The organism is Pseudomonas sp. TMW22090 (genome assembly GCF_022496665.1).
GTDB lineage: Bacteria > Pseudomonadota > Gammaproteobacteria > Pseudomonadales > Pseudomonadaceae > Aquipseudomonas > Aquipseudomonas gregormendelii.
Genome location: NZ_SCFH01000013.1, coordinates 57,672 through 115,040 on the forward strand (window position 1 = coordinate 57,672; position 57,369 = coordinate 115,040).

Sequence of the window (57,369 nt, forward strand, 5' to 3'; positions counted from 1 at the left end):
CACGCTGATCCAGCGGGTCTGGCAGCAGGGGGTTACAGGTGTACAATGCGCCGCGTTTTAACTGTGACTTCCTGCGCACCAGCGCAAACCTCAGGGCTATCCGCCTTGTTAACTCCGTTGCGCCACAAGCGCGTCGGGTTCGATTTCGTCACAGATAAAAACAAACAGGTGACGCATGAACGTTGTAAATACGCTGAACTCCTGGTGCTTGCGCTGGGGTTTGATCGGCGCTGCTTGAAATCGCAACCCGAGCAGCACGTCTACTGAACATCATCAAACCTTGCGTGAGACCCTTTTCATGAGTGGACAAAACTCGCATTCAGGCGAGCTGAAACGCGGCCTGAAAAATCGCCATATTCAACTGATCGCCCTCGGTGGGGCGATCGGTACCGGACTGTTCCTCGGCTCTGCCGGGGTGCTTAAATCCGCCGGCCCGTCGATGATCCTCGGCTACGCCATCTGCGGCTTCATCGCATTCATGATCATGCGCCAGCTTGGCGAAATGATCGTCGAAGAGCCGGTCGCCGGTTCGTTCAGCCACTTTGCGCACAAATACTGGGGTGGTTTCGCCGGCTTCCTGTCGGGCTGGAACTGCTGGATCCTGTACATCCTGGTGGGCATGTCGGAGCTGACTGCCGTCGGCAAATACATCCACTATTGGGCGCCGGACATCCCTACCTGGGTCTCGGCGGCCGGTTTCTTCGTCCTGATCAACCTGATCAACCTGGCCAACGTCAAGGTGTTCGGCGAGGCAGAGTTCTGGTTCGCGATCATCAAGGTCGTGGCGATCGTCGGCATGATTGCCCTGGGCAGCTACCTGCTGGTCAGCGGCAACGGCGGGCCCCAGGCGTCGGTGAGCAACCTGTGGTCCCACGGCGGCTTCTTCCCCAACGGTGTCAGCGGGCTGGTGATGGCCATGGCGATCATCATGTTCTCCTTCGGCGGCCTGGAAATGCTGGGCTTCACCGCAGCAGAAGCAGACAAGCCGAAAACCGTGATCCCGAAAGCCATCAACCAGGTGATCTACCGGATCCTGATTTTCTACATCGGCGCACTGGTCATCCTGCTGTCGCTGACCCCATGGGACAGCCTGCTGGAAACCCTGAACGCCTCCGGCGATTCCTATAGCGGCAGCCCGTTCGTGCAAGTGTTCTCGATGCTGGGCAGCAACACGGCGGCGCACATCCTCAACTTCGTGGTGTTGACGGCGGCATTGTCGGTGTACAACAGCGGCACCTACTGCAACAGCCGCATGCTGCTGGGCATGGCCGAGCAGGGCGATGCCCCGAAAGCCCTGGCGAAGATCGACAAGCGCGGCGTGCCGGTGCGCTCGATCCTGGCTTCGGCTGCGGTGACGCTGATCGCGGTGTTGCTCAACTACCTGATTCCTCACAGCGCGCTTGAGCTGCTGATGTCGTTGGTGGTGGCCACCCTGGTGATCAACTGGGCGATGATCAGCTTCTCGCACTTCAAATTTCGCCAGCACATGAACAAAACCAGCCAGACGCCGCTGTTCAAGGCGCTGTGGTACCCGTACGGCAACTACATCTGCCTGGCGTTCGTGGTGTTTATCCTTGGCGTGATGCTGTTGATCCCGGGCATCCAGGTCTCGGTGTACGCGATCCCTGTATGGCTTGCCTTCATGTGGATCTGCTATGGCATCAAGAACAAGCGCAGCGCACGGCATGCCCTTCAGCCTGCCGTGAAGTAACGCGGTACGCAGAAACAACAAACCCGGCCATGTGCCGGGTTTGTTGTTTTGTAACCTGCGCAGATCTCCTGTGAAAGCAAGCCTGTGGAGATCCCCTGTGGGAGTCAGGCTTGCCCGCGATGAACGATGACGCGGTCTAACCTGTAAATCGCGGCGCCTCAATCGCGGGCAAGCCTGGCTCTCACAGGGGATTTTCGGCGTTCTGAAGTTCGCATTCGCGGTATCCTGCGTGTTCTGAATACGGACACTTTTACCATGCTGGAGATTTCCAACAACGTGCACCTGCCGGATGCCGAGATCGAGCTGACGGCCATTCGCGCCCAGGGCGCCGGCGGGCAGAACGTCAACAAGGTCTCCAGCGCCATGCACCTGCGCTTCGACATCCCGGCGTCTTCATTGCCCGAGTTCTACAAGGAGCGGCTGCTGGCGCTGCGCGACAGTCGCATCACCAGCGATGGCGTGCTCATCATCAAGGCGCAACAGTACCGCACGCAGGAAGCCAATCGCGCCGATGCGTTGGAGCGCCTTGTCGAGCTGATCCAGAGCGCCACCAAGGTCGAAAAGAAGCGCCGCCCGACCAAGCCGACCCTTGGCTCGAAAAAACGTCGCCTCGAGTCCAAGACCAAACGCGGCAGCATCAAGGCCGGGCGCGGCAAGGTCGACTTCTAGCGGGCGTCCCGTTGTTCCCGGTACTTCGGCGCCTGGCGGTACAGATAGATGCTCAGGGCCAGACCGCTAAGGGCGGCAAGCGCGGCGAACAGGAAGATCGAGGCAAAGCCGAACCCTGCGGCGATGGCACCGGCCAATGGCCCGGTGATCCCCAGTGACAGGTCGATAAACAACGAATAAGCCCCCACTGCAGCCCCGCGGCTCGAAGCCGGCACCAGGTTCACGGCTTCCACGCCCAGCGCCGGGAACACCAGGGAGAAGCCAAATCCGCTAAGCGCTGCACCGGCCAGGGCCCAGTGTGCATCCGGTGCCAGCCACAGCAGCAATAGGCCCAGGGTTTCCACCGACAGGCAGGCAATCGCCACGCGAAAGCCCCCGAGGCGGTTGATCAGGTTGCCGAACAGCAGGCGCGCGCCAATGAAGCTGGCGCCGAACAGGCTCAGGCACAGCACGGCGTTGTTCCAGTTTTGCGTGGCGTAATACAGGGTGATGAAGGTGGCGATGGTGCCAAACCCGATGGAGCCCAATGCCAGGCCACAGCCGTGAGGCAGCACTCGCCCAAGCACGTGCATGAACGGCAAGCGCTCGCCGACCAGGATCGGTGCGGCGGTCTTTGGCCAGGCCAGGGCCAGGCCGATCACCGCCAGCAGCACGATACTCACGCCCATGCTCCACAAGCCCAACTCCCTCACCAGCAGCACACCCAGCGGCGCGCCAACAGCCAGTGCGCCGTAGCTGGCGATGCCGTTCCAGGAGATGACTTTGGCGGTATTCGCCGCACCGACCCGGCCGATGCCCCAGCCGATCGAACCGGAGCCGACCAGGCTTTCGGCGCTGCCGAGCACCAGGCGGCCGATCAACAGGCTGGTCAGGCTCACCATCGGCAGGCTTTGGGTCCAGGCTGAAATCAGCATGAACACGCCGCTCAACCCGCAGCCGGCAAGGCCGTACATGACTGCCAGCTTGCTGCCCTTGTTGTCGATGATTTTGCCGGCGTAGGGTCGGCTGAGCAGGGTGGCCAGGTATTGCACGCTGATCACCAGCCCGGCGATCACGGCACCAAAGCCCAGGTCGCTGTGGACATAGCCCGGCAGTACCGCCAGGGGAATGCCGATGTTCAGGTAGCCGATGAAGGTGAAGAGGACGATGGAGACAACTTGCAGCGTTACCCGCAGGGGGCGCTGGTTTTCAGACATGGGTAAAGGTCCACGGCAAAGCAGGATAGATAGGCTGCTTATGATAGCGGTGGGAGGGAGCGCAGGTCGTGAAAAAGTAAAACTATTTACCGGGCGGGGTTGAGTCAGTCGGGGCCGGGGCAACCAGTTGCGTCGTGACCAGGGCGGCCAGGGCGTTTTCCTGGGTGCCGAAACGGGCGAGCAGGGCAGCCTGTTTTTCGGCGGAGAGGCGATTCCAGATAGCGATCATTTTCTCGGCGGTGCCGATCAGGACGCTGGCCTGGTTCTCGGTAAAGTCGTCGTTCATGCGGGGCTCAGGGTTCAGGCGGTGTGGAAAGCGCATGTTAGCGCTTTCCACACGGTCTGGCATTGCGGGTGTCTCAGTCTTCGCTGTCAGCCTTGCGACTGTCAGATGCTTCTTTCGGCTCGGGCTGTTGGGCGCCGGCTTGCTGCGTGGTTGTCTGCTCAGTTTCGTGCAGGCTTGGGAAGGGGAGATTAGGGATCTCGTGCATGTTTCGCGCTCCTCGCAAAGTCTGTTGATAGATCTGGTAGATCCGCGCTTTTACAAAGCCTGGGCAGGATACAGCAGGAGAAATGACAATTAGAGTTTTATCTGGAATTTCTGCGACAGATGGCCGCAGGGGGGCGCTCGATCTTTCGATGGTTCCCTGCAGGAGCAGCGTAGGAGCTGCGTTGGAGCTGCCGAGCCTGCGAGGCTGCGATCTTTTGACGTTGCCCTTCAAAATCAAAAGATCGCAGCCTCGCAGGCTCGACAGCTCCTACAGGGTTATTTTGCAAACAGGGCTATTTGCAGACCTCGGCGATGGCCTCGGCCAGCAGGTCCAGGCGTGTTGCGTCGATGCCGGCCACGTTTGCCCGGCCGGTGCCGACCATGTACACGCTGTGGTGGTCACGCAGATTCTTCACCTGCTCCGGCGACAGGCCCGTATAGGAGAACATTCCGCGCTGAACGCCGATGTGGGCAAAACGCTCGCGCAAACCGTGGGGCTCAAGCGCCTCGACCAAACCGCTGCGTAACTGCGCAATGCGCAGGCGCATGGCTTCCACTTCGTCGGCCCATAAGCTTTTCAGCTCAGGGTCGCCAAGGATGGTCGCCACCACTGCAGCGCCATGATCCGGCGGCGTCGACCACAGGTTGCGGGCAATGTTGGCCAGTTGGCTGCGTATGTCCACCAGCTTGTCAGCGCTCTTGGCGCAGACAATCAGCGCGCCGGTGCGATCGCGGTACAGCCCGAAGTTCTTCGAGCAGGAACTGGTGATCAGCACTTCCGGCAACTCGGCGGCGAACAGTCGGGTGGACCAGGCATCCTGCTCCAGGCCATCGCCAAAACCCTGGTAGGCGAAGTCGATCAGCGGCAGCAGGTCGCGGCTGCGCACGATGTCCAGCACCCGACGCCAGTCGTCATGGGACAGATCAAAACCGGTCGGGTTGTGGCAGCAGGCGTGCAACAGCACTACGTCGCCCTTGGGCACTTCACGCAGTACCGCCAGCATGGCCTCGACGTCTAGACGGTTATCGCTGCCCACGTACGGGTAATGGCTGACCTTGACACCGGCTGCCGCGAAAATCGTTTCATGGATCGGCCAGGTCGGGTTGCTCAGCCACACGCCACGGCCCGGCAGGCACTGGGCAATGAAGTCTGCGCTGAGGCGCAATGCGCCGGTGCCGCCTGGGGTCTGCGTGGCCCCCGCGCGCTGCCCGGCGATCAACGGGGAGTCGGCCCCCAGCACCAGCTCGTTGATCACCTTGCCAAACGCCGGCTCGCCATGACCACCGATGTAGGTCTTGGTGGATTGCTTGTCAACCAGTCGCGCCTCGGCGAGTTTCACCGCTTGCGGGATTGGCGTCAGGCCGTGGGCGTCTTTATAGACGCCCACCCCGAGGTCGAATTTGCGCGGGTTGGGATCCTGCGCATACGCCTCCATCAACCCCAGGATCGGATCGCCAGGTACCCGGCCGATCGAGTCGAAATGCATTATTTGCGGCCCTCGGCGTCCTTGGCCACTTCGTCTGTGCGCGCGGCCATGATGAAGTCGTTGCGGTGCAGGCCCTTGATGGAGTGGCTCCACCAGGTCACGGTGACTTTGCCCCACTCGGTGAGCAGGCCCGGGTGGTGCCCCTCGGCCTCGGAGATTTCACCGACCGCGTTGGTGAACGCCAGCGCATGCTTGAAATTCTTGAACAGGAAGACTTTTTCCAGCTGCATGATGCTGTCGCGAACTTCGATGTTCCAGTCCGGGATCTGCTTGAGCAATACCGGCAGTTCTTCGTCGCTGACCTGAGGTGCGCCGGCTTGGCAGGCTTCGCAGTGGGCTTGGTTCAGAGCGTTCATGGTGTATTCCTGAATTCGATTCTTGTTGGAAATTACTATCTTTGCGCGCAAGTCGCGAGCGGGATCTGCTCAGGCCGCTTTTGGCTTGGGCGGAAATTTTGGTGCGTGCAAGCCCAGCTGCATGCCTTGCTTGACCATGCCCATGATGTCCTCGTGGGCCAGGTCGAACAGGCGCTTGAGGTTGGGCAGCACGAAGTACAAGGGCTGCAGGATGTCGATGCGGTAAGGCGTGCGCATGCATTCCAGCGGGTCGAAGGCTTGGTGTTCGGGCTCGTCGGACAGGCAGTAGACGGTTTCTTTAGGCGAGGAAAGGATGCCGCCGCCGTAGATGCGTTGGCCCTGGGGCGTGTCGACCAGGCCGAACTCGATGGTCATCCAGTACAGGCGCGCCAGGTACACCCGTTCTTCCTTGGTCGCCTGCAGGCCAAGCTTGCCGTAGGTGTGGGTGAATTCGGCGAACCAAGGGTTGGTCAGCAGCGGGCAGTGGCCAAAGATCTCGTGGAAAATATCCGGCTCTTGCAGGTAGTCCAGCTCTTCGCGAGTGCGAATGAAAGTGGCCACCGGGAACTGCTTGTTGGCGAGCAATTCGAAGAAAGTCTGGAAGGGGATCAGCGCCGGCACCCGGGCCACCTGCCAGCCGGTGGTTTCACCGAGCACCTTGTTGATCTCGCCCAGTTGCGGGATGCGGTCGTGGGGCAGACCGAGTTTTTCGATACCGTCCAGGTATTCCTGGCACGCACGACCCTCGATCACTTTCAGTTGGCGAGTGATCAGCGTGTTCCACACCGCGTGTTCTTCGGCGGGGTAGTCGATAAAACCTTGCGCATCGGGCTCGCGAGCCACGTACTGCGTCTGCTTCATGCTGCTCTCCTGCTAGGGGAATTCGTTCTTGTTATGTCCAGCTATGGACTTACAAATACCCCAGGATTTTCGGATGTGCAGCCCCGTGCGCGGGATATAAGGCATAAAAAACAGCGCTTTTCGTAAAGTTTTCGTTACGCAATGGCGGTTGCGGCGTGGCTGTTGAGTTTTCTGGTTTGAAAAGCGCCCTGGGTGTCACATAATCTTTACGACTATCTAAGCGTTGCAACAAAAAATTGCCCCTGCGGCCACCGCCACCCCCTGTGGAAGCGGGCCGAACTCGGCATGATTTCCTTAACCGCTTTTCGAGCCTTTATATGCGTATCAAAGTCCACTGCCAGAACCGCATCGGCATCCTGCGCGACATCCTCAACCTGCTGGTGGAGTACGGGATCAACGTCGCGCGTGGCGAAGTCGGGGGTGAGCACGGTAATGCGATCTACCTGCACTGCCCGAACCTGATCAACCTGCAGTTCCAGGCGCTGCGGGCGAAGTTCGAATCGATCCCCGGGGTGTTTGGCGTCAAGCGCGTAGGGCTGATGCCCAGCGAGCGTCGGCACATGGAGCTCAATGCGCTGCTCGGCGCGCTGGAGTTTCCGGTGCTGTCGATCGATATGGGCGGTTCGATCGTTGCGGCTAACCGGGCCGCCGCACAGTTGCTCGGCGTGCGGGTGGACGAGGTGCCGGGCATCCCGTTGTCCCGTTACGCCGAGGATTTCGACCTGCCGGAACTGGTACGTGCCAACAAGTCGCGGATCAACGGGCTGCGGGTCAAGGTCAAGGGCGACGTGTTCCTGGCCGACATCGCGCCATTGCAATCGGAGCATGACGACAGCGAGGCCATGGCCGGCGCGGTCTTGACGCTGCATCGCGCGGATCGGGTAGGCGAACGCATCTACAACGTGCGCAAGCAGGAACTGCGCGGGTTCGACAGCATTTTCCAGAGCTCGAAGGTGATGGCCGCCGTGGTCCGCGAAGCCCGGCGCATGGCGCCCCTGGACGCACCGTTGTTGATAGAAGGCGAAACGGGGACCGGCAAGGAATTGCTGGCGCGGGCCTGCCACCTGGCAAGTCCCCGCGGCCAGTCGCCGTTGATGGCGCTCAACTGTGCGGGGCTGCCGGAGTCCATGGCCGAGACCGAATTGTTCGGTTACGGCCCCGGCGCATTCGAAGGCGCCCGGGCCGAAGGCAAGCTCGGGCTGCTGGAGCTGACTGCCGGCGGTACGCTGTTCCTCGATGGTGTCGGTGAAATGAGCCCGCGCTTGCAGGTGAAATTGCTGCGCTTCCTGCAGGACGGATGCTTTCGTCGGGTAGGCAGTGATGAAGAGGTGTACCTCGATGTGCGGGTGATCTGTGCGACCCAGGTCGACCTGTCGGAGCTGTGCGCTCGCGGGGAGTTCCGCCAGGATCTGTACCACCGCCTGAACGTGTTGTCATTGCACATCCCGCCACTGCGCGAATGCCTGGACGGCTTGACGCCCCTGGTCGAGCACTTCCTGGACCAGGCCAGCCGGCAGATCGGTTGCCCGCTGCCGAAACTGGCGCCGGCGGCGATGGAGCGGCTCAGTCATTACCATTGGCCGGGCAACGTGCGGCAGTTGGAGAATGTGCTGTTCCAGGCGGTGTCCTTGTGCGAAGGCGGCACCGTCAAGGCCGAGCACATCCGCCTGCCGGACTACGGCGTGCGTCAGCCGCTTGGCGATTTCTCGCTGGAGGGCGGGCTGGACGAGATTGTCGGGCGCTTCGAGAAGGCGGTGCTGGAGCGGCTGTATTCAGAACATCCGAGCAGCCGGCAGTTGGGTAAGCGCCTGGGGGTTTCGCATACCACCATTGCCAACAAGCTGCGTGAGTATGAGGTGGGCAAGGACAGCAGCACTTAAAGTCAAAAGATCGCAGCCTCGTTTCACTCGGCAGCTCCTACATGAATTCCCGATCCCTGTAGGAGCTGCCGAGTGAAACGAGGCTGCGATCTTTCGCTCTATTGCCGCGAAGCGGCACAACACCGCCGGTTTTTCGACTTCTCCCCATTCCTTCACCTTTCTCCAAACTCCTCAAGCCCCCTGTTTGCCGGGCCCAGCGCCGCCAGAAAATAGTTGGTCTGCAAATTGCTTATGGCTCAGCAGAACAGCGGTGGGCGGCAAACGTCCGGCATGCAGAGGAAAGAGTGTGGATAAGTACCTTTATGTAGCTATGACCGGCGCCAGCCAGAATGCACTGGCGCAGAAGGCTCATGCGAACAACCTCGCGAACATCTCCACCAACGGTTTCCAGAAAGACCTGGAGCAGGCGCGCTCGATGCCGGTGTTTGGTGACAGCTTTCCGGCGCGTGCGTTTGCCATGTCCGAGCGTCCGGCCACCGACTTTTCTGCAGGTTCGCTGGTGGAAACCGGCCGCGACCTCGACGTTGCCGTACAGGGCAATGGCTGGATTGCCGTGCAGAACCCCGATGGCGGTGAAAGCTATGTGCGCACCGGCAGCCTCAACGTCGATGCCCTGGGCGTATTGCGCGCCGGCAACGGTATGCCGGTGATGGGCAATGGCGGGCCGATTGCCGTGCCGCCCGAGCAACAGATCGAAGTGGGCGAGGATGGCACCATCAGTATTCGGGCGATGGGCGAAGGCCCGCGCGTGATGGCCGAAGTCGACCGCATCAAGCTGGTCAACCCTGACTTGCGGAACATGACCAAAGGCCTGGACGGTTCGATCCACACCAAGGACGGCCAGCCGGCGCAGGCGGATGCCAACGTCAAGCTGGTGTCCGGTTTCCTCGAATCGAGCAACGTCAATGCCGTGGAAGAAATGACCTCGGTGCTGGCCCTGGCCAAGCAGTTCGAATTGCACATCAAGATGATGAACACCGCCAAAGAAGACGACCAGGCCATGGCTCGGGTCTTGCAGATCAGCTAATTACCAGAACGTCGCGCCGTAAAACAGGCGCACGAGGAGAATCGAATGCTTCCGGCTCTATGGGTTGCCAAAACCGGTCTGTCCGCCCAGGACACCAACCTGACCACCATTTCCAACAACCTGGCGAACGTGTCGACCACGGGTTTCAAACGTGATCGCGCCGAGTTCCAGGACCTGCTGTATCAGATCAAGCGTCAGCCTGGCGCCCAGTCGACCCAGGACAGCGAATTGCCGTCGGGTCTGCAAGTGGGTACTGGTGTGCGCATCGTCGGCACCCAGAAAAACTTCACCGCCGGCAGCCTGCAAACCACCGAGCAGCCGCTGGACATGGCCATCGACGGTCGCGGTTTCTTCCAGATCCTGCAGCCGGACGGCACCACGTCCTACACCCGTGACGGTACTTTCCACCTGGACTCCAATGGCCAGATCGTCAATGCCAGCGGCTTCGCCCTGGAGCCGGCCATTGTCATCCCGAACGACGCCCAGACCTTCACGGTCGGCCGCGACGGTACGGTGTCGGTCACCGTTCCCGGCAACGCCGCGTCCCAGGTGATCGGCAACCTGCAGACCGCCGACTTCATCAACCCGGCCGGCCTGCAAGCCGTGGGCAACAACCTGTTCCTGGAAACCGCCGCCAGCGGCGCGCCACAGGTTGGCACCCCGGGCCTCGCCGGTTTCGGCACCACGCTGCAGAACACCCTGGAAACCTCCAACGTCAGCACCGTTGAGGAGATGGTCAACATGATCACCACCCAGCGCGCCTACGAGATGAACTCCAAGGTGATCTCCACCGCCGACCAGATGCTCTCGTTCGTAACGCAGAATCTGTAATCAAGAATATGGGGCGGCCACGCGGTCGCCTGTAACACCGTGAGGTAGGGTCATGAATCGCTTCGTATCTGTTCTGGCACTGAGTGGCATCACCGCGCTCGCCGGCTGTGTCGCGCCTGCGCCGCGGCCCAATGACCCTTACTACGCCCCGGTGTTGCCGCGCACACCGCTGCCGGCTGCCGCCAACAATGGCTCGATCTACCAGGCCGGCTTCGAACAGAACCTGTACAGCGACCGCAAGGCGTTCCGCGTCGGTGACATCATCACCATCACGCTGAACGAGCGCACCCAGGCCAGCAAGAACGCCAACTCGCAGATCGGCAAGAACAGCGACACCAGCGTCGGCCTGACCTCGTTGTTCGGCTCCAGCCTCACCACTAATAATCCAATTGGTGGCGGCGACCTGAGCCTCAACGCCGGCTACAGTGCCGACCGTGCGACCAAGGGCGACAGCAAGTCCGGGCAGAGCAACAGCCTGACCGGCTCGATCACCGTGACCGTCGCCGACGTATTGCCCAACGGCATCATCGCCGTGCGCGGCGAGAAGTGGCTGACCCTCAACACCGGCGATGAGCTGGTGCGCATTGCCGGCATGGTCCGCGCCGATGACATCGCCACGGACAACACCGTGTCGTCGACCCGGGTGGCCGATGCACGTATTACCTACTCGGGCACCGGTGCCTTTGCCGATGCGAGTCAGCCAGGCTGGTTCGACCGTTTCTTCCTCAGCCCGCTGTTTCCTTTCTAGGTGGCTATCAAGTTGAGCATGTTGAACTTCAAACGCCTGATGGTGGCCGCCCTGATGCTCTCGGCTGCGTTTAGCGCGCAAGCCGAGCGGCTCAAGGACATCGCCAGTATTTCTGGCGTGCGTTCCAACCAACTGATCGGCTACGGCCTGGTGGTCGGGCTTAGCGGCACCGGCGACCAGACGACGCAGACCCCGTTCACCCTGCAGACTTTCAACAACATGCTCTCGCAGTTCGGCATCAAGGTGCCGCCGGGTTCGGGCAACGTGCAGTTGAAAAACGTCGCGGCGGTGTCGATCAGCGCCGACTTGCCGGCGTTCGCCAAGCCGGGTCAGCAGATTGACATCACCGTAGCGTCCATCGGCAACTCCAAGAGCCTGCGCGGCGGTACCTTGCTGCTGACGCCGCTCAAGGGTATTGACGGTAACGTCTACGCGATCGCCCAGGGCAACCTGGTGGTCGGCGGCTTTGATGCCGAGGGTCGAGACGGTTCGAAGATCACCGTCAACGTCCCGTCGGCGGGGCGCATCCCCGGTGGTGCATCGGTCGAGCGGGCGGTGCCAAGTGGTTTCAACCAGGGCAACAGCCTGACCCTGAACCTCAACCGTTCGGACTTCACCACCGCCAAGCGCATCGTCGACAAGATCAACAACATGCTCGGCCCGGGCGTGGCCCAGGCCATCGACGGCGGCTCGATCCGCGTCAGTGCGCCACTGGACCCGAGCCAGCGCGTGGACTACCTGTCGATCATCGAGAACCTGGAAGTCGATCCGGGCCAGGCAGTGGCCAAAGTCATCATCAACTCGCGTACCGGCACCATCGTGATCGGCCAGAACGTGAAAGTGTCCCCGGCCGCCGTGACCCACGGCAGCCTGACCGTGACCATCACCGAAGACCCGATCGTCAGCCAGCCGGGCCCGCTGTCCAATGGCCAGACGGCCGTGGTGCCACGCTCGCGGGTCAACGCCCAGCAGGAAGCCAAGCCGATGTTCAAGTTCGGCCCGGGCACCACCCTCGACGAAATCGTGCGAGCGGTGAACCAGGTCGGCGCCGCGCCGGGTGACTTGATGGCCATTCTCGAAGCACTGAAACAGGCCGGCGCACTGCAAGCCGACCTGATCGTGATCTGAGGACTGCGCCCATGGATATGTACAAGAGCGGTCTGGTCAGCAGCAGCGATTCGGGGTCCTACTCGGACTTGAATCGCCTCAACCAGCTCAAGGTCGGCGACAAGAACAGCGACGCGAACATGCGCAAAGTGGCGCAGGAGTTCGAGTCGCTGTTCCTCGGTGAGATGCTCAAGTCCATGCGCTCGGCCACCAACGCGCTGGGCCAGGACAACCCGCTCAACACCGCCGAAGCCAAGCAGTACCAGGAAATGTACGACCAGCAGCTGGCCGTTTCCATGTCCCGCGAAGGCGGCGGTATCGGCCTGGCCGATGTGTTGATGCGCCAGATGTCAAAGAACAAACCCATGGCCCCGGGTGAAGCGGCGGCAGCGTCCGCCGCCAAGCAAGCCGAGGCCAAAGCCGCCGTGGAAACGCCGATTGCCGCCGGTACGGTTGCCACCAACGGACCCTTGTCGCGTCTCAATGGCCAGCGCCCGTTGTGGGCCTCGCGTTCGATCCATGCACCGCAGGCACCAGGCGAGGGCGCGCATCGCAATGACATGGCGCTGATCAACCAGCGCCGCCTGGCGTTGCCGCCGAAACTCGCGGACCGCCTGCTCGCCGGCCTGGTGCCATCGGCCGCGACCCCGGCTGTGACAGCGACGACAGCTGCAACCGCACTCAACAAAATCGACGTGCCCACGATCAGCCCGACCGGTTCCGGCTCGCTGTACAACGGCGACTGGCTGACCGCCCAAACCGAAGCGCCGGCCAGCGGTCGCCTGCAGGTCTACGGCCGGGCCATGGCGCAGATCCCGCTGGCACCGCCAAAGAAAGCCTTCAGCTCCGCCGACGAATTCGTCAACGCCATGCTGCCCATGGCCAAGGAAGCCGCCGACCGCATCGGCGTCGATCCGCGCTACCTGGTGGCCCAGGCCGCCCTCGAAACCGGCTGGGGCAAGTCGGTCATGCGCGCCCAGGATGGCAGCAGCAGCCACAACCTGTTCGGCATCAAGGCCAGCAGCAACTGGAAGGGCGATTCAGCCCGGGCCATCACCAGCGAATTCAGAAACGGCGAGATGGTCAAGGAGACGGCGCAGTTCCGTTCCTACGACTCCTACAAAGACAGCTTCCACGACCTCGTGACGCTGCTGCAATCCAACAATCGCTATCAAGATGTCGTGAAGTCTGCCGATAACCCCGAACAATTTGTACGCGAGTTGCAGAAGGCCGGCTACGCAACCGACCCGAACTACGCCAGCAAGATTTCGCAAATAGCCAGGCAGATGACGAGTTATCAGAACTACGCTGCGGCGGGCGTTTCCACTACGCCTTTATAGGCACAAGGTATAAGGTCTGAACCATGAGTTTGCTCAATATCGGGATGTCGGGGCTGGCCGCAGGTCATGCTTCTTTGCTGACGACTGGCAACAACATCGCCAACGTCGACACCGTCGGGTACTCACGCCAGCAAACTGTGCAGAGCACCAAGGGCTCCAATCAGTACGGCAACGTCTTCATTGGCACCGGTACGACGCTTTCTGACGTGCGCCGGGTGTATAACAGCTACCTCGACTCCCAGCTCCAGACCACCACTTCCCTGAACAGTGATGCCCAGGCTTACCTTGGCCAGGCCACCCAAGTGGACAAACTGTTGTCCGACAGTGGCACCGGAATTACCAAGACGCTGCAGTCGTTTTTCGCTTCTTTGCAAACGCTGTCCGGCAGTGCCAACGACACCGCTGCGCGGCAGGCGCTGTTGACTAATGCGCAGGGCCTGAGCAGCCGCTTCAATTCGATTTCGCAGCAGTTGAACCAGCAAGGCTCGTATATCAATGATCAGTTGGGGTCGATGGCCGATCAGGTCAACAAGCTCGCGGCCACTGTTGCGTCTTACAACAAGAAAATCAGTGAAGTCGGTACTTCGGGCGGCACGCCCAACGAATTGCTCGACCAGCGCAACGAGACCGTGCGCCAGCTCTCCGAGTTGATTGGCGTTCAGGTCAGCGAAAACAACGGCAGCCTCGACGTCTCTCTGGGCAATGGGCAGTCCCTGGTGCTGGGCAATAGTGTCAATATCTTGCGCGTACAGTCGGACAAGGCTGACCCGACCCGATCGTCGATCATCATGGAGACGGGCTCCGCTTCGATCGATATCACCAAGTTGGTCAGCGGCGGCGAGATGGGTGGTTTGCTGCGTTACCGTGACGACGTGCTGACACCAGCAATCAATGGCCTTGGGCGGATTGCCATGGTGGTTGCTGATCAGGTCAACAAACAGTTGGGGCAGGGCCTGGATCAGAGCGGTAACTTTGGCTCGTCGTTGTTCAATGACATCAACAGTGCAGTTGCTATCGCTCAGCGCAGCATCGCCAATGCCAGTAACAACTCGGCGTCCGGTAATCTGGATGTGACGATCAAAGACACGAGCAAGCTGGCGGCAAGTGATTATCAGGTTACGTTCACCAGCGCTACAGGCTACAGCGTGCGGCGCCTCTCGGATAACTCCGAAATGGGCACTTTCACCCTCGGGGCGACTCCGGCCCCGGTGATTGACGGCTTCAGTTTGAGCCTCAACGGTGCTCCGGTGAGTGCAGGCGATACGTTCAAGATCACCCCTACCCGAGGCGCAGCGGCCGATCTGACCACCGTCATGACCGACATCAAGCGCCTGGCCACGGCAGCTCCACTGACGTCCACCAATGCCCAAGGTAATGACGGTACTGGAACAGTCAGCCAGCCCAAGCTGAGCACCAGCTTGGACATCTACGATCCGGTGCAGAGCCAGGAAGTGCAGGGTGCGGTGAAGGCCGCCATGCCGATTCGCCTGCTCATGACCAGCGGCACAGCCTATGAAGTATTTGATGCTAAGGGGACCAGTCTCGGGACTGGCAATATCGTCCCCGGCCAGAACAATGACCTGAATATCCAGGTGCCCTATACCGACGGTTCCGGTGCCGCGAAGACGTTTGGCGTTGCGATGACCGTCAGCGGAAGCCCGGCCAAGGGCGACAGTTTTAATATCGCCATGACCGCGGCCGGCAGCACGGACAATCGCAATGCCCAGGCACTGCTGGGTCTGCAAACCAAGGCCACGGTTGGCGCGACGGCCACTGACCCCGGCGCCAGCTTGAGTGATGCTTACGGTGGCCTGGTGTCGTCGGTCGGCGCCAAGACCAAGCAGGGGCAAATGGATGCCACCGCCACCGGTGCGATCCTGACCCAGGCCCGTGATTCTCGCGATTCGCTGTCGGGGGTCGACCTCGATGAAGAGACCGGCAACCTGATCAAGTACCAGCAGTACTATTCGGCATCCTCGCAGATCATCAAGTCTGCTCAGGAAATCTTCACCACTCTGCTCAATGCCCTTTAAGGAGCCGTAGAACATGCGTATTTCTACTGCACAATATTATGCGACGACGGCTGCCAACTATCAGCGCAACCTCAATAACGTGATGAAAACGGCGGAGCAGGCAAGCAGTGGGGTGAAGGTCGCAACGGCGGCGGATGATCCGGTGGGCGCGGCGCGCTTGCTGCAGCTTGAGCAGCAAAAATCGATGTTGGGACAGTACAGCACCAACATCACCGCGCTGGGTACGGCTCAGGCTCAGGAAGAAAGCGTGCTGGACAGCATCAACGACCTGCTGCAAAAGGTCAGCGAGCTGGCGGTGCGAGCGGGCAGCGCGTCCCTGAATGATGACGATAGAAAATCTATCGGCGCGGAAGTCGCCCAGGCCGAAGAACAATTGCTGAACTTGATGAACAGCAAAGACTCCAGCGGCAAGTATATTTTCTCCGGGGCCAGCAACACCATTCCGCCCTTTGCCCGTAACAGTGACGGCACCTACAGCTATCAGGGCGACCAGACCCAGCTGAAGTTGAAGATTGGTGACTCGATGGAGTTGGGGCTCAACGATACCGGCTGGGAGGTCTTCCAGCAGGCCATCAACGCGAGTCGCAGTTCGACGACCATGACATTGCCGGCAGTCGATGACGGACGTGTGTCCCTGTCGCCAGGCGTGGTCAACTCCGGCCCGGCTTTCGACTCGAATTTCCGCAGCGGTGAGCCCTACACGCTGGAATTCACCAGCAGCACTCAGTTTGTGATCAAGGATGCTGCCGGCAAGGATGTGACCGCCGAGGCGAGCCAGGGTGGCAAGTTCGATCCAGACGCCAAGGGCGGCTCCGATATCACGTTCCGTGGCGTAACCTTCGCTCTGGATATCACCTATCAGGCAGGCGATTCTCCGGCTAACGCCGATGCGGTGATCGCCGGTCACAGTTTCCAGTTGTCGGCCAAGCCCGACAGCTTCGTCAGCACCCGAGCGCCGGGCAACACTTCAACAGCGCTGATTAGTGAAACGACGGTCAGCGACGCTGCGGACTACAAAAGCTTTTTCCCTGAAGGCGGCGCGGTCCTGAAATTCACCAGCCCGACGACGTTTGAAATGTACGCCAGGCCATTGACCACCGGCAGCGTGCCGGTGACGACGGGCTCTGTAGCGGGTGGCGTGGCAACAGGCGCCGGTGTCAGCTTCAAACTCGATGGCACCCCGTCGGCCAACGATCAGTTCGATATCACGGTTAACTCCCATCAAACCCAGAGCCCGCTCGATACGCTGAGTCAGCTGCGCCAAGCGCTTGAAGCGCCAGTACAGGGTAATCCGACAGCCCAGCGCAATCTGGACAACGTGCTGGCCAACACCATCTCCAACCTGACGAATGCCAGGAATCAGGTGGACCTGACCCGTGGTGCGGTGGGCGCCCGGGGTAACGTAATGGACATGCAGCGCGATCAAATCCAGAGCGCCGGCATGATCAATACCACGACCGATGCGTCCATCAGGGATACCGACCCGGCGGAAGTGCTGACGCGACTGACTTTGCAGCAGACCATGCTGCAGGCAGCTCAATTGGCGTTTTCGAAGATTTCCCAGTTGGGGCTGTTCAACAAGCTTTGAGTCGGTCTTGACCGCTCGCAGCCAGTCCCTGTCACCGGGGGCTGGCTTTTTTTTTGGAGTTTTACCGAGCGGCGCAGGCTCGGCGTTGGAAGCATTGAGTCACAAAATCGAAGAAAGCACTGATCTCTGAGTGACCCGTCGGTCAAAACGCGCATCTTCACTGTATCCTGTCTGCGGGAAGATGAAGGTGAGGGTAGCGTTTTAGAGCCCCACGCCCCCGCAGGCCAAGCCCTGACTGTAGACGCCCTCGATTCAGCGAGCGGTGATATTCAGCTGTTTATTATTGGGAAGCCATAATGATTGGCATAAAGAACATAGCGAGTTATGTGCCGGTAGCCGGGGTTGACAACTACGCCCAGGGTGCAAAGTTTGAAAAGGACGAGACCTTTATCCTTGGCAAGATCGGCTCGGCTTTCCTGCCACGCAAGGCTGCCGATCAGGAAACCTCCGACCTGTGCGTTGAAGCGGTCAATGCCTTGTTCGCTTCCAGTCCAGATCTCAAGCGTGAGTCCATCGACTGCCTGATCGTCGTGACCCAGAACGGCGATGAAGAGGGCCTGCCGCACACGGCTGCCATCGTCCAGGACAAACTGGGCCTCCCGACACACGTTGCAGCGTTTGATATTTCCCTGGGCTGCTCAGGTTACGTGTATGGCATATACGCCCTGAAAGGCTTCATGGAAGCCGCAGGCCTTAAAAACGGCCTGCTGGTCACCGCCGATCCCTATTCGAAGATCGTCGACCCGGAAGATCGCAACACCACCATGCTGTTTGGCGATGCCGCCACCGCGACCTGGATGGGCGAGGGCGCTACCTGGCAGTTGGGCAAGGCCAAGTTCGGGACTGACGGTTCCGGCGCGCCACACTTGAAGGTTACCGATGGTGTGTTCTTCATGAACGGCCGCCAGGTGTTCAACTTTGCGTTGCTCAAAGTCCCGGCGCACTTGCATGAGTTGCTGGACGAGTCGAATCTGCAGGCGAGCGATATCGACGCCTTCTGTATTCACCAGGGCAGCGCTGCCATCGTCGATGCCGTTGCACGTCGCTTTGAAGAGGGCGAGCCGGAGAAATTCATCAAGGACATGCTTGAGACCGGCAACACGGTGTCTTCCAGTATTCCGCTGCTGTTGCAGAACCACGTATTCGATTCGAAATGGACGCGCGTGGCCATCAGCGGTTTCGGAGTGGGCCTGTCCTGGGGCTCGGCGATCCTCTATCGCGGCTGATTGATCCGGCTGCAGCGCAACACTGAAACGCCCGGCAACGAAAGTTGCCGGGCGTTTTGCGTTTTTCTGGCGCCAGCTTTCCGTCTCCAAGTCCTTGAAAATCAAGGGCTGGCACGCTGCCACTAAAAATTTCGAAAAAACCCCTCAAGCAAAGTGCTTTCACGACGATAACTATTACGAAGGTTCTCTAGGCCACACCCGGCGGTTGCCAGGGCCGGAAGCCGCAGTATCCATCCAACGAGGATTTCGTCATGGCTTTAACAGTAAACACCAACATTGCCTCCATCAGCACTCAGGGCAACCTGAACAAAGCCGGCGGCGCCCTGGCCACTTCCATGCAGCGCCTGTCCTCCGGCCTGCGTATCAACAGCGCTAAAGACGACGCTGCCGGCCTGCAAATCGCCAACCGCCTGACCAGTCAAATCAACGGTCTGGGCCAAGCAGTCAAGAACGTGAACGATGGCATCTCCATCGCGCAAACCGCTGAAGGCGCGATGCAGGCTTCGACCGACATCCTGCAAAAAATGCGTACCCTGGCTCTGTCTTCGGCTACCGGCTCCCTGAGTAACGACGACCGCAAGTCGAACAACGATGAATATCAGGCTCTGACTGCAGAACTGACCCGTATTTCGCAAACCACCACTTTCGGTGGCCAGAAGTTGCTGGACGGTTCGTACGGCACCAAGGCTATTCAGGTTGGCGCCAACGCTAACGAAACCATCAACCTGAGTCTGGAAAACGTGGCGGCCAATAACATTGGCTCGCAGCAGCTGAAATCCGGCAAAATCGTTCCTGATGCCGACGGTTTGACTGGCGGCACTTTAACGGTGACCGGTAACGGCGAATCCAAAGGGGTTACGTACGGTCTTGGCGCTTCTGCCAAAGATATCGCTAGCAAAATGAATGGTGTGATCGGTGGCCTTACTGCAACTGCTAGCACCGAAGTCAAGTTTTCGGTCGCTGCTGCTGCTGCGACCGCACCAGCTAACTTTACTTTGAAAGTCGGCACCGGTAGTGCTGTAAGTTTCGTTGGTGTGACTGATACTGCAAGTCTTGCTGATCAATTGAAGTCGAACGCCGCTAAATTGGGCATCAGCGTTAACTACGATGAAGTGAACAAGACTCTGGAAGTCAAGTCGGATTCAGGCGACAACCTGGTGTTCGGCGCAGCGGACGCGGCCACTACAGCAGCAATCAGCGTGGACGTGAAAAATGGCAGTGGCGCTTATTCGAATACCCCAACTCCATTGGTAACCGCAGGCACTACCGTTACGGGCCAGGTTTCTCTCAACTCTGCCAAAGGTTACTCCGTTGCTGGCGCAGCTGTTGACGCAGGCGAGCTGTTCGGTGCTGGCGTAGGTACTTCGTTCGTAGCCAAGAAAACCACTATTTCTGATACTGACGTGACTGCCGCCACCAATGCACAGAATGCTTTGGCTGTTATCGATAAGGCTATCGGCACTATCGACAGTGTTCGGTCGGGTCTGGGTGCTACCCAAAACCGTCTGACCACCACAGCGGACAACCTGCAAAACATCCAGAAGAACTCCACAGCTGCACGCAGCACCGTACAAGACGTGGACTTCGCTGCTGAAACCGCAGAGCTGACCAAGCAACAAACCCTGCAATCGGCTTCCACTGCGATCCTGTCGCAAGCGAACCAACTGCCATCCGCTGTACTGAAGCTGCTTCAGTAATATCAGCGATTGGTTTGTGACGGAGGGCGCGTTTACGTGCCCTTTTGTCTTTTTCGTGATTAGGAGACTTAGACATGGACATGAGCATGAAGTTGAACTTGTCTTATTCAGCGGCTGTGTCCCAAAGCTCGTCTGCTCCTGACATTGCGGCCGCAAAGCCCAAGGTCGAAGGAATCGCTGAGGCTTCCACTGAACCTAGGCGAGACGAATTGGAACAGGCAGTAACCGATATTCGTGAGTTCGTTCAAGCAAGCCAGCGCAAACTGGATTTCACCATTGATGATTCAACCGGTAGGGTCGTGGTCAAAGTTATCGCCACAGACAGCGGTGACGTGATTCGCCAAATCCCATCGGAAACTGCATTGAAACTGGCGCAAAGCCTGAGCCAAGCCAGCAGCTTGTTGTTTGATGACAAGGCCTGAGCTGGCATGAATTTTGTTGCTGTACTGGCTTGAGGCTCATTTCGTCAAGAAAACGGCAGCCACTGGATAAGGAGAAAGATGATGGCGGGCTCAACGGTTAGCGGTATTGGTTCGAATATCGATACCCAAGCGATTGTGAAGTCCTTGGTTGACGCAGAAAAAGCGCCGAAGCAAGCACAAATCAACACGCAAACGCTGAAGGCGACCACCTCGCTGTCTTCGATCGGCAAGATACAGGCGGCGCTGGATGCATTCCGAGGCGCTTTGACCACAATGGGTACAGACAGTAGTTTCAGTGGCTTGACCTCCTCATCCTCGGACGAAAAGGTCGCCACAATCACCACGGGAAGTGGTGCCGCCAATGGTACGTATTCGTTAGTAGTTACGCAGTTGGCCACTGCATCAAAGTTATCCACCAGAACTTTTTCCGGTGGGGCTCCGTCGGTGGTTAACAGTGGCGCCACCCCGACAACCTTGACTATTTCGCAGTCAGGGAAGAACTTCGATCTGAGTATTCCCCCCGGTGCAACCTTGCAAGAAGTGCGGGACTCGATCAATACACAATTCAGCACTTCCGGATTGAGTGCGAACATCCTGACGGATTCTACGGGGTCGCGGTTGGTGTTAACTTCATCCACGATGGGTGTTGGGTCAGATCTTACCCTGTCGGGCAATTCAGGTATTGAAACCGGTTCTACCGTGATCGATGTGCCTAAGAATGCCAAGTATACGGTCGACGGCAGCATCGAAATGGAGTCCAAGAGCAACACCATTTCTGAGGCTATCAGCGGTGTGAATATAAAATTGGTTTCTGTTTCTCCAACGGCAGCGAATGCTAGCAAGGCAACGCCGACTATCATCGCAGTAAGCACCAGTGCTCCTGCGCTGAAGTCGGGCGTTAAAGGCTTTGTCGATACCTACAATGCACTGATGAAGGCAATCAGCGCGGAAACTAAAGTTACAATAGGTGCGGATGGAACGCCGACAGCCGGAGCGTTGACAGGCGATTCGTCAATGCGGACGCTCATGACATCCATTCGAAACGAGTTGAACGCGTTGTCCGGCAATGGATCATTTAAATCATTGGCTCAATTCGGTATCAGTACCGAATCGACTACGGGATTGCTGACGCTCGACGATAAAAAATGGGAAAAAGCTGTCGCGACTAACGCCGCTGACGTCAGCAGTATGTTCGCTGGCAAAACCGGTATTTTGGCGCGGATGACTGCAGCCACTGACAGCTATGCAAAAGCAACGACAGGTACGCTGGCGGAGCGTTCCAAGACGCTCACCGAGAGCCTCACAGATTTGAAAAAACAGCAAGATTCTCTGGATGAGCGGATGACGCTGCTGCAGACCAGTCTGTCCTCCAAGTACAATGCAATGGACTCCCTTGTTGCGAAGCTGCGTGCCCAAAGCGACAGCATCATGACCACGCTCAATGCCCTCAATAATCCGAAAGACAGCTGAGTCGGCTCATGCACAAAAAAAACCAGCCAAGCTGTAAATACAGCGTCTGGGTTTTTTCTTTGGTGGTGGTGTTGCGTTAAAGTTTTTTGTCGACCAGTCGACATAATCATCAGCACAAACCAATTTTAAATTGTTGTCTGTCACGAGGTAGAAACATGAATCCCATGAGAGCCCTTCGCCAATACCAGAAGGTCAATTCCCATGCTCAGATCTCTGAGGCCAACCCCCATCGTCTGGTACAGATGCTGATGGAAGGTGGGCTGGATCGCATCGCTCAAGCCAAGGGCGCCCTGGCGCGTGGTGACGTAGCGGAAAAAGGCCTGATGCTCGGTAAAGCGATCGACATCATCATCGGCCTGCGCGACGGCCTGGACGCCGAAAAGAGCGACAACCCCGATTACGTGCAGCAACTGGAAAGCCTTTACGTCTACATGACGAACCGCTTGATGGAAGCCAATCTGAAGAACGACGTAACGATGATGGATGAAGTGATGGGGCTGCTCGTCACTGTTAAAAGCGGTTGGGATGCGATTGCCGTAGTTGAATAGGCCTTGGGGCCGAGGATGATGTCATGAGCCATGCACTGCAACGGATTGACGATACCCGCGAAGCTTTGATCAGTGCCCTCAGCGAGCGCAACTGGGATGAGATCGGGAAGCTGGACGAGACATGCCGGGTTTGCATCGATGAGGTGTTGAGCGAGGCGCCGGTAGATGAACGCGCCGTACGCGAGAAGCTGGAAAGCCTCCTGATGGTTTACCAGGAGTTGCTGCAGGTGACCTCGGGAGAGCGCCAGGCGATAGTCGACGAGATGTCGCAGATCAACCAAGCGCAGAAGGCGGCGAAGGTTTACCATCTGTTCGGCTAATGAATCCCCGGTTAATCCAGACATCTGCGCCATATATTTGACTGTGCACGGTTTTTTGACTTAACTAGTGGCTGTTTACAGATTCCAGGCGTCTCATAGACTTAACAGGTCTGCAAGCGTCTAGCTTGCCCACTCATTTCGGGCACCGGGTTGACTAGGGAAGTTGCTATTGCATGTGGCGTGAAACCAAAATCCTGCTGATTGATGACGATAGCGTCCGCCGCCGCGACTTGGCGGTGATTCTGAATTTTCTCGGTGAAGAAAATTTGCCCTGCGGAAGCCATGACTGGCAGCAGGCTGTGGGCTCTCTATCGTCTAGTCGTGAAGTGATCTGTGTCCTAATCGGGACGGTCAATGCTCCTGGTGCACTTTTGGGCTTGCTTAAGACACTCTCAACCTGGGATGAGTTCCTTCCGGTTTTGTTGATGGGCGATAATTCTGCCAGCGACTTGCCTGATGACCAGCGTCGACGCGTGCTGTCGACCCTGGAAATGCCGCCCAGCTACAGCAAATTGCTCGACTCCCTGCACCGTGCCCAGGTCTATCGCGAGATGTACGACCAGGCCCGCGAGCGCGGTCGGCATCGCGAACCCAATCTATTCCGCAGCCTCGTCGGCACCAGCCGGGCGATCCAGCATGTGCGCCAGATGATGCAGCAGGTGGCTGACACCGACGCCAGCGTGCTGATCCTTGGCGAGTCGGGCACCGGCAAGGAAGTGGTGGCGCGCAACCTGCACTACCACTCCAAGCGTCGTGACGCGCCGTTCGTGCCGGTCAACTGCGGGGCGATCCCGGCCGAGTTGCTGGAAAGCGAATTGTTCGGCCACGAGAAGGGCGCGTTCACCGGGGCGATCACCAGCCGTGCCGGGCGCTTTGAGCTGGCCAATGGCGGCACGCTGTTCCTCGACGAAATCGGCGACATGCCGCTGCCGATGCAGGTCAAGCTGCTGCGCGTGCTGCAGGAGCGCACTTTTGAGCGTGTGGGTAGCAACAAGACCCAGAGCGCCGATGTGCGCATCATTGCCGCGACCCACAAGAACCTCGAAAGCATGATCGAGATCGGCACCTTCCGCGAAGACCTCTACTATCGCCTGAACGTGTTCCCGATCGAGATGGCGCCGTTGCGTGAGCGCGTCGAAGACATCCCGCTGCTGATGAACGAACTGATCTCGCGCATGGAGCACGAGAAGCGCGGTTCGATCCGTTTCAACTCGGCGGCGATCATGTCGCTGTGTCGTCACGGCTGGCCGGGCAACGTCCGCGAGCTGGCCAACCTGGTGGAGCGCATGGCGATCATGCATCCGTACGGGGTGATCGGCGTGGTCGAGTTGCCGAAGAAATTCCGTTACGTCGACGACGAAGACGAGCAACTGGTCGACAGCCTGCGCAGCGACCTGGAGGAGCGGGTGGCCATCAACGGCCATACCCCGGACTTCTCCGCCAATGCCCTGCTGCCGCCGGAAGGCCTGGACCTCAAGGACTACCTCGGTGGCCTGGAGCAGGGGCTGATCCAGCAGGCGCTGGATGATGCCAATGGCATCGTGGCGCGCGCCGCTGAACGCCTGCGTATCCGTCGAACCACCCTGGTGGAGAAGATGCGCAAGTACGGCATGAGCCGGCGTGATGGTGATGAACAGGCAGATGATTGACGCCTGTTTTTCAAGTCGTTCATTTATAGGCGGTTTTTTTTAGGCACGGGTATTGCTACATCCCTCGCAACGTTCCGTTTAACTGACGGTCAGCCAAGCGAGAGTGCCCGATGCCCCAAGCCGCCCAGATGTCTCCTGTCCCTGACGCTTCGGGGCCACTGTCGTCCGCAGAGCAGGCCAGCCGGCTGGGTCTTGAGCAGTCGTTTGCGCTGTTCAACCAGATGTCGAGCCAGTTGACTGACTCCTACAGCATGCTCGAAGCCCGGGTGACCGAGCTCAAGGGCGAGCTGGAAGTGGTCAGCGCCCAGCGCATGCAGGAACTGGCAGAAAAAGAACGCCTGGCCAACCGCCTGCAAAACCTCCTTGATCTGTTGCCCGGTGGCGTCATCGTCATCGACGCCCAGGGCATCGTGCGCGAAGCCAATCCTGCTGCCTGTGAGTTGCTGGGTCTGCCCCTGGAAGGCGAGTTGTGGCGCCAGGTGATTGCCCGCTGCTTTGCGCCGCGTGAGGACGATGGGCATGAAATCTCCCTCAAGGATGGTAGGCGCCTGTCGATCTCGACCCGCTCGCTGGATGCCGAGCCGGGCCAGTTGGTGCTGCTCAACGACCTGACTGAAACCCGTCACCTGCAGGATCAGTTGGCCCGGCATGAGCGCCTCTCGTCCCTGGGGCGGATGGTCGCTTCCCTGGCACATCAGATCCGCACGCCGTTGTCCGCCGCCTTGCTTTACGCCAGTCACCTGACCGAACAGGAGCTGCCCGTCGCCACGCAGCAGCGCTTCGCCGGGCGTTTGAAAGAGCGGCTGCACGAGCTGGAGCATCAGGTGCGCGACATGCTGATTTTCGCCCGAGGAGAGCTGCCGCTGACCGACCGCATCACCGCCAAAATGCTCATGCAGTCGCTGCAGGCTGCGGCCCAGGCGCATGTGCAGGGGCTGCCGATTCGCTGGCAATGCGACAGCCATGCCGGTGAGCTGCTGTGCAACCGCGACACCCTGGTGGGGGCGATTCTCAACCTGATCGAGAATGCCATCCAGGCCAGCGCCACGGACGTGCGATTGAAGGTGCATCTCTATGCCCGGGGCAGCCATCTGCGGGTGGCGATCAGCGACAGTGGCAGCGGCATCGATCCTGCGGTGCTGGCGCGCCTGGGCGAACCCTTTTTCACCACCAAGGCCACCGGTACGGGCCTGGGCCTGACCGTGGTCAAGGCAGTCGCCCGTGCCCATCAGGGAGAATTGCTGCTGCGCTCGCGACCCGGTCGCGGCACATGTGCGCAGGTGATCCTGCCGCTGTTTTCCGATGAACACGCCTCCTGTAGGAGCGAGCTCGCTCGCGAAAAACGAGAGAGCGCCACGCAGGCTCTGGTCCCCACCGCAATCGGAAACGCCCATCGCAAGCAGGGAGCGTAGTTACCCAAATGACAATCAAGGTTCTGCTGGTCGAGGATGACCGGGCACTGCGCGAAGCGCTGGCCGATACCCTGTTGCTTGCGGGGCACGACTATGTCGCCGTCGGCTCGGCAGAAGAGGCCCTGACGGCCGTCACCAGGGATGCGTTCAACCTGGTGCTCAGCGACGTCAACATGCCGGGCATGGATGGTCATCAATTGTTGAGCCTGTTACGCGCGCGGCAGCCGCAGCTGCCTGTGTTGCTGATGACGGCCCACGGTGCGGTCGAGCGCGCGGTGGATGCCATGCGCCAGGGTGCGGTGGACTATCTGGTCAAGCCGTTCGAGCCCAAGGCGCTGCTCGATCTGCTGGCGCGGCACGCCCTGGGCAGTGTCCCGGCCGAGGGCGAGGGGCCGATTGCGTTCGAGCCGGCCAGCGCCCAGCTGCTGGACCTGGCCGCTCGCGTGGCCCGCAGTGATTCCACCGTGCTGATTTCCGGCGAGTCCGGAACCGGCAAGGAGGTGCTGGCGCGGTACATCCATCAGCACTCCCATCGGGCTGCCCAGCCGTTTATTGCGATCAACTGCGCGGCAATCCCCGACAACATGCTCGAGGCCACGTTGTTTGGCCACGAAAAGGGCTCGTTCACCGGCGCGATTGCCGCGCAGGCAGGCAAGTTCGAGCAGGCGGATGGCGGCACTATCCTGCTCGACGAGATATCCGAGATGCCCATGGGGCTGCAGGCCAAGCTGCTGCGAGTGTTGCAGGAGCGGGAGGTCGAGCGGGTGGGTGCGCGCAAGCCGATTTCCCTGGATATCCGGGTGGTTGCCACCACTAACCGCGACCTGGCGGCAGAAGTGGCGGCAGGGCGCTTCAGGGAGGATCTGTACTATCGGCTGTCGGTGTTCCCGCTGGCCTGGCGCCCGTTGCGCGAACGGACCGCCGACATTCTGCCGCTGGCTGAGCGTCTGCTGGCCAAACACGTCAATAAAATGAAGCATGCGGCGGCCAGGCTTTCGCCAGAAGCGCAGGCGTGCCTGATCGCTTATCCGTGGCCGGGGAATGTGCGCGAGCTGGATAACGCCATCCAGCGGGCGTTGATCCTGCAGCAGGGAGGGTTGATCCAGCCTCAGGATTTCTGCCTGGCCGGGCCGGTTGCCTGTGCGCCGTTGCCGGCATTGGCGGCGCCGCTGCCCCTGGTCGAGGCCGAGTCGGCCGGGGGGCTTGGGGATGATCTGCGCCGACGCGAGTTCCAGATGATCATCGACACCCTGCGCTCCGAACGCGGCCGGCGCAAGGAAGCCGCCGAACGCCTGGGTATCAGCCCGCGCACCCTGCGCTACAAACTGGCGCAGATGCGCGATGCCGGGATGGACGTGGAAGCTTACCTGTTCGCCACCTGATCCCGGAGAACCTGATTTGTGATCAGTGCCCACATAGCTGGCACCCTTGTTGCTACCACCTGTATACCCGCCGAGTGAGCGTCAAAAAATTGCGGGTAGTCATTGGGAGTGGAACATGAGCCAAGGTATTGAATTTAATCGGTTGATGCTGGATATGCGAGCCATGCAAATGGACGCCATGTCTGCGCCAAAAGCGACTGCCGCCGTGCCTCAACTGCCGGGCAGCAGCTTCTCCGATATGCTCGGCCAGGCCGTCAATAAAGTGAACGAAACCCAGCAGGCGTCCAGCCAGCTGTCCACCGCGTTCGAGATCGGTAAAAGCGGTGTCGACCTGACTGACGTGATGATCGCCAAGGAAAAAGCCGGCGTGTCGTTCCAGGCCATCACCCAGGTGCGCAACAAGCTGGTCCAGGCGTATCAAGACATCATGCAGATGCCGGTTTAAGGACGATATTGAGTCATGGCAGAAGCAGCCAGCGATAACGTTCCGGCCAAGGCCAGCGCAATAGGCGGCAAACCGCCGCTGTTCGGCTTGTCCTTCCTGGAAAACCTTTCCCAGATGACCATGCTGCGTCAGGTCGGCCTGTTGGTCGGCCTGGCAGCGAGCGTGGCCATTGGCTTTGCCGTGGTCCTGTGGTCCCAGCAGCCGGATTACCGCCCGCTGTACGGCAGCCTCGCCGGAATGGACGCCAAGCAGGTGATGGACACCCTGGCGGCCGCTGACATTGCCTACTCCGTCGAACCCAATTCCGGCGCCTTGCTGGTCAAGGCCGAAGACCTGTCCCGCGCGCGGCTCAAGCTCGCGGGCGCTGGTGTCACCCCCAGCGACGGCAATATTGGCTTTGAAATCCTCGACAAGGACCAGGGCCTGGGTACCAGCCAGTTCATGGAAGCCACCCGTTATCGTCGCGGCCTGGAAGGCGAACTGGCGCGCACCATCTCCAGCCTGAACAACGTCAAGGGTGCCCGGGTGCACCTGGCCATTCCGAAAAGCTCGGTGTTCGTGCGCGACGAACGCAAGCCCAGCGCCTCGGTACTGATCGAACTGTACTCCGGCCGCTCCCTGGAGCCTGGCCAGGTGCTGGCGATCATCAACCTGGTGGCGACCAGCGTGCCTGAGCTGAGCAAGTCCCAGGTCACCGTGGTCGACCAGAAGGGCAACCTGCTATCGGACCAGGCGGAAAATTCCGAGCTGACCATGGCCGGCAAGCAATTCGATTACAGCCGCCGCATGGAAAGCATGCTGACCCAGCGCGTGCACAACATCCTGCAACCGGTGCTGGGTAACGATCGCTACAAGGCTGAAGTGTCCGCCGACGTGGATTTCAGCGCCGTCGAATCGACCTCCGAGCAGTTCAACCCGGACCAGCCGGCGTTGCGCAGCGAGCAGTCGGTTAACGAACAACGCACCACCAGCAATGGTCCGCAAGGCGTACCTGGGGCCCTGAGCAACCAGCCGCCATCGCCGGCGTCCGCGCCTGCAACCACCGGTGGCGCTACCGCTTCTGCCGGCATGGTGCAGCCCGGTCAGCCGCTGCTGGACGCCAATGGCCAACAGATCATGGACCCGGCCACTGGCCAGCCGATGTTGGCGCCTTACCCGGCAGACAAGCGTCAGCAGTCCACCAAGAACTTCGAGCTCGACCGTTCCATCAGCCACACCAAGCAGCAGCAGGGCCGTTTGAATCGCCTGTCGGTGTCAGTGGTGGTAGACGATCAGGTCAAGATCAACCCGGCCAACGGTGAAACCAGCCGCGCGCCGTGGAGCGCCGACGAATTGGCGCGCTTCACCCGTCTGGTGCAGGACGCGGTCGGCTTCGACGCGAGCCGTGGCGACAGTGTCAGCGTGATCAACATGCCGTTCTCCGCCGAGCGCAGCGAAGTGATTGCCGATGTGCCGTTCTATTCCCAGCCGTGGTTCTGGGACGTGATCAAGCAAGTGCTGGGTGTGTTGTTCATCCTGGTGCTGGTGTTTGGTGTGCTGCGCCCGGTGCTCAACAACATCACCAATGGCGGTAAAGGCAAGCAGCTGGTCGGCATGGGCAGCGACGTCGAGTTGGGTGGCATGGGCGGCCTGGATGGCGAACTGGCCAACGACCGCGTCAGCCTCGGCGGCCCGCAGAGCATCCTGCTGCCGAGCCCGAGCGAAGGCTATGATGCACAGTTGAACGCAATCAAGAGCCTGGTGGCAGAAGATCCGGGTCGTGTGGCCCAGGTCGTGAAAGAGTGGATTAACGCAGATGAGTGATAACCGAGCCGTTGCCGCCAAACTGTCCAAGGTCGACAAAGCCGCGATCCTGCTGCTGTCCCTGGGCTCTACCGATGCTGCGCAGGTGTTGCGCCACATGGGGCCCAAGGAGGTCCAGCGTGTGGGCGTGGCCATGGCGCAGATGGGCAACGTGCACCGCGAGCAGGTCGAACAGGTGATGAGCGAGTTCGTCGACATCGTCGGCGACCAGACCAGCCTGGGCGTCGGTTCTGACGACTACGTGCGCAAGATGCTCACCCAGGCCCTGGGCGAAGACAAGGCCAACGGCCTGATCGACCGGATCCTGCTGGGGGGCAACACCAGCGGCCTCGACAGCCTGAAATGGATGGAACCACGCGCCGTCGCCGACGTGATCCGCTACGAGCACCCACAGATCCAGGCGATCGTCGTGGCGTATCTCGACCCGGACCAGGCCGGCGAAGTGCTGGGCAATTTCGACCACAAGGTGCGCCTGGACATCATCCTGCGCGTATCCTCGCTGAACACCGTGCAGCCGGCGGCGCTGAAGGAACTCAACCAGATTCTCGAGAAGCAGTTCTCCGGCAACTCCAACGCCTCGCGCACCAACCTCGGTGGCATCAAGCGCGCAGCCGATATCATGAACTTCCTCGACAGCTCGATGGAAGGGCAGTTGATGGATTCGATCCGCGAAGTCGACGAAGACCTGTCCGGTCAGATCGAAGACCTGATGTTCGTGTTCAACAACCTGGCCGATGTCGACGACCGCGGCATCCAGGCGTTGCTGCGCGAAGTGTCCTCCGACGTACTGGTGTTGGCCCTCAAGGGCTCGGACGAGAACGTCAAGGAGAAGATCTTCAAGAACATGTCCAAACGAGCGGCCGAACTGTTGCGCGACGACCTCGAGGCCAAGGGCCCGGTGCGCGTCAGCGACGTGGAAACCGCACAGAAAGAAATCCTCACCATCGCCCGCCGTATGGCCGAAGCCGGAGAAATCGTTCTCGGCGGGAAGGGCGGCGAAGAGATGATCTAAGGTCACCATGTCGACCAAACACGATGAGTCCCAGACTGACCTGATCCGTGCCAAGGACGTCAGCACTGTCGATATCTGGTCCCTGCCCAGTTTCGATCCCTACGTCCCCGCGCCCGAGCCGGAACCTGTGCCCGAGCCTCCGGAAATGCAGGAGGTGCCGCTGGATGAGGTCCAGCCGATGACCCTCGAAGAACTCGAGAGCATTCGCCAGGAGGCCTACAACGAAGGCTTCGCCACGGGCGAGCGCGAGGGTTTCCACAGCACGACGCTCAAGGTTCGCCAGGAAGCCGAAGCGGCGCTGTCGGCCAAGGTCGGCGCGCTGGAAAAGCTCATGGGTCAGTTGTTCGAACCGATTGCCGAGCAGGACACCCAGATCGAAAAATCTTTAGTCGACCTGGTGCAGCACATCACCAGACAGGTGATCCAGCGCGAACTGGCGATCGATTCGACCCAGCTTGAACACGTCATGCGCGATGCCCTGAAGCTCTTGCCGCTGGGCGTGGGGAACGTGCGGCTGTACATCAATCCGCAGGATTTCGAACAGGTCAAAGCCCTGCGCGAGCGTCATGAAGAAACCTGGCGCATCGTCGAGGACGACACCCTGTTGCCCGGTGGTTGTCGGGTCGAGACCGAACACAGTCGTATCGATGCCACAGTGGAAACACGCCTGGCGCGGGTCATGGACAAGCTGTTCGATCAACTTCACGAACAGGCCCTGCATCCAGCTGCCCCGGACTTGAGCGTGGAACTGTCGGGGCGCAATCCGCCGCCAGTCGCCCCGGCGGCGGACGAACCTGATGCGCCTTGATCGCACCAGCTTCGCCAAGCGCCTGGGCAGTTACGCCGAGGCCACGCAACTGACCGGCGGCCCGATCCTGGAAGGCCGCCTGCTGCGCATGGTCGGCCTGACCCTCGAAGCCGAAGGCTTGCGCGCCGCCATGGGCAGCCGCTGCATGGTCATCAACGACGACAGTTACCAGCCAGTGCAGGTGGAAGCCGAAGTCATGGGCTTCTCCGGTAATAAAGTGTTCCTGATGCCGGTGGGCAGCGTCGCCGGTATTGCGCCGGGCGCCCGGGTGGTGCCGCTGGCCGATGCCGGTCGCTTGCCGATGGGCATGAGCATGCTCGGGCGGGTACTGGACGGCGCCGGTCGTGCGCTGGACGGCAAGGGCGGGATGAAAGCCGAGGACTGGGTGCCGATGGATGGCCCGACGATCAACCCGCTCAAGCGCGAACCGATCAGCGAGCCACTGGATGTGGGCATCCGCTCGATCAACGGATTGTTGACCGTGGGGCGCGGCCAGCGTCTGGGTCTGTTTGCCGGTACCGGCGTGGGCAAGAGTGTGCTGTTGGGCATGATGACCCGCTTCACCGAGGCCGACATCGTGGTCGTCGGCTTGATCGGCGAGCGCGGACGCGAGGTGAAGGAATTCATCGAGCACATCCTGGGCGAGGAAGGGCTCAAGCGTTCAGTGGTGGTGGCTTCGCCGGCGGACGATGCGCCGTTGATGCGCCTGCGTGCCGCGATGTACTGCACGCGCATCGCCGAGTACTTCCGCGACAAGGGCAAGAATGTCCTGTTGCTCATGGATTCCCTGACCCGTTTCGCCCAGGCCCAGCGGGAAATCGCCCTGGCCATTGGCGAGCCGCCGGCGACCAAGGGTTACCCGCCTTCGGTGTTTGCCAAGTTGCCGAAACTGGTCGAGCGCGCGGGTAATGCGGAGAAGGGCGGGGGCTCGATCACCGCGTTTTATACGGTGCTGTCCGAAGGCGATGACCAGCAGGACCCGATTGCCGACTCCGCACGGGGCGTGCTCGACGGTCACATCGTGCTGTCGCGGCGCCTGGCCGAGGAAGGACACTACCCTGCTATCGATATCGAAGCGTCCATCAGCCGGGTCATGCCGTCGGTGGTGACGCCGGAGCACATGACCCGCGCGCAATACTTCAAGCAGCTGTGGTCGCGTTATCAACAGAGTCGCGACCTGATCAGCGTCGGCGCCTACGTGGCCGGCGGTGACCGCGAGACCGACCTGGCGATTGCCCTGCAACCGCAGCTGGTCAAATACCTGCGCCAGGGCTTGAACGACAACATCAGCCTGGGTGAGAGCGAAGCCTATCTTGGCTCGATCTTCGCCCCGGCGGCCGGCGGCTAACCGGCCATGGCCCAGAGTCGAGCTTCGCGCCTGGCGCCCGTGGTGGACATGGCCGAGAAGGTCGAGAAAGCCGCGGTGCAGCGTCTTGGGCATTTTCAGGGCCAGGTGCGCCTGGCCGAAAGCAAGCTCGCCGACCTTGAAGCCTTCCGCCTCGATTATCAGGAGCAATGGATCGTACGCGGCAGCAGTGGGGTGTCCGGCCAGTGGCTGCTCGGCTATCAGGGGTTTCTCGCGCAACTGGGCACTGCCATCGATCAGCAGCGGCAAAGCCTGGCCTGGCACCAGAACAACCTGAACAAGGCGCGCGACACCTGGCAGCAGGCCTATGCCCGAGTGGAAGGACTGCGCAAACTGGTGCTGCGCTACATGGATGAGGCGCGCCGCCTGGAGGACAAGCGTGAGCAGAAGCTGCTGGATGAATTGTCCCAGCGGCTGCCGCGGCAAAACCCTTTTTAATATCCGCCCCAAAAGATCGTCCGATCCCGGCCCGAGCCTTCGGCAGCTCCTGCAAGGCGGTGTACAGCAAGGCGGCGATCTTTTGATCTTGCTCCTGTCACCACCAAATGCTAAACCTTGTACAAGCAAGTTCCCCCAAGACAAGGAAGCCAACAATGTCAGTCGTCTCAGAAGTTTCCCCGGATGGGCAAAAACTGACGATATCGATCAAGGGTCGTTTCGATTTCGCCAAGCATCAGGAGTTTCGCCAGTCCTATGAGGACAGGAACCTCAATGCTGTGGTGGTGGATCTGAAGGACGCCACCTACCTCGACAGTTCCGCCCTGGGCATGCTGCTGTTGCTGCGCGATCACGCTGGCGGCGACCACTCCGACATTCGCGTGGTCAACAGCAGCATCGACGTGAAAAAGATCCTCGCCATTTCCAATTTCGACAAACTGTTCGACATCAGTTGAATTCGGTGCAGTCGCCGCTTGAAGCACTGACGATCCTGATCGCCGAGGACAGTGCGGCCGATCGCCTGTTGCTGTCGACCAACGTCCGCCGCCAGGGCCATGCGGTGTTGACCGCCGCCAACGGCGCCGAGGCCGTCGAGGCGTTTCGTTCGCAGCACCCGCAGCTGGTGTTGATGGACGCCATGATGCCGGTGATGGACGGTTTCGAAGCCGCACGACAGATCAAGGCGCTGGCCGGGGAAACCCTGGTGCCCATCATCTTCCTGACCTCGCTCACCGAAAGCGAAGCCCTGGCGCGCTGCCTGGAGGCTGGCGGTGACGATTTTCTGGCGAAGCCCTACAACCAGGTGATCCTCGCCGCCAAGATCAAGGCAATGGACCGCTTGCGCCGCTTGCAGGCTACGGTGCTGGAACAGCGTGACCAGATCGCCCGGCACCACGAATACCTGCTCAACGAGCAGCGCGTGGCCAAGGCGGTGTTCGACAAGGTGGCGCATTCCGGATGTCTGAACGCCCCCAACATCCGCTACCTGCAATCGCCCTATGCGTTGTTCAACGGCGATCTGCTGCTGGCCGCGTTTACCCCGGCCGGTGACATGCACGTGCTGCTGGGGGACTTCACCGGTCATGGCTTGCCTGCGGCCGTTGGCGCCATGCCCCTGGCCGAAGTCTTCTATGGCATGACTGCCAAGGGTTACGGGCTCTCGGAAACCCTGCGCGAGATGAACGCCAAGCTCAAGCGCATCCTGCCGGTGGACATGTTCTGCTGCGCGACGTTGCTGCGCCTGAGCTTTCAGAGCCGCTCGGTGGAAGTCTGGAATGGCGGCATGCCCGACGGCTACCTGCACCGGATCGCTACTGGCGAGCGCACGCCGTTGCCGGCCAGGCATTTGCCGCTGGGGGTGCTGAGCCCGCAGGCGTTCGACGATCGCACCGAAGTGCTGCCCATGGCGGTGGGTGATCGGGTGTTCCTGTTGTCCGATGGCGTGATCGACACCTGCGATGCCAACGAACAGCTGTTCGGAGTGGAGCGCCTGCAGCAAGTGTTTGCCGCCAACCGGCAGCCGGATGCACTGTTTCAGGAAATCGAGCAGGCATTGGGTGATTTTCGCGGGCAAGCCCGGGACGATGTCAGTCTGCTCGAAGTCAGCCTGATCGACGCGGCGCAAATGCGCCCACCGACACTGGTCTACTCCGACAGTGGGCAGTCGTGCCCGCTGGACTGGTCCGTCAGCTTCGAATTTCGCGCCGCCTCGCTCAAGCGCTTCAATCCACTGCCCTACCTGCTGCAACTGCTCAGCGAAGTGCACGGCCTGCGGGCCCGGAGCGGAGCGCTGTACACTGTGCTGGCGGAGCTGTATTCCAATGCCCTGGAGCACGGCGTGCTCGGGCTCGACTCCAGTCTCAAGCGCGATGCCCTGGGGTTTGCCCGCTATTATCAGGAGCGCAACACGCGCCTGGATGCCCTGGATGCGGGTTACGTGCGCGTGCACCTGGAGGTGGTGCCGGAGGGCGAGGGCGGTTGCCTGACCATTCGGGTGGAAGACAGTGGCAAGGGATTTGATGTGGTTCGGGTGATCGAGCGACCGCTGGACAGTGTCCGTTTGTCGGGACGTGGTATCAGCCTGGTCCGACAATTGGGGCGTAACGCCCGGTGGTCCGACGATGGTCGCAGTGCTCACGTGGAGTTTTTCTGGGAGGCTCTGGCATAATCCTGCCCATTCTTGATCAAGGAGTGAACAAGTGGATTCCCCACATCTGAATCGCGACGTTTTGCGCGCCTTGCAGGAAGTCATGGAAGATGAATATCCGATGTTGCTGGATATCTTCCTTGCCGACGCCGAAGAGCGGTTGGTTATCTTGCGCGGGACGCAGGATGCCGCGCAGCTGATGGAAACTGCCCACAGTTTTAAAGGCAGTTGCAGCAACATGGGGGCGGTTCGCCTTGCAGAGTTATGCAATGAGCTGGAGCAGCGCGCCAAAAACGGCAGAAGCACCGAACAGGGCGAGCTGGAAAAACTCGTCCATGCGATCGGCTCCGAGTTTGCCTTGGTTCTTCCTGTCTATCAGGCCGAGCGCTCCCTCGCAGGCAGTCACATCACGCGGTCCGTCTAGCGTCAGCTCAGTAAACCTGGCTCGACCTTTGCAGTAATCCACCCACTTGTATCATCGACCACAGTGCGGCGGAGACTGTCCCATGCCCGTTACCCCGAATTTGCTACTTCAGGCCGCCGCCAAGGCCAAGGCTCAACCCGCATCCGCCAATCCCTTGGCGTCGCCCGCCGAGCCTGCGGGCAAGGCCTCGAGCTTCGCTAACGTGTATGCCCGGCAGGAGCGAACCAGGCCTGCTGACGGGTTTGACACCGCTGCCCGGACGGTGCGCGAAAAGTCGCCTGACTTCGCTGCAAAGAAGGACTTGGGCAACGACAAGTCTGCCGCTGCGAAACCTCAAGTTGCCGATAGCGGCAAATCCTTGCCCGCCGACAAACCGGCGCAGGTCGACGATAAGGTCACCCGTGACGAGACCGGCGACACAACGGTTGCGGCTGACCCTGCAACTGCGCCCGTGGTTGAGTCTCAGCCCGCCACCCCTGTCGCGGCGACCGAGCCTGCGCTCGACCCCGCTACCGCCGCCGCACTGGCGGCTGCGGCCGTCGCTGCCGACCCGGATTTCGATCCTGAAGCCGACCCCCTCGATGCGCTTCCAGCCGTGCGCATGGCCCTGGAGCAGAGCGGGCATGTGTCCGCTTCCAGTCAGGCGCAAGCCAAGGCTTCCCCGGCCCAGGCAGACGGCGAGCCGACTTCGGCGCAGAATTTTGCCTCCGGCCTGGCCAATATGCTGGACGTGCAAGCCGGCAAGGACAGTACCAGCCAGGGAGGAGAGAAGGCCTTCAGCGGCCTGATCGATGATGGCCTCAAGGACTTGAAAGCCTCGACCAGCGACACCCGCGTCGAAGATTTCGCCAACCGCCTGGCTGCACTGACCCAGGCGGCCACCCCCAAGACCGCCAACGCGATCCCGGTAAACCAGCCCATCGCCATGCACCAGAGCGGCTGGACCGAGGAAGTGGTCAACCGCGTGATGTATCTCTCAAGCGCCAACCTCAAGGCGGCCGATATCCAGTTGCAGCCGGCCGAGCTTGGCCGCCTGGACATCCGGGTGAACATGGTGCCCGACCAGCAGACCCAGGTAACCTTCATGAGCGCCCATCCCGGCGTTCGCGAAGCGCTGGACGGGCAAATGCACCGGCTGCGCGAGATGTTCGTGCAGCAGGGCATGGGGCAGGTCGACGTCAATGTCTCCGACCAGTCCCGGGGCCAGGATCAGCAACAGGCCCAGCAGAGTCAGGCCGGGCGCGCGCAAGCCGGTGGCGGTCGTCTGGACGCCATGGATGAAGACCTCGCCCCGGCGGTTGCGCAAGTATCCGCAGCCACCAGCGTGATCGGCTCCAGTGCAGTCGACTATTACGCCTGACACATCGGCGGTGCCCTTTTAAAAGATCGCAGCCTGCGGCAGCTCCTACAGTGTGGAGGGTGTACACCCCGCAGGAGCTGCCGCAGGCTGCGATCTTTTGCGCTTCCATCCCCACGCAATTTTCCTTACATGGCATAACACTTGCTCTTGCCTTCCCGTGCAACTGTGAAACCCCGAATAGTGACGGATTATTGGCATGGCGAAGAGCGACGCAGCAGTAAAAGACCCTGCAACCAAAGGCAAACTCAAGCTGATCATCATGGTCGTGGTGGCGTTGCTGCTGGCCATCGGCGTGTCCGTGGGGGCGACCTGGTTCTTCATGCACAGCCCCGAAAGCAAGCCTGCCGTCGTTGCCGAAACCGCCGTGGCTGGCAAGCAGGCGGCGGTTTTCGAGCCGTTGCTGCCGGCGTTCGTTTCCAACTACAACCAGAGCGGCCGCCAGCGCTACATGCAGGTGAGCATCACCATGATGGGTCGCAACCAGGCTGACCTGGACGCGCTCAAGGTGCACATGCCGGTCATCCGCAACAACCTGGTGATGCTGTTCTCCGGGCAGGACTTCGCCACCCTGGCCTCGCCGGTCGGTCAGGAAATGCTGCGTCAGAAGGCCACCGCCAGCGTCCAGGAAGTGGCGCAGAAAGAACTCGGCAAGGTCGCCATCGAGCAGTTGCTCTTCACTAATTTCGTACTGCAGTAGGAACACGACATGGCCGTGCAGGACCTGCTGTCCCAGGAAGAGATCGATGCGCTGTTGCATGGCGTCGACGATGGTCTGGTACAGACCGACAACGCCTCTGAACCCGGTGCTGTCAAAAGCTACGACCTGACCAGCCAGGATCGCATCGTCCGTGGACGCATGCCGACCCTGGAGATGATCAACGAGCGTTTTGCGCGGTACACCCGCATCAGCATGTTCAATTTGCTGCGCCGCTCGGCAGACGTGGCGGTCGGTGGCGTGCAGGTGATGAAGTTCGGCGAATACGTGCACTCGCTGTACGTGCCTACCAGTCTCAACCTGGTCAAGATCAAACCGTTGCGCGGCACTGCCTTGTTCATTCTCGACGCCAAGCTGGTGTTCAAGCTGGTGGACAATTTCTTCGGCGGCGACGGTCGCCACGCCAAGATTGAAGGTCGCGAATTCACGCCGACCGAGCTGCGCGTGGTGCGCATGGTGCTGGAGCAGGCCTTCATCGATTTGAAGGAGGCCTGGCAGGCAATCATGGAAGTCAACTTCGAGTACATCAACTCGGAAGTGAACCCGGCCATGGCCAACATCGTCGGCCCGAGCGAGGCGATTGTGGTGTCGACTTTCCACATCGAACTCGATGGCGGTGGCGGCGACCTGCACATCACCATGCCGTACTCGATGATCGAGCCGGTGCGCGAGATGCTCGATGCCGGCTTCCAGTCTGACCTCGACGATCAGGACGAGCGCTGGGTCAACGCCCTGCGCCAGGACGTGCTGGACGTCGACGTGCCGATCGGTGCCACTGTCGCCCGTCGTCAACTGCGCCTGCGGGACATCCTGCACATGCAGCCGGGGGACATCATCCCGGTGGACATGCCGGAAACAATGATCATGCGCGCCAATGGCGTGCCTGCGTTCAAGGTCAAGATGGGCTCGCACAAAGGCAACCTCGCGTTGCAGGTGATCGAGCCGATCGAGCGCCGGTGATCGGCGTCTTTATTCGTTTTTAACTGACGGCGTCCATCCGAGATGGGCGCTCGCCGAGGACACATGATGGCTAGCGATATGAATTCCCAGGACGACCAGGCACTGGCTGATGAATGGGCTGCGGCCCTGGAAGAATCCGGTGATGCTTCGCAGGACGAGATTGACGCGCTGCTGGCTGCTGATTCCGGCAGCTCGCCGTCCAATCGCCTGCAAATGGAAGAGTTCGGCGCCTCGCCGAAAAACCACGAGCAAGTGACCCTGGACGGTCCGAACCTGGACGTGATCCTCGATATTCCGGTGTCGATTTCCATGGAAGTGGGCAGCACCGATATCAATATTCGCAACCTGCTGCAGCTCAACCAGGGCTCGGTGATCGAACTCGATCGCCTGGCCGGTGAGCCGCTGGACGTGCTGGTCAATGGCACGCTCATCGCCCACGGCGAAGTGGTGGTGGTCAACGAGAAGTTCGGCATCCGCCTGACGGACGTGATCAGCCCAAGCGAACGCATCAAGAAGCTGCGCTGAGTGAACAGGGTCCTGGGTTTTTTGTTGGCATTGCCCTTGAGCGCCCTGGCGGCCGAACCGGTGGCCACGGCTGCCGCGACGCCGGCGGTGGGCAGTGGGGTGGCGGGGCAATTGACGCAGTTGGTGTTCGGCTTGCTGCTGGTGCTGGGGCTGATCTTCTTCCTCGCCTGGTTGCTGCGTCGGGTGCAGCAGGCAGGCCCTGCCGGCAAAGGCCAGGTGATCGAACTGATCGGTTCGCGCGCACTCGGTCCGCGTGATCGCTTGATGCTGGTGCAAGTGGGCAATGAGCAGATCCTGCTAGGCCTGAGCCCTGGCAGCATCACCGCCTTGCATGTGCTCAAGGAACCGGTACAGGTGCCGGCCAGTTCGGAAAAAGCCACCCCGGAGTTCGCCCTGCGCCTGATGGAGCTGATGGGCAAGGACCAGAAGGATAAGAAGTAATGGGTGCGCTACGCATCGTCTTGACGCTGGCCTTGCTGCTGGCTGCACCACTGGCATTGGCCGCCGATCCGTTGTCGATCCCGGCCATCACGCTCGGCACCAATGCCGACGGCGCCCAGGAGTACTCGGTCAGCCTGCAGATCCTGCTGATCATGACGGCGCTGAGTTTCATCCCGGCGTTTGTCATGCTGATGACCAGTTTCACCCGGATCATCATCGTCTTCTCGATCCTGCGCCAGGCCCTGGGCCTGCAGCAGACGCCGTCGAACCAGATCCTCACGGGCATGGCGCTGTTCCTGACCCTGTTCATCATGGCGCCGGTGTTCGACCGGGTTAACCAGGATGCCCTGCAGCCGTACCTGGCCGAGAAACTGACCGCCCAGGATGCCGTGGCCAAGGCCCAGGTGCCGATCAAGGACTTCATGCTGGCGCAGACCCGCAGCAGCGACCTTGAGCTGTTCATGCGCCTGTCCAAGCGCACCGACATCGCCACCCCGGATCAGGCCCCGCTGACCATTCTGGTGCCGGCATTCGTCACCTCCGAGCTCAAGACCGCGTTCCAGATCGGCTTCATGATCTTCATTCCGTTCCTGATCATCGACCTGGTTGTGGCCAGTGTGCTGATGGCCATGGGTATGATGATGCTGTCGCCGCTGATTATTTCCCTGCCGTTCAAGATCATGCTGTTCGTGCTGGTGGATGGCTGGGCACTGATCATCGGCACGCTCGCCAGCAGCTTCGGCGGTGTGTCGCCATGACGCCGGAAGTGGCGGTAGACATCTTCCGCGAGGCGCTGTGGCTGACCACCCTGATGGTGGCCGTGCTGGTGATCCCGAGCTTGCTGGTGGGGTTGCTGGTGGCGATGTTCCAGGCAGCGACCCAGATCAACGAACAAACGTTGAGCTTCCTGCCGCGACTGCTGGTGATGCTGGTCACGCTGATCGTTGCCGGGCCGTGGCTGGTGCAGACCTTCATGGAATACATCCTGCAGTTGTACGGCAGTATTCCCCAGGTCATTGGCTAAGCCATGCAGTCGCTGCTGCAACTGACCGATACCCAGATCAGCACCTGGGTGGCGACCTTCATGTTGCCGTTGTTTCGCGTCGGCGCGCTGCTGATGGTCATGCCCATTGTCGGCACGACCCTGGTGCCCACTCGCGTGCGCCTGTACTTCACGCTGGCCATCACCGTGGTGATAGTCCCGGGCCTGCCGCCGATGCCCCCGGTGAATGCGCTGGACCTTAGTGGCCTGCTGCTGATCGCCGAGCAGATTCTCATCGGGGCGATCCTGGGCTTTGCCTTGCAGCTGTTTTTCCAGGCATTCGTGATCGCCGGGCAGATCGTCTCGATTCAGATGGGCATGGGCTTCGCCTCGATGGTCGACCCCACCAACGGCGTTTCGGTGGCGGTGATCGGGCAGTTCTTCACCATGCTGGTCACGCTGCTGTTTCTGTCCATGAACGGCCATCTGGTGGTGTTCGAAATCCTCACCGAAAGCTTCACCACCTTGCCCGTCGGCAGTGGCCTGATGGTTACGCATTTCTGGGAGCTGGCGGGCAAGCTGGGTTGGGTCCTGGGGGCCGCATTGCTGCTGGTATTGCCGGCGATCACGGCGCTGCTGGTGGTCAACATCGCGTTTGGCGTGATGACCCGGGCCGCGCCGCAGCTCAACATCTTCTCCATCGGCTTCCCGCTGACCCTGGTGCTCGGGCTGTTCATCGTCTGGGTCGGGCTCGCCGACATCATCAATCAGTATCAACCACTGGCCTCCGAGGCCCTGCAGTGGTTGCGCGAACTGGCACGGGCGCGCTGAGCCATGGCAGAGAGCGAGAGCGGTCAGGACAAGACAGAAGATCCCACGGAGAAAAAGAAAAAGGACGCCCGGGAGAAGGGCGAGATCGCCCGTTCCAAAGAGCTCAACACCCTGGCCATCATGCTCGCCGGTTCGGCCGCGCTGCTGATCTTCGGCGGGGCGCTCGCCCAGGAAATGATGGACCTGATGCGCATGAATTTCTCGCTGTCGCGCGAAGTCATCCTCGACCAGCGGTCCATGGGGACCTTCCTCCTGCATTCAGGGCTGATCGCCTTGCTGGCCATCCAGCCGGTGATGATCACGCTGTTGCTCGCGGCCCTGATCGGCCCGATTTCCCTGGGCGGCTGGCTGTTCTCCGCCGGCACCATGGCGCCCAAGTTCAGCCGCATGAACCCCGGCGCCGGGCTCAAGCGCATGTTCTCCTCGAAGGCCGTGGTAGAGCTGCTCAAGGCCCTGGCCAAGTTCTTTATCATCCTGTTCGTGGCCCTGGCCGTGTTGTCCGCGGACATCGACGACCTCTTGCGCATCGCCCACGAACCGCTGGACATGGCGATCATCCACAGCCTGCAGGTGGTCGGCTGGAGCTCGTTGTGGATGGCTTGCGGCCTGATCATCATCGCCGCCGTGGACGTGCCGGTGCAGCTGTGGGAAAGCGCCAAGAAGCTGAAGATGACCAAGCAGGAGGTGCGCGACGAGCACAAGGACCAGGAAGGGCGACCGGAGGTCAAGCAGCGCATTCGGCAACTGCAGCGCGACATGTCCCAGCGCCGGATGATGGCGGCCATTCCTGATGCCGACGTGGTCATCACCAACCCGACTCACTACGCCGTGGCGCTCAAGTACGACCCGGACAAGGGCGGGGCGCCGATGCTGGTGGCCAAGGGCAGCGATTTCCTGGCGTTGAAGATGCGTGAAATTGCCGTGGCGAATAATGTGCTGCTGCTGGAATCGCCGGCGTTGGCGCGGTCGATCTACTACTCCACGGAGCTGGACCAGGAAATACCCGGTGGCTTGTACCTGGCCGTTGCCCAGGTACTGGCGTATGTCTATCAGATTCGCCAATACAAGGCAGGCAGGGGCAAGCGCCCGGACCCGCTCAAGGATGACTTGCCGATTCCGCCGGACCTGCGGCGCGATTCTTGAGTTGTGTGCCGGTGATGCCGGCCCCCACAGGAGCAGGAATAACCGCAAGATCACCCGTCGACACACAACCTGTGGGAGCGGGCTTGCCCGCGATGAGGCCCGCCAGGCAACACCACAATTCCTGAATTAACCCCTCTGTTTCAACACTCCGCGAAAGTTGGAAGGTTTCTTGCAATAGCGGCTTTGCGCCTGCTTCTGGCGTCAAAAGTTTGCTTTACAGGAACGGGGAAAATCGGTGGATCGCTCTCAGTTATTCAACAGTGCTCGCACAAACGTTGCCGACTTAAGTCGGGGCAATCTGGGCGTGCCGTTGTTGCTGCTGGTCATGCTGGCGATGATGATGTTGCCGATGCCGCCGTTCCTGCTGGACGTGTTCTTCACGTTCAACATTGCGTTGTCCATCGTGGTCCTGCTGGTGTGCGTCTACGCGTTGCGGCCGCTGGATTTTGCGGTGTTCCCCACCATCCTGCTGGTGGCGACGCTGCTACGGCTGGCGTTGAACGTGGCCTCCACACGCGTGGTGATGCTCCACGGCCAGGACGGTCACGCCGCTGCGGGCAAGGTAATCCAGGCCTTCGGTGAGGTGGTGATCGGCGGCAACTACGTGGTCGGTATCGTGGTGTTCGCGATCCTGATGATCATCAACTTCGTCGTGGTGACCAAGGGTGCCGGACGGATTTCCGAGGTGAGCGCACGTTTCACCCTCGATGCGATGCCCGGCAAGCAGATGGCGATCGACGCCGACCTCAATGCCGGTTTGATCGACCAGAACCAGGCCAAGGCGCGCCGTTCGGAAGTGGCCCAGGAAGCCGAGTTCTACGGTTCGATGGACGGTGCCAGCAAGTTTGTGCGCGGTGACGCCATTGCCGGCCTGTTGATTCTGTTTATCAACCTGATCGGCGGCATGGCGGTGGGTATCTTCCAGCACGGCATGACGTTTGGCGACGCCGGTAAGGTGTACGCGCTGCTGACCATCGGTGACGGTTTGGTGGCGCAATTGCCATCACTGCTGTTGTCCACCGCAGCGGCAATCATGGTGACGCGTGCTTCCGGTTCGGAAGACATGGGCAAACAGATCAATCGCCAGATGTTCGCCTCGCCCAAGGCCCTGGCCGTGGCCGCCGGCTTGATGGCGGTGATGGGGCTGGTGCCCGGCATGCCGCACTTTTCCTTCCTGAGCATGGCGGCGCTGGCGGCAGGTGGTGCCTACCTGTTCTGGAAGAAGCAGAACGGCGTCAAGGTGCAGGCCCTGGAAGAGGTCAAGCGCCAACAGGAACTGCTGCCGTCGCCGGCCCGCGCCCAGGAAACCAAGGAGCTGGGCTGGGACGACGTGACGCCGATCGACATGATTGGCCTGGAAGTGGGCTATCGCCTGATTCCGCTGGTCGACCGCAATCAGGGTGGGCAGTTGCTCGCGCGGATCAAGGGCGTGCGCAAGAAGCTGTCCCAGGACCTGGGTTTCCTGATGCCCACTGTGCACATTCGTGACAACCTCGACCTGGCGCCGAGTGCCTATCGCCTGACCCTGATGGGCGTGATCCTGGCCGAGGCGGAGATTTACCCGGACCGCGAACTGGCGATCAACCCGGGGCAGGTCTACGGCACGCTCAACGGCATCACCGCCAAAGATCCGGCTTTTGGTCTGGAGGCGGTCTGGATCGAAGTCAGCCAGCGTGCCCAGGCGCAGTCACTGGGATACACTGTGGTCGATGCCAGTACAGTAGTGGCCACTCACTTGAACCAGATTCTGTACAAGCACTCCAGCGAGCTGATCGGGCACGAAGAAGTGCAGCAACTCATGCAATTGCTGGCCAAAAGCTCGCCCAAGCTGGCAGAAGAGCTGGTGCCGGGCGTGGTGTCGCTGTCGCAGTTGCTCAAGGTGCTGCAGGCTTTGCTCGCCGAACAAGTGCCGGTTCGGGACATTCGCAGCATCGCCGAGGCCATCGCGAACAACGCGGCCAAGAGTCAAGATACCGCCGCGCTGGTGGCCGCCGTGCGGGTCGGCGTATCCCGCGCAATCGTCCAAAGCATTGTAGGTACTGACTCCGAGCTGCCAGTTATCACGCTGGAGCCAAGGTTGGAACAGATATTGCTCAATAGTCTGCAGAAGGCGGGACAAGGCTCGGAAGAGGGCGTCCTGCTGGAGCCAAGCATGGCTGAGAAGCTGCAGCGCTCGTTGATCGATGCCGCGCAGCGTCAGGAAATGCAAGGTCAACCGGTGATTCTGCTGGTGGCCGGTCCGGTTCGCGCGATGCTCTCGCGGTTCGGTCGGCTGGCAGTCCCGGGTTTGCACGTGTTGGCGTATCAGGAAATCCCTGACAACAAGCAAGTGACCATCGTTGCGACAGTAGGGCCCAACGGCTGAGGTAGTGGTTTATGCAAGTTAAGCGTTTTTTCGCCGCCGATATGCGTCAGGCCATGAAACTGGTTCGTGACGAGCTGGGCGCCGATGCCGCGATCATCGGCAACCGCCGAATCGCCGGCGGCGTGGAGCTGACGGCTGCCCTCGATTACAAGCTGTCGGCGCTGGCACCGCGGGTTCCGAACATGGAACTCGAGGACGAATTGCGCAAGACCCAGTCGCGGATCGTCACTGCCCAGGCCGAACTGAGCCTGCGTAGCGAAGGCGAGAGCGATAAGGCGACCAATCGCCAGCTGTTCGCCGGCTTGCCCCTGACTGCCGCCGAACCGCTGGTCGAACCCACCTACACCGAGCCTGCACGCCCGGCGCCGGCGCCCGCTGCCACCGGCGGTGTCGATCCGCGTGCATTCGACTCGATGCGCTTTGAACTCAACAGCCTGCGCGAACTGATGGAAGTGCAGTTGGGCTCCCTGGCGTGGAATCAGCTGCAAGGCAGCCGCCCGGCCCAGGCCAACCTGTGGCGCCGGCTGCAACGCATTGGCCTGTCCGGTCCGCTGTCGCGTGACCTGCTGGCAATGATCAGCGACATTGACGAGCCTCGCCAGGCCTGGCGCATGCTCCTGGCGCACCTGGCGCGGATGATCGCCACACCGGAAATCGAACCCCTGGAAGAGGGTGGCGTGATTGCCATGGTCGGCCCTGCCGGCATGGGCAAGACCACCACCCTGGCCAAGCTCGCTGCCCGCTACGTGCTCAAGTACGGCGCGCAGAATATTGCGCTGGTGAGCATGGACAGCTACCGGATCGGCGCCCAGGAACAGCTCAAGACCCTGGGCCGCATCCTCAATGTGCCGGTGACTCATGTCGACCCGGGGCAGTCGCTGGTGCAGGCGCTGGAGCCTTTGTTGCGCAAGCGTGTGGTCTTGATCGATACCGCCGGCCTGCAGGCCAGCGATCCGGCACTGCGCATGCAGCTGGAAAGCCTGGCCGGACGTGGCATCAAGTCAAAAAATTACCTGGTCCTGGCAACCACCAGCCAGAAACAGGTTCTAACCGCCGCTTATCACAGTTACAAGCGCTGCGGGCTCGCCGGCTGCATCCTGACTAAACTGGATGAATCGGCCAGTCTGGGCGAGGTGTTGAGCCTGGCGATCAGTCATGAACTGCCGGTGGCCTACCTGACCGATGGGCCACGGATCCCGGATGACTTGCATCTGCCGCGGCGTCATCAGTTGGTCAGTCGCGCAGTCAGCGTGCAAATGCAGGAAGAACCCAGCGAAGAAGCCATGGCTGACATGTTCGCTGATATTTACCACAGTCCCACCAAGCAGGTTGGCTGAGGTATTAATGAATCGTTTTTGTACCTACATCGATGGTCTGCCATGCATTGTTCAGATGATGAACGCGCAGCCAGTAATGTGGCCTCCGTCTATGCAAGACAAGGTAAAGAAATAACATGGGCAGCATGCATCCCGTACAGGTGATCGCGGTGACCGGCGGCAAAGGTGGCGTCGGCAAAACTAACGTGTCAGTGAACTTGTCGCTGGCTTTGGCTGAACTCGGACGGCGCGTCATGCTTCTGGACGCCGACCTTGGGCTGGCGAACGTCGACGTCCTTTTGGGGCTGACACCCAAACGTACCCTGGCCGACGTGATCGAAGGCCGCTGTGAGCTGCGCGACGTTCTGTTGCAAGGCCCGGGCGGCATTCGTATCGTGCCGGCCGCGTCCGGCACCCAGAGCATGGTGCACCTGACACCGGCTCAACACGCCGGCCTGATCCAGGCCTTCAGCGACATCGGCGATAACCTCGATGTGCTGGTGATCGACACGGCTGCGGGCATTGGTGATTCGGTGGTCAGCTTTGTCCGCGCCGCCCAGGAAGTCCTGCTGGTGGTGTGCGACGAGCCGACCTCGATCACCGACGCCTATGCGTTGATCAAGTTGCTCAACCGCGACTACGGCATGAACCGCTTCCGCGTCCTGGCCAACATGGCCCAGAGCCCGCAGGAAGGGCGCAACCTGTTCGCCAAGTTGACCAAGGTCACGGACCGCTTCCTCGACGTCGCCCTGCAATACGTCGGCGCGGTGCCGTACGACGAAAGCGTGCGCAAGGCCGTGCAAAAACAGCGTGCGGTTTACGAAGCGTTCCCGCGTTCCAAATGTTCGCTGGCGTTCAAGGCGATCGCGCAGAAGGTCGATACCTGGCCGCTGCCGGCGAACCCGCGCGGGCACCTGGAATTTTTCGTCGAGCGCCTCGTACAACAAACGGCAGGACCGGTGCTATGACCGCCAGTGGCTATAACCTCTACAAGAAATCGGCCCGCGATGCGCAGTGCGAGCTGATCGAGCGTTACGCGCCACTGGTAAAACGGATTGCCTACCACCTGCTGGCGCGTTTGCCGGCCAGTGTCCAGGTCGAAGACCTGATCCAGGCCGGGATGATCGGCCTGCTTGAAGTATCCACCAAATACGACGCCAGCAAAGGCGCGAGTTTCGAGACGTACGCGGGCATTCGAATCCGCGGCGCGATGCTCGATGAAGTGCGCAAGGGGGACTGGGCGCCACGTTCGGTCCACCGCAATACCCGAATGGTCAGCGACGCAATTCGCTCGATTGAAGCTAAAACAGGTCGCGACGCTAAAGATCACGAAGTTGCGGCCGAACTCCAATTGAGTCTTGACGATTATTACGGGATTTTGAACGACACCCTGGGCAGCCGCCTCTTCAGTTTCGACGACCTGTTGCAGGACGGCGAACACGAAGGGCTGCACGAGGATGGCGCAAGTGCTCATACGGAGCCGTCGCGTGACCTGGAAGATGAACGCTTCCAGGCCGCGCTGGCGGACGCGATTGCCAATTTGCCGGAGCGTGAGCGACTGGTGTTGGCGCTGTACTACGACGAAGAGCTGAACCTCAAGGAAATCGGTGAGGTCCTGGGTGTCAGCGAATCGCGGGTCAGCCAGTTACACAGCCAGTGCGCGGCCCGTTTGCGGGGGCGTTTGGGGGAGTGGCGAGCGCGCTGAAGGCAGTGTGGGGACACTGCGAACGGGCTGGCGGGTGTTAAACGCGCCGGTCGCGATCTGTTGTGCTCCAGACAGTCATCGAGTGCTTTGCCGGATTGAATGAAATGGCGTGTCCAGGTGCTGGGCGCGTTTAAGACTGCTTGGAGGTCGAATTGGACAAGAACATGAAAATCCTCATCGTTGATGACTTCTCAACGATGCGGCGGATCATAAAAAACCTGTTGCGTGACCTTGGGTTCACCAACACGGTCGAGGCGGATGACGGCACTACGGCCATTCCGGTCCTCAACAGCGGCAGCATCGACTTTCTGGTAACGGACTGGAACATGCCCGGCATGACCGGCATCGATCTGCTGCGCCACGTGCGCGCCGACGAAAAGCTCAAGCACCTGCCAGTGCTGATGGTGACCGCCGAAGCCAAGCGCGAGCAAATCATCGAAGCAGCCCAGGCCGGTGTTAACGGCTATGTGGTCAAGCCCTTCACGGCCCAGGCGTTGAAAGAAAAAATCGAAAAGATTTTCGAACGCATCGGCTGAGTCACTGCGCCACGGGGGAGCTATGGAGCAAAAAGAAATTTCACAGGGCGATTTCGAATCGACCCTGAAAAAACACGCCGTCGAATTGGTCGAGAGCCTTGAAAAAGGCAAGTTCGGCGACGCCGTGCAACTGATCCATGAGCTCAACCAGACCCGTGATCGTGGCCTGTACCAGGAGGTGGGCAAGCTCACCCGCGAGCTGCATAGCGCGATCGTCAATTTCCAGATTGATCCGAATATGCCGCAAGCCGAGGAGGTTTCGCAGATCACGGACGCTGCCGAGCGCCTGGGGTACGTGGTCAAGCTCACCGAAGCCGCCGCCAACCGCACCATGGACCTGGTGGAAAACGCCACGCCGCTGGTCAACAGCCTGAGCCAGGAAGCCGAGGCCTTGAGCACGGACTGGGGACGGTTCATGCGCCGCGAAGTCGGGGCCGAAGAGTTCCGCGAGCTGGCCCGGCGGGTCGACGGTTTCCTGACACGCAGCAGCGAAGACAATCGCGTGGTGGCGGGCAACCTCAACGACATTCTGCTCGCTCAGGATTACCAGGACCTCACCGGCCAGGTAATCAAGCGCGTGACTCAATTGGTCACCGAAGTTGAAAGCAATCTGCTCAAGCTCGTGCTGATGGCCAGTCAGGTGGACCGCTTTGCGGGCATCGAACATGACCGTCAAGCGATGCTCGCGGAAAAAGATCCACAAAAACATCTCTCTCAGGGTGAAGGTCCGCAGATTCATGCCGATAAAAGAGAAGACGTTGTGTCCGGTCAGGACGATGTGGACGATTTGCTATCCAGCCTTGGATTTTAGACCTGTAGGAGCACCCCATTAATGAGCTTCGGCGCCGATGAAGAGATCCTTCAGGATTTCCTGGTTGAGGCCGGCGAGATTCTAGAGCAACTGTCCGAACAGCTGGTCGAGCTGGAAAGCCGACCGGATGATGCGGATTTGCTCAATGCAATTTTTCGCGGTTTTCACACTGTAAAAGGGGGCGCCGGCTTCCTCCAGCTCAACGAGCTGGTGGAGTGCTGTCACATCGCCGAGAACGTGTTCGACATCCTGCGCAAGGGTGAGCGTCGCGTCGACTCGGAACTGATGGACGTGGTTCTCGAAGCACTGGACGCGGTGAACGGCATGTTCACCGAAGTCCGCGAGCGCAGCCCGATCACGGCGGCCACGCCTGAGTTGCTGGCAGCCCTGGCCCGTCTGGCCGAGCCGCAATCGGCCGACGAAGCCGCACCGGTTGCCGAAGTGGCGCCAGAGGCAGAAAGCACATCGGGTGACATCACCGACAACGAATTCGAACAACTGCTGGACTCGTTGAACGCCGTCAAGGCCCAGGCCGAAGCGGCACCTGTCGCACCAGCACCCGTCAGCACCACGGCTGCAGCCAGCGACGAAATCACCGACGACGAGTTCGAGTCGTTGCTCGATCAGTTGCACGGTAAAGGCCAGTTCGCCATTGACGCCGTGGTTGCCCCGGCGGCACCTGCCGCACCGGCTGCACCCAAGGCCGCAGGCGACAGCTCGGACATCACCGACGAAGAATTCGAAGCACTGCTCGATCAGCTCCACGGCAAGGGTAACTTCGCCGTCGAAGCGCTGGAGTCGGCGATTGCGTCGGCGCCCGTAGCGGCAGCACCAGTCGCCGCCGCAGTGGGCAGCGACCTGATCTCCGATCACGAATTCGAAGCGCTGCTCGACGAATTGCACGGTAAAGGCAAGTTCTCCGAAGTCGGCACGGCTACGGTCGCTGCCAGCGCTGCTGTAGCCGCGCCAGTAGCCAAGGCCGTAGCGCCCAAGCCGGTGGCGAAAGCCCCTGAGCCAAAAGCCGAAGCCGCCAGGCCTGCCCCGGCTCGCGCACCGGCCACGCCGCCGGCGGAAAAGCCGGCCACCGAAGCCGAGACTACCGTGCGGGTCGATACCGCGCGCCTCGACGAAATCATGAACATGGTCGGCGAACTGGTGCTGGTGCGTAACCGCCTGGTGCGCCTGGGTGCCAACAGCGCCGACGAGGCCATGTCCAAGGCCGTGTCCAACCTCGACGTGGTCACGGCGGACCTGCAAACCGCGGTGATGAAGACCCGCATGCAGCCAATCAAGAAGGTCTTCGGGCGTTTCCCGCGCCTGGTTCGCGACCTGGCTCGCCAGCTCAAGAAAGAGATCAACCTGGAACTGGTCGGCGAAGAAACCGACCTCGACAAGAACCTCGTCGAGGCCCTGGCCGACCCGCTGGTCCACTTGGTACGCAACGCCGTCGACCACGGTATCGAGTCGCCGGAAGAGCGCGAAGCCGCGGGCAAGTCCCGTGGTGGCAAGGTCATTCTTGCGGCCGAGCAGGAAGGCGACCACATCCTGTTGTCGATTTCCGATGACGGCAAAGGCATGGACCCCAACATCCTTCGCGCCATCGCGGTCAAACGCGGGGTCATGGACAAGGACGCCGCCGATCGCCTGAGCGACACCGAGTGCTACAACCTGATTTTTGCCCCGGGCTTCTCGACCAAGACCGAGATCTCCGACGTGTCCGGGCGTGGCGTGGGCATGGACGTGGTGAAAACCAAGATCTCCCAGCTCAACGGCTCGATCAACATCTACTCGGCCAAGGGCCAGGGCTCGAAGATCGTCATCAAGGTGCCGTTGACCCTGGCGATCATGCCGACGCTGATGGTCATGCTCGGCAACCAGGCGTTCGCGTTCCCGCTGGTGAACGTCAACGAGATCTTCCACCTCGACCTGTCGCGCACCAACGTGGTCGATGGCCAGGAAGTCGTGATCGTGCGCGACAAGGCGTTGCCACTGTTCTACCTCAAGCGCTGGCTGGTCGCTTCCGCCGCTCATGAAGAGCAGCGTGAAGGCCATGTGGTGATCCTTTCGGTGGGCACCCAGCGGATCGGCTTCGTCGTCGATCAACTGGTAGGCCAGGAAGAAGTGGTCATCAAGCCATTGGGCAAGATGCTCCAGGGAACCCCGGGCATGTCGGGCGCCACCATCACCGGTGATGGCCGTATTGCGCTGATTCTCGATGTTCCGAGCATGCTCAAGCGTTACGCCACCCGGCGTATTTGATTCTGGTGGAGCGGGGCGATCGCGCCTGCGCTCCATCTAACGGAGTGTTTATGGCAGTCAAGGTCCTGGTGGTGGACGATTCGGGTTTTTTCCGTCGCCGCGTCTCGGAAATTCTTTCGGCGGATCCGAACATCCAGGTCGTCGGTACCGCGACCAACGGCAAAGAGGCGATCGACCAGGCGCTGGCCCTCAAGCCGGATGTGATCACCATGGACTACGAGATGCCCATGATGGACGGCATCACGGCGGTGCGGCACATCATGCAGCGCTGCCCGACCCCGGTATTGATGTTCTCCTCGCTGACGCACGAAGGCGCCCGGGTCACCCTGGATGCGCTGGACGCTGGTGCGGTGGATTTCCTGCCGAAGAATTTCGAAGACATCTCGCGTAACCCGGACAAGGTCAAGCAACTGCTGTGCGAGAAGATCCATACCCTCTCGCGCAGTAATCGGCGTGCCAGTGCCTACAGTGCACCGGCCCCCGTTGCCGCGCCCATAGCCGCACCTGCGCCCGCTCCGTCGAGCATTGGCAGTTACAGCAGCAGTGCGCCTGCGCGTGCGGCACCGGCACCGATTGCCTCGCGCGCGCCGGCCCCGGCCCCGGCCCCGTCGTCGCCCGTCCCCAAGCGCAAGGGCTACAAGCTGGTGGCAATCGGTACGTCCACCGGCGGCCCGGTCGCGCTGCAGCGGGTACTGACCCAGTTGCCTGCGAATTTCCCGGCGCCCATCGTGCTGGTGCAGCACATGCCGGCGGCGTTTACCAAGGCCTTTGCCGAACGCCTGGACAAACTCTGCCGCATCCACGTCAAGGAAGCCGAAGACGGCGACATCCTGCGTCCGGGCCTGGCGCTGCTGGCGCCGGGCGGCAAGCAGATGATGATCGACGGTCGTGGTGCGGTGAAGATTCTGCCAGGCGACGAGCGCCTCAACTACAAGCCGTGCGTAGACATCACCTTCGGTTCGGCAGCCAAATCCTACGGTGACAAAGTTCTGGCGGTGGTGCTGACCGGTATGGGGGCCGACGGCCGCGAAGGCGCGCGCCTGCTCAAACAGGGCGGCAGCACCATCTGGGCCCAGGATGAAGCCAGCTGCGTGATCTACGGAATGCCCATGGCCATCGTCAAGGCCGAGCTCGCTGACGCGGTGTATAGCCTGGACGAAATAGGCAGGCACCTGGTCGAGGCGTGTGTCTGATGGATGTACTGAGCCTCATCGGGATCATCATGGCGTTCGTCGCCATCATCGGCGGCAACTACCTGGAAGGTGGTCACCTCGGCGCACTGGCGAACGGTCCGGCGGCACTGATCGTTATCGGCGGTACCGTCGGTGCGGCGCTGCTGCAGTCGCCGATGAGCGCCTTCAAGCGCGCGATGCAAATCCTGGTATGGATTCTGTTTCCGCCGCGGGTCGACCTGGCCGGTGGCGTCGATCGCGTGGTCAACTGGAGCCTCACCGCCCGCAAGGAAGGCCTGCTGGGCCTGGAAGGGGTGGCCGACGCCGAACCCGACAACTACTCGCGCAAGGGCTTGCAACTCCTGGTGGACGGTGCTGAGCCGGAGGCTATCCGCAGCATCCTCGAGGTGGATTTCTATACTCAGGAAAGCCGGGACATCGAGGCGGCCAAAGTCTTTGAAAGCATGGGCGGCTACGCGCCGACCATCGGCATCATCGGTGCGGTAATGGGCCTGATTCACGTCATGGGCAATCTGGCCGATCCGTCGCAACTGGGCAGCGGCATTGCCGTGGCGTTCGTCGCCACTATCTACGGCGTGGCCAGCGCCAACCTGGTGCTGTTGCCCATCGCGGCCAAACTCAAGGCCATCGCCCTGCGGCAGTCGCGTTATCGCGAAATGTTGCTCGAAGGCATTCTGTCGATCGCCGAAGGTGAAAACCCTCGCTCTATCGAGTTGAAGCTCCAGGGCTTCATGGATTGATGGGGGTTATGGAAAATGGCACGTCGCCGGCAACCTGAAGAACATGTGAACCATGAGCGCTGGCTGGTTTCCTACGCCGACTTCATCACGCTGCTGTTCGCGTTTTTCGTGGTGATGTACTCGATCTCGTCGATCAACGAAGGCAAGTACAAGGTGATTTCCGAGGCGCTGATCGGCGTGTTCAACGACTCCGATCGAGCGCTGAAACCCATCCCCATCGGCGATGAACGCCCCAAGACCGTGACCCCCGCCAAGCCTCTGGTCAAGGACAGCGAGCAGGTCGACGCCGGCATCGCGCAGGCGGGTGACAACCCTCTGCAAAGCATTGCCGATGATATCAGTGCCGCCTTCGGCGACCTGATCAGCTCCAACCAGATGACCGTGCGTGGCAACGAGTTGTGGGTGGAGATCGAACTCAATTCCAGCCTGTTGTTCGGCAGCGGCGACGCCATGCCCAGCGACATCGCCTTTAACATCATCGACAAGGTCGCGGCCATCCTGAAGCCGTTCGACAACCCCATCCATGTCGAAGGCTTTACCGACGATCAACCGATTCGCACCGCGCAATACCCCACCAACTGGGAGCTGTCTTCTGCCCGCTCGGCGAGCATCGTGCGCATGCTGGCGATGCAGGGAGTGAACCCGGGGCGTCTGGCGTCGGTGGGTTATGGCGAGTTCCAGCCGGTGGCCAATAACGCCACCGCTGAAGGCCGTGCGCGCAACCGGCGCGTGGTGCTGGTGGTGTCACGAAACCTGGATGTGCGGCGCAGCCTGACAGGCACCGGTACCGCCAATGCACAACCGGACGCTGCATTGAAGCGTGCTGGCACACAAACTGCACCTGCACCGGTCAAGCCGCCGGGACGAGAGAGCGCCGTCAATTCTCCGTCACCCGCATTAACACGCTGAGCTATTTCTCGGTCGGCATTTCGACCGGGAGGAATCATTCGAATGAGAGTCTGGGCAGTCGCCAATCAAAAGGGTGGTGTTGGTAAAACCACATCCTCCATCGCTTTAGCCGGGTTGCTGGCCGAGGCGGGCAAGCGCGTGGTCGTGGTCGACCTCGATCCCCACGGCTCCATGACCAGCTATTTCGGGTATGACCCCGACGCCCTGGAGCACAGCAGCTACGACCTGTTCCTGCACAAGGGCAGCGTCCCCGCCGGGTTGCCGGGTCAACTGTTGTTGCCCACCAGCCATGAGAGCATCTCGCTGCTGCCTTCGAGCACCGCGCTGGCCACCCTGGAACGGCAGTCGCCGGGCCAGAGTGGCCTGGGCCTGGTGATCGCCAAGAGTCTGGCGCAGTTGTGGCAAGACTTCGATTACGCGGTCATCGACAGCCCGCCGCTGCTGGGGGTGCTGATGGTTAACGCCCTCGCCGCGAGCCAGCAGTTGGTGATCCCGGTGCAGACCGAGCATTTGGCCGTCAAGGGCCTGGAACGCATGGTCAACACCCTGGCGATGATCAACCGTTCGCGCAAACAGCCGCTGCCGTTCAGCATCGTGCCGACCCTGTTCGACCGACGGACCCAGGCGTCCATTGGCACGCTGCGGGTGGTGCGCGACATGTTCCCGGAAGAAACCTGGCAGGGTTATATCCCGGTCGACACGCGCCTGCGCGATGCTAGCCGTGCCGGTCTCACGCCGTCGCAGTTCGATGGCAAGAGCCGCGGTGTATTGGCGTATCGCTCGTTGCTCAAGCATTTGCTGGAGCAGCAGCTTGTCCCGGCGGTGGCCTAGATGAACCCGATCCCCGCAGGAGCCGCCGCAGGCTGCGATCTTTTGATCTTGCCTGGCGGCATCCTTGAAAAAAACCAGATCAGCAGATCGAAACCTGCCTCCGTAGGAGCTGCCGCAGGCTGCGATCTTTTGATCCTTCTTGGCGGCGTCCTCGAAAAAAACCAGATCAAAAAATCGCAGCCTGCGGCAGCTCCTACGGTGGAGGTGTGTCAGTGAATCGGCCGGTCAAGATCACGTCACGTCCGCAACTGGCGTTGCAGTCCTACCTGGACAGCCTGCTGATGGACGCGACCGAAGACCTGCCGGTTGAAGTTCAAGCGCCTGTTGAAGCGGTCGAAGCCGAAGCTACTCTGGACGATTTCCAGGCGGCAGTGCTTGAAGAGCAGGTCCGGGATGCGCGTAAGCCAGAGGCGGTTGTTGCTCCGGTAGTGGCTGCGGTTGAAGAGGTTCAGGTTGAGCAGGCCAGGGTAGTGCTGGTAGAAGCACCTGCGCCGGCCCTGGCACCCGTGTCGACCATCGCGCCGCTGCCTCAGGCCCTGGTTCCACCGGTTTTCGAAGTCCACCTGCCGCCCGGTAACAGGCTGCCGCCGGTGGACAGCAACGGCAGGCCCGCCTGGGCCGCCGAGCCCTTCGAATGCCTGTTGTTCGATGTGGCCGGGTTGACCCTGGCGGTGCCGCTGGTGTGCCTGGGCTCGATCTACTCGCTGGAAGGTCATGAGCTGACACCCTTGTTCGGCCAGCCGGATTGGTTCCTCGGGATTCTGCCGAGCCAGGCCGGTAACCTGAAAGTCCTCGATACCGCGCGCTGGGTCATGCCCGACCGCTACCGCGACGATTTTCGCCAGGGCCTGCAATACGTGATTTCGGTCCAGGGTTACGAATGGGGGCTGGCGGTGCATCAGGTCAGCCGCTCCCTGCGCCTGGACCCGAACGAAATCAAATGGCGCAGCCAGCGGGGCCAACGCCCCTGGCTGGCCGGTACCGTGATTGAACACATGTGTGCGTTGCTTGATGTTGCCGAGTTGGCGGAGTTGATCGCCAGCGGCGGGGCAAGGCACATGGGCAGCAAAAAGCCAGCCCACACACCGACATGACAAACAGGCAGCGACCTACCGAGGGCCGCTGCACCGAACGCACACCGCCAACGGCGGTTTTTTGAGGGGTCAGGGTATGAATGACAAGGCGACGGCGGCAAAGGGTTCTGAAGATCCGATCCTGCAATGGGTAACCTTCAAACTGGACAATGAAACCTACGGCATCAACGTGATGCGCGTCCAGGAAGTACTGCGCTACACCGAGATCGCTCCGGTTCCGGGTGCGCCAAGCTACGTGCTCGGCATCATTAACCTGCGTGGTAATGTCGTCACCGTGATCGACACCCGTCAGCGCTTCGGCCTGATGAACGCCGAGATCAGCGACAACACGCGCATCGTCATCATCGAAGCCGACAAGCAAGTGGTCGGGATCATGGTCGACAGCGTCGCGGAAGTGGTTTACCTGCGTCAGTCGGAAATCGAAACCGCGCCAAACGTGGGGAACGAAGAGTCCGCCAAGTTCATTCAGGGCGTGTGCAACAAGAACAACGAACTGCTGATCCTGGTCGAGCTGGACAAGATGATGAGCGAAGAAGAATGGTCGGACCTGGAGAACATCTGATTGATTCTTGAGGTCGCGGTCATTGTCCTGTTCCTTTTGTGGGCAGGCACCCTGGCAATGTTCCTGGCGTACGTCCGTGCGCAAAAACAGCTCGCCGCTAAACAGGTCGAGGGCGACGCGCTGCGCGATCAGCGGATCAAGGACCTGACCCGACGCGTTGAGAACTACCAGGACGGTAACGTGCGCATGGGCCAGGAGC

General features: G+C 60.8%; 57 protein-coding genes and 1 pseudogene (1 of these 58 cut by a window edge). 52 read left to right on the forward strand and 6 right to left on the reverse strand.

Translation table 11 applies throughout. The annotated features are described in order from the left end of the window. Positions 1-298: 298 nt before the first annotated feature. Positions 299-1,711: an amino acid permease gene (locus EQV97_RS27360; protein ID WP_045058866.1), complete on the forward strand. Its 1,413-nt coding sequence runs from the start codon at positions 299-301 to the stop codon at positions 1,709-1,711. Positions 1,712-1,966: 255 nt separating this feature from the next. Next, complete coding sequence (gene arfB, locus EQV97_RS27365) at positions 1,967-2,380, forward strand: alternative ribosome rescue aminoacyl-tRNA hydrolase ArfB (protein ID WP_045058867.1); 414 nt, start codon at positions 1,967-1,969, stop codon at positions 2,378-2,380. On the opposite strand, the gene EQV97_RS27370 is transcribed toward arfB, so the two are convergent. From EQV97_RS27370 to phhA, 6 genes are all read right to left on the reverse strand, one after another. After that, positions 2,377-3,576 carry an MFS transporter gene (locus EQV97_RS27370; protein WP_122837923.1) on the reverse strand — a complete coding sequence of 400 codons (1,200 nt, stop codon included), beginning with the start codon at positions 3,574-3,576 and terminating at the stop codon, positions 2,377-2,379. The two genes, arfB and EQV97_RS27370, sit on opposite strands and share 4 nt — an antisense overlap. 82 nt (positions 3,577-3,658) lie before the next feature. Beyond that, positions 3,659-3,862 carry a hypothetical protein gene (locus EQV97_RS27375; RefSeq protein WP_122837924.1) on the reverse strand — a complete coding sequence of 68 codons (204 nt, stop codon included), beginning with the start codon at positions 3,860-3,862 and terminating at the stop codon, positions 3,659-3,661. 73 nt (positions 3,863-3,935) lie between these two features. Beyond that, a complete protein-coding gene (locus EQV97_RS28945; protein ID WP_263868325.1) occupies positions 3,936-4,067 on the reverse strand; it encodes a hypothetical protein in 132 nt (43 codons plus the stop codon). 292 nt (positions 4,068-4,359) lie between these two features. After that, a complete protein-coding gene (locus tag EQV97_RS27380) occupies positions 4,360-5,556 on the reverse strand; it encodes an amino acid aminotransferase (RefSeq protein WP_240890469.1) in 1,197 nt (398 codons plus the stop codon). Next, a complete protein-coding gene (locus EQV97_RS27385) occupies positions 5,553-5,909 on the reverse strand; it encodes a 4a-hydroxytetrahydrobiopterin dehydratase (protein ID WP_045058870.1) in 357 nt (118 codons plus the stop codon). The genes EQV97_RS27380 and EQV97_RS27385 overlap by 4 nt, the downstream gene beginning before the upstream one ends. 69 nt (positions 5,910-5,978) lie before the next feature. After that, the gene (gene phhA / locus EQV97_RS27390; RefSeq protein ID WP_122837927.1) at positions 5,979-6,770 is read right to left on the reverse strand and encodes a phenylalanine 4-monooxygenase; all 792 of its coding nucleotides are present in this window, start codon (positions 6,768-6,770) and stop codon (positions 5,979-5,981) included. A 317-nt stretch (positions 6,771-7,087) separates the two neighbouring features. Between phhA and EQV97_RS27395 the strand changes: the two genes are divergently transcribed. The 50 genes and pseudogenes from EQV97_RS27395 to EQV97_RS27640 all read left to right on the forward strand — a co-directional run. Then, positions 7,088-8,650, forward strand: a complete 1,563-nt coding sequence (locus EQV97_RS27395) for a sigma-54-dependent phenylalanine hydroxylase transcriptional regulator PhhR (protein WP_045058872.1) — start codon at positions 7,088-7,090, stop codon at positions 8,648-8,650. A 286-nt stretch (positions 8,651-8,936) separates the two neighbouring features. Further along, on the forward strand, positions 8,937-9,677 hold the full coding sequence (locus EQV97_RS27400; RefSeq protein WP_122837928.1) for a flagellar basal body rod protein FlgF: 741 nt from the start codon (positions 8,937-8,939) through the stop codon (positions 9,675-9,677). A 45-nt stretch (positions 9,678-9,722) separates the two neighbouring features. Beyond that, on the forward strand, positions 9,723-10,508 hold the full coding sequence (gene flgG, locus EQV97_RS27405; protein ID WP_045058874.1) for a flagellar basal-body rod protein FlgG: 786 nt from the start codon (positions 9,723-9,725) through the stop codon (positions 10,506-10,508). A gap of 52 nt (positions 10,509-10,560) precedes the next feature. Beyond that, positions 10,561-11,256, forward strand: a complete 696-nt coding sequence (gene flgH, locus EQV97_RS27410; RefSeq protein ID WP_122837929.1) for a flagellar basal body L-ring protein FlgH — start codon at positions 10,561-10,563, stop codon at positions 11,254-11,256. A gap of 18 nt (positions 11,257-11,274) precedes the next feature. Next, entirely contained in the window at positions 11,275-12,384 is a 1,110-nt protein-coding gene (locus tag EQV97_RS27415) for a flagellar basal body P-ring protein FlgI (protein WP_045058876.1), read from the forward strand. Positions 12,385-12,395: 11 nt separating this feature from the next. Then, positions 12,396-13,703: a flagellar assembly peptidoglycan hydrolase FlgJ gene (flgJ, locus tag EQV97_RS27420; RefSeq protein WP_240890444.1), complete on the forward strand. Its 1,308-nt coding sequence runs from the start codon at positions 12,396-12,398 to the stop codon at positions 13,701-13,703. A 23-nt stretch (positions 13,704-13,726) separates the two neighbouring features. Beyond that, positions 13,727-15,736 carry a flagellar hook-associated protein FlgK gene (gene flgK, locus EQV97_RS27425; RefSeq protein WP_240890445.1) on the forward strand — a complete coding sequence of 670 codons (2,010 nt, stop codon included), beginning with the start codon at positions 13,727-13,729 and terminating at the stop codon, positions 15,734-15,736. A 13-nt stretch (positions 15,737-15,749) separates the two neighbouring features. Beyond that, positions 15,750-17,324, forward strand: a complete 1,575-nt coding sequence (locus tag EQV97_RS27430; protein ID WP_240890446.1) for a flagellar hook-associated protein 3 — start codon at positions 15,750-15,752, stop codon at positions 17,322-17,324. A gap of 296 nt (positions 17,325-17,620) precedes the next feature. Next, on the forward strand, positions 17,621-18,550 hold the full coding sequence (locus tag EQV97_RS27435; RefSeq protein ID WP_240890447.1) for a ketoacyl-ACP synthase III: 930 nt from the start codon (positions 17,621-17,623) through the stop codon (positions 18,548-18,550). A gap of 251 nt (positions 18,551-18,801) precedes the next feature. After that, positions 18,802-20,247 carry a flagellin gene (locus EQV97_RS27440; RefSeq protein WP_240890448.1) on the forward strand — a complete coding sequence of 482 codons (1,446 nt, stop codon included), beginning with the start codon at positions 18,802-18,804 and terminating at the stop codon, positions 20,245-20,247. Between the two features lie 74 nt (positions 20,248-20,321). Next, complete coding sequence (locus EQV97_RS27445; protein WP_240890449.1) at positions 20,322-20,669, forward strand: flagellar protein FlaG; 348 nt, start codon at positions 20,322-20,324, stop codon at positions 20,667-20,669. Positions 20,670-20,750: 81 nt separating this feature from the next. Beyond that, positions 20,751-22,139 carry a flagellar filament capping protein FliD gene (gene fliD, locus EQV97_RS27450; RefSeq protein ID WP_240890450.1) on the forward strand — a complete coding sequence of 463 codons (1,389 nt, stop codon included), beginning with the start codon at positions 20,751-20,753 and terminating at the stop codon, positions 22,137-22,139. 155 nt (positions 22,140-22,294) lie between these two features. Further along, positions 22,295-22,687, forward strand: a complete 393-nt coding sequence (gene fliS, locus EQV97_RS27455; protein WP_240890451.1) for a flagellar export chaperone FliS — start codon at positions 22,295-22,297, stop codon at positions 22,685-22,687. A gap of 23 nt (positions 22,688-22,710) precedes the next feature. After that, positions 22,711-23,007 (forward strand): flagellar protein FliT, encoded by a 297-nt coding sequence (gene fliT / locus EQV97_RS27460; protein ID WP_240890452.1) that lies wholly within the window; start codon positions 22,711-22,713, stop codon positions 23,005-23,007. Positions 23,008-23,180: 173 nt separating this feature from the next. Beyond that, positions 23,181-24,656 carry a sigma-54 dependent transcriptional regulator gene (locus EQV97_RS27465; protein ID WP_045058886.1) on the forward strand — a complete coding sequence of 492 codons (1,476 nt, stop codon included), beginning with the start codon at positions 23,181-23,183 and terminating at the stop codon, positions 24,654-24,656. 128 nt (positions 24,657-24,784) lie between these two features. Next, a pseudogene (locus EQV97_RS27470) lies at positions 24,785-25,951 on the forward strand (ATP-binding protein); the annotation flags it as partial. Between the two features lie 125 nt (positions 25,952-26,076). Next, the gene (locus EQV97_RS27475) at positions 26,077-27,450 is read left to right on the forward strand and encodes a sigma-54 dependent transcriptional regulator (protein WP_240890453.1); all 1,374 of its coding nucleotides are present in this window, start codon (positions 26,077-26,079) and stop codon (positions 27,448-27,450) included. Between the two features lie 115 nt (positions 27,451-27,565). Then, entirely contained in the window at positions 27,566-27,895 is a 330-nt protein-coding gene (fliE, locus tag EQV97_RS27480) for a flagellar hook-basal body complex protein FliE (protein ID WP_045058888.1), read from the forward strand. Between the two features lie 15 nt (positions 27,896-27,910). Further along, positions 27,911-29,698: a flagellar basal-body MS-ring/collar protein FliF gene (gene fliF, locus EQV97_RS27485; RefSeq protein ID WP_122837938.1), complete on the forward strand. Its 1,788-nt coding sequence runs from the start codon at positions 27,911-27,913 to the stop codon at positions 29,696-29,698. After that, complete coding sequence (fliG, locus tag EQV97_RS27490; RefSeq protein ID WP_045058890.1) at positions 29,691-30,710, forward strand: flagellar motor switch protein FliG; 1,020 nt, start codon at positions 29,691-29,693, stop codon at positions 30,708-30,710. Before fliF ends, fliG begins: the two co-directional genes overlap by 8 nt. Before the next feature lie 7 nt (positions 30,711-30,717). Beyond that, complete coding sequence (gene fliH, locus EQV97_RS27495; RefSeq protein ID WP_122837939.1) at positions 30,718-31,518, forward strand: flagellar assembly protein FliH; 801 nt, start codon at positions 30,718-30,720, stop codon at positions 31,516-31,518. Then, a complete protein-coding gene (gene fliI, locus EQV97_RS27500; protein WP_045058892.1) occupies positions 31,508-32,866 on the forward strand; it encodes a flagellar protein export ATPase FliI in 1,359 nt (452 codons plus the stop codon). Before fliH ends, fliI begins: the two co-directional genes overlap by 11 nt. A gap of 6 nt (positions 32,867-32,872) precedes the next feature. Then, positions 32,873-33,322, forward strand: coding sequence for a flagellar export protein FliJ (gene fliJ, locus EQV97_RS27505; protein ID WP_122837940.1), 450 nt, complete (start codon positions 32,873-32,875; stop codon positions 33,320-33,322). 155 nt (positions 33,323-33,477) lie between these two features. After that, on the forward strand, positions 33,478-33,777 hold the full coding sequence (locus EQV97_RS27510; RefSeq protein ID WP_122837941.1) for an STAS domain-containing protein: 300 nt from the start codon (positions 33,478-33,480) through the stop codon (positions 33,775-33,777). Then, positions 33,774-35,489 carry a fused response regulator/phosphatase gene (locus EQV97_RS27515; RefSeq protein WP_240890454.1) on the forward strand — a complete coding sequence of 572 codons (1,716 nt, stop codon included), beginning with the start codon at positions 33,774-33,776 and terminating at the stop codon, positions 35,487-35,489. Before EQV97_RS27510 ends, EQV97_RS27515 begins: the two co-directional genes overlap by 4 nt. 31 nt (positions 35,490-35,520) lie before the next feature. After that, positions 35,521-35,892, forward strand: coding sequence for an Hpt domain-containing protein (locus tag EQV97_RS27520; RefSeq protein WP_240890455.1), 372 nt, complete (start codon positions 35,521-35,523; stop codon positions 35,890-35,892). An 82-nt stretch (positions 35,893-35,974) separates the two neighbouring features. After that, positions 35,975-37,252, forward strand: a complete 1,278-nt coding sequence (locus EQV97_RS27525) for a flagellar hook-length control protein FliK (RefSeq protein ID WP_240890456.1) — start codon at positions 35,975-35,977, stop codon at positions 37,250-37,252. A gap of 196 nt (positions 37,253-37,448) precedes the next feature. After that, positions 37,449-37,949: a flagellar basal body-associated protein FliL gene (fliL, locus tag EQV97_RS27530; RefSeq protein WP_122837945.1), complete on the forward strand. Its 501-nt coding sequence runs from the start codon at positions 37,449-37,451 to the stop codon at positions 37,947-37,949. A gap of 9 nt (positions 37,950-37,958) precedes the next feature. Beyond that, positions 37,959-38,927, forward strand: a complete 969-nt coding sequence (fliM, locus tag EQV97_RS27535) for a flagellar motor switch protein FliM (RefSeq protein ID WP_122837946.1) — start codon at positions 37,959-37,961, stop codon at positions 38,925-38,927. A gap of 66 nt (positions 38,928-38,993) precedes the next feature. After that, positions 38,994-39,452, forward strand: a complete 459-nt coding sequence (gene fliN / locus EQV97_RS27540; protein ID WP_045058899.1) for a flagellar motor switch protein FliN — start codon at positions 38,994-38,996, stop codon at positions 39,450-39,452. Further along, positions 39,453-39,893: a flagellar biosynthetic protein FliO gene (gene fliO, locus EQV97_RS27545; RefSeq protein WP_122837947.1), complete on the forward strand. Its 441-nt coding sequence runs from the start codon at positions 39,453-39,455 to the stop codon at positions 39,891-39,893. It begins immediately after the preceding gene. Then, the gene (fliP, locus tag EQV97_RS27550) at positions 39,893-40,651 is read left to right on the forward strand and encodes a flagellar type III secretion system pore protein FliP (RefSeq protein WP_045058901.1); all 759 of its coding nucleotides are present in this window, start codon (positions 39,893-39,895) and stop codon (positions 40,649-40,651) included. The genes fliO and fliP overlap by 1 nt, the downstream gene beginning before the upstream one ends. Further along, complete coding sequence (fliQ, locus tag EQV97_RS27555; protein ID WP_046816911.1) at positions 40,648-40,917, forward strand: flagellar biosynthesis protein FliQ; 270 nt, start codon at positions 40,648-40,650, stop codon at positions 40,915-40,917. The genes fliP and fliQ overlap by 4 nt, the downstream gene beginning before the upstream one ends. 3 nt (positions 40,918-40,920) lie before the next feature. Then, positions 40,921-41,706 (forward strand): flagellar biosynthetic protein FliR, encoded by a 786-nt coding sequence (fliR, locus tag EQV97_RS27560; protein ID WP_225569067.1) that lies wholly within the window; start codon positions 40,921-40,923, stop codon positions 41,704-41,706. Between the two features lie 3 nt (positions 41,707-41,709). Next, complete coding sequence (gene flhB, locus EQV97_RS27565; RefSeq protein ID WP_122837949.1) at positions 41,710-42,849, forward strand: flagellar biosynthesis protein FlhB; 1,140 nt, start codon at positions 41,710-41,712, stop codon at positions 42,847-42,849. 235 nt (positions 42,850-43,084) lie between these two features. Then, positions 43,085-45,214 carry a flagellar biosynthesis protein FlhA gene (gene flhA / locus EQV97_RS27570; RefSeq protein WP_122837950.1) on the forward strand — a complete coding sequence of 710 codons (2,130 nt, stop codon included), beginning with the start codon at positions 43,085-43,087 and terminating at the stop codon, positions 45,212-45,214. A gap of 11 nt (positions 45,215-45,225) precedes the next feature. Further along, positions 45,226-46,551, forward strand: a complete 1,326-nt coding sequence (flhF, locus tag EQV97_RS27575; protein WP_122837951.1) for a flagellar biosynthesis protein FlhF — start codon at positions 45,226-45,228, stop codon at positions 46,549-46,551. 116 nt (positions 46,552-46,667) lie between these two features. After that, the gene (gene fleN, locus EQV97_RS27580) at positions 46,668-47,498 is read left to right on the forward strand and encodes a flagellar synthesis regulator FleN (protein WP_045058906.1); all 831 of its coding nucleotides are present in this window, start codon (positions 46,668-46,670) and stop codon (positions 47,496-47,498) included. Further along, entirely contained in the window at positions 47,495-48,235 is a 741-nt protein-coding gene (gene fliA, locus EQV97_RS27585) for an RNA polymerase sigma factor FliA (protein WP_122837952.1), read from the forward strand. The genes fleN and fliA overlap by 4 nt, the downstream gene beginning before the upstream one ends. Before the next feature lie 164 nt (positions 48,236-48,399). Next, positions 48,400-48,771 carry a chemotaxis response regulator CheY gene (locus tag EQV97_RS27590; protein ID WP_003183998.1) on the forward strand — a complete coding sequence of 124 codons (372 nt, stop codon included), beginning with the start codon at positions 48,400-48,402 and terminating at the stop codon, positions 48,769-48,771. A 22-nt stretch (positions 48,772-48,793) separates the two neighbouring features. After that, on the forward strand, positions 48,794-49,582 hold the full coding sequence (locus tag EQV97_RS27595; protein WP_122837953.1) for a protein phosphatase CheZ: 789 nt from the start codon (positions 48,794-48,796) through the stop codon (positions 49,580-49,582). Positions 49,583-49,603: 21 nt separating this feature from the next. Next, complete coding sequence (locus EQV97_RS27600; RefSeq protein WP_240890457.1) at positions 49,604-51,841, forward strand: chemotaxis protein CheA; 2,238 nt, start codon at positions 49,604-49,606, stop codon at positions 51,839-51,841. A gap of 50 nt (positions 51,842-51,891) precedes the next feature. After that, positions 51,892-53,034 (forward strand): chemotaxis response regulator protein-glutamate methylesterase, encoded by a 1,143-nt coding sequence (locus EQV97_RS27605; RefSeq protein WP_240890458.1) that lies wholly within the window; start codon positions 51,892-51,894, stop codon positions 53,032-53,034. Next, on the forward strand, positions 53,034-53,774 hold the full coding sequence (locus tag EQV97_RS27610) for a flagellar motor protein (protein WP_045061205.1): 741 nt from the start codon (positions 53,034-53,036) through the stop codon (positions 53,772-53,774). The genes EQV97_RS27605 and EQV97_RS27610 overlap by 1 nt, the downstream gene beginning before the upstream one ends. Before the next feature lie 15 nt (positions 53,775-53,789). Further along, positions 53,790-54,683 carry a flagellar motor protein MotD gene (gene motD / locus EQV97_RS27615; protein ID WP_122837956.1) on the forward strand — a complete coding sequence of 298 codons (894 nt, stop codon included), beginning with the start codon at positions 53,790-53,792 and terminating at the stop codon, positions 54,681-54,683. 42 nt (positions 54,684-54,725) lie between these two features. Further along, entirely contained in the window at positions 54,726-55,514 is a 789-nt protein-coding gene (locus EQV97_RS27620) for a ParA family protein (RefSeq protein WP_122837957.1), read from the forward strand. Continuing rightward, positions 55,515-55,730, forward strand: coding sequence for a hypothetical protein (locus tag EQV97_RS27625; protein WP_240890459.1), 216 nt, complete (start codon positions 55,515-55,517; stop codon positions 55,728-55,730). Next, positions 55,727-56,608 (forward strand): CheW domain-containing protein, encoded by an 882-nt coding sequence (locus tag EQV97_RS27630; RefSeq protein ID WP_240890460.1) that lies wholly within the window; start codon positions 55,727-55,729, stop codon positions 56,606-56,608. The genes EQV97_RS27625 and EQV97_RS27630 overlap by 4 nt, the downstream gene beginning before the upstream one ends. Positions 56,609-56,684: 76 nt before the next feature. Beyond that, positions 56,685-57,170, forward strand: a complete 486-nt coding sequence (locus EQV97_RS27635; RefSeq protein WP_007946765.1) for a chemotaxis protein CheW — start codon at positions 56,685-56,687, stop codon at positions 57,168-57,170. Then, a protein-coding gene (locus EQV97_RS27640) for a DUF2802 domain-containing protein (RefSeq protein WP_122837960.1) crosses the window boundary here: on the forward strand, positions 57,171-57,369 show its 5' portion. Its footprint extends 194 nt past the window's final position; the window shows 199 of its 393 coding nt (coding positions 1-199); the start codon lies at positions 57,171-57,173; its stop codon lies beyond the right edge, outside the window.

Coding starts and splice junctions, on each gene's coding strand:
- fliR (WP_225569067.1), top strand. CDS start 40,921: ATGCAGTCGCTGCTGCAACTGACCGATACCCAGATCAGCACCTGGGTG.
- motD (WP_122837956.1), top strand. CDS start 53,790: ATGGCACGTCGCCGGCAACCTGAAGAACATGTGAACCATGAGCGCTGG.
- flgH (WP_122837929.1), top strand. CDS start 10,561: ATGAATCGCTTCGTATCTGTTCTGGCACTGAGTGGCATCACCGCGCTC.
- EQV97_RS27465 (WP_045058886.1), top strand. CDS start 23,181: ATGTGGCGTGAAACCAAAATCCTGCTGATTGATGACGATAGCGTCCGC.
- fliM (WP_122837946.1), top strand. CDS start 37,959: ATGGCCGTGCAGGACCTGCTGTCCCAGGAAGAGATCGATGCGCTGTTG.
- EQV97_RS27620 (WP_122837957.1), top strand. CDS start 54,726: ATGAGAGTCTGGGCAGTCGCCAATCAAAAGGGTGGTGTTGGTAAAACC.
- flhB (WP_122837949.1), top strand. CDS start 41,710: ATGGCAGAGAGCGAGAGCGGTCAGGACAAGACAGAAGATCCCACGGAG.
- fliN (WP_045058899.1), top strand. CDS start 38,994: ATGGCTAGCGATATGAATTCCCAGGACGACCAGGCACTGGCTGATGAA.
- EQV97_RS27610 (WP_045061205.1), top strand. CDS start 53,034: ATGGATGTACTGAGCCTCATCGGGATCATCATGGCGTTCGTCGCCATC.
- EQV97_RS27625 (WP_240890459.1), top strand. CDS start 55,515: ATGAACCCGATCCCCGCAGGAGCCGCCGCAGGCTGCGATCTTTTGATC.
- EQV97_RS27415 (WP_045058876.1), top strand. CDS start 11,275: ATGTTGAACTTCAAACGCCTGATGGTGGCCGCCCTGATGCTCTCGGCT.
- fliA (WP_122837952.1), top strand. CDS start 47,495: ATGACCGCCAGTGGCTATAACCTCTACAAGAAATCGGCCCGCGATGCG.
- fliF (WP_122837938.1), top strand. CDS start 27,911: ATGGCAGAAGCAGCCAGCGATAACGTTCCGGCCAAGGCCAGCGCAATA.
- flgK (WP_240890445.1), top strand. CDS start 13,727: ATGAGTTTGCTCAATATCGGGATGTCGGGGCTGGCCGCAGGTCATGCT.
- EQV97_RS27595 (WP_122837953.1), top strand. CDS start 48,794: ATGGAGCAAAAAGAAATTTCACAGGGCGATTTCGAATCGACCCTGAAA.
- EQV97_RS27360 (WP_045058866.1), top strand. CDS start 299: ATGAGTGGACAAAACTCGCATTCAGGCGAGCTGAAACGCGGCCTGAAA.
- EQV97_RS27370 (WP_122837923.1), bottom strand. CDS start 3,576: ATGTCTGAAAACCAGCGCCCCCTGCGGGTAACGCTGCAAGTTGTCTCC.
- EQV97_RS27440 (WP_240890448.1), top strand. CDS start 18,802: ATGGCTTTAACAGTAAACACCAACATTGCCTCCATCAGCACTCAGGGC.
- EQV97_RS27510 (WP_122837941.1), top strand. CDS start 33,478: ATGTCAGTCGTCTCAGAAGTTTCCCCGGATGGGCAAAAACTGACGATA.
- EQV97_RS27590 (WP_003183998.1), top strand. CDS start 48,400: ATGAAAATCCTCATCGTTGATGACTTCTCAACGATGCGGCGGATCATA.
- fliL (WP_122837945.1), top strand. CDS start 37,449: ATGGCGAAGAGCGACGCAGCAGTAAAAGACCCTGCAACCAAAGGCAAA.
- fliD (WP_240890450.1), top strand. CDS start 20,751: ATGGCGGGCTCAACGGTTAGCGGTATTGGTTCGAATATCGATACCCAA.
- EQV97_RS27600 (WP_240890457.1), top strand. CDS start 49,604: ATGAGCTTCGGCGCCGATGAAGAGATCCTTCAGGATTTCCTGGTTGAG.
- fliP (WP_045058901.1), top strand. CDS start 39,893: ATGGGTGCGCTACGCATCGTCTTGACGCTGGCCTTGCTGCTGGCTGCA.
- fliS (WP_240890451.1), top strand. CDS start 22,295: ATGAATCCCATGAGAGCCCTTCGCCAATACCAGAAGGTCAATTCCCAT.
- EQV97_RS27395 (WP_045058872.1), top strand. CDS start 7,088: ATGCGTATCAAAGTCCACTGCCAGAACCGCATCGGCATCCTGCGCGAC.
- EQV97_RS27525 (WP_240890456.1), top strand. CDS start 35,975: ATGCCCGTTACCCCGAATTTGCTACTTCAGGCCGCCGCCAAGGCCAAG.
- flgJ (WP_240890444.1), top strand. CDS start 12,396: ATGGATATGTACAAGAGCGGTCTGGTCAGCAGCAGCGATTCGGGGTCC.
- phhA (WP_122837927.1), bottom strand. CDS start 6,770: ATGAAGCAGACGCAGTACGTGGCTCGCGAGCCCGATGCGCAAGGTTTT.
- fliQ (WP_046816911.1), top strand. CDS start 40,648: ATGACGCCGGAAGTGGCGGTAGACATCTTCCGCGAGGCGCTGTGGCTG.
- EQV97_RS27435 (WP_240890447.1), top strand. CDS start 17,621: ATGATTGGCATAAAGAACATAGCGAGTTATGTGCCGGTAGCCGGGGTT.
- EQV97_RS27635 (WP_007946765.1), top strand. CDS start 56,685: ATGAATGACAAGGCGACGGCGGCAAAGGGTTCTGAAGATCCGATCCTG.
- EQV97_RS28945 (WP_263868325.1), bottom strand. CDS start 4,067: ATGCACGAGATCCCTAATCTCCCCTTCCCAAGCCTGCACGAAACTGAG.
- fliI (WP_045058892.1), top strand. CDS start 31,508: ATGCGCCTTGATCGCACCAGCTTCGCCAAGCGCCTGGGCAGTTACGCC.
- EQV97_RS27475 (WP_240890453.1), top strand. CDS start 26,077: ATGACAATCAAGGTTCTGCTGGTCGAGGATGACCGGGCACTGCGCGAA.
- fliE (WP_045058888.1), top strand. CDS start 27,566: ATGAGCCAAGGTATTGAATTTAATCGGTTGATGCTGGATATGCGAGCC.
- fliT (WP_240890452.1), top strand. CDS start 22,711: ATGAGCCATGCACTGCAACGGATTGACGATACCCGCGAAGCTTTGATC.
- fleN (WP_045058906.1), top strand. CDS start 46,668: ATGGGCAGCATGCATCCCGTACAGGTGATCGCGGTGACCGGCGGCAAA.
- EQV97_RS27605 (WP_240890458.1), top strand. CDS start 51,892: ATGGCAGTCAAGGTCCTGGTGGTGGACGATTCGGGTTTTTTCCGTCGC.
- EQV97_RS27375 (WP_122837924.1), bottom strand. CDS start 3,862: ATGAACGACGACTTTACCGAGAACCAGGCCAGCGTCCTGATCGGCACC.
- fliH (WP_122837939.1), top strand. CDS start 30,718: ATGTCGACCAAACACGATGAGTCCCAGACTGACCTGATCCGTGCCAAG.
- EQV97_RS27385 (WP_045058870.1), bottom strand. CDS start 5,909: ATGAACGCTCTGAACCAAGCCCACTGCGAAGCCTGCCAAGCCGGCGCA.
- flhF (WP_122837951.1), top strand. CDS start 45,226: ATGCAAGTTAAGCGTTTTTTCGCCGCCGATATGCGTCAGGCCATGAAA.
- EQV97_RS27430 (WP_240890446.1), top strand. CDS start 15,750: ATGCGTATTTCTACTGCACAATATTATGCGACGACGGCTGCCAACTAT.
- arfB (WP_045058867.1), top strand. CDS start 1,967: ATGCTGGAGATTTCCAACAACGTGCACCTGCCGGATGCCGAGATCGAG.
- flgG (WP_045058874.1), top strand. CDS start 9,723: ATGCTTCCGGCTCTATGGGTTGCCAAAACCGGTCTGTCCGCCCAGGAC.
- fliJ (WP_122837940.1), top strand. CDS start 32,873: ATGGCCCAGAGTCGAGCTTCGCGCCTGGCGCCCGTGGTGGACATGGCC.
- EQV97_RS27445 (WP_240890449.1), top strand. CDS start 20,322: ATGGACATGAGCATGAAGTTGAACTTGTCTTATTCAGCGGCTGTGTCC.
- fliG (WP_045058890.1), top strand. CDS start 29,691: ATGAGTGATAACCGAGCCGTTGCCGCCAAACTGTCCAAGGTCGACAAA.